The following is a 57,671-nucleotide window of genomic DNA, read 5'->3' on the forward strand; positions in this document are numbered from 1 at the left end:
ATACTAATTTATTAAAAATGCAAGGGGGTAAAGTAAAAAAAATAAAATTTTTTTAGAAAAAGATACAGAAAAAGAGAGGGTTCAAATCTCCCCACTAGAAACAGTCGAGTCCCTTATCTAAAAAATGGCTTTCCTCACTTGGGACGGGGTGTCTTGACAGAGGTCTGTAGCTACAAAAAAACTCCTGAAACATACTGGTTTCAGGAGTTGAGAGGCTTTGACCCGAAGGTCTCAAAGAAAAATATCGATTGATTATACAAGACCTTGTGCAATCATCGCATTTGCGACATTTTCAAAGGCAGCGATGTTGGCACCTGCAAGGTAATCTTTACCAAGACCGTAAGTTTCTGCAGTTGTTTTAGCAGTGTTGAAGATGTTGGTCATGATGTCTTTCAAACGTCCGTCCACTTCTTCGCGTGTCCATGAAAGACGTTGGCTGTTTTGGCTCATTTCAAGAGCAGATACAGCAACCCCACCAGCATTGGCTGCTTTAGCAGGTCCGTAAAGAATACCATTTTCTTTGTATACGTTGATGGCATCGATGTTACTTGGCATGTTTGCTCCTTCAGAGACAACTTTCACACCTTGAGCAACCAAACGTTTAGCAGCATCGCCATCGATTTCATTTTGAGTTGCACATGGAAGAGCGATGTCATAGTTACCAGCGTAAGTCCATACAGAACCTTCGTAGTATGTAGCAGTTGGTTTTTCAGCAGCGTATTCAGTCAAACGAGCACGACGTTTTTCTTTAACATCTGTAAGAAGGTCGAAGTCAATACCGTTCTCGTCGATCACGTAACCGTTTGAATCAGATACAGAGATGACAGTTGCACCAAGTTCAGTAGCTTTTTGAAGAGCGTATTGGGCAACGTTACCAGAACCTGAGATCACGACTTTCTTACCAGCAAAGCTGTCGCCGTTGGCTTTGAGCATTTCTTCAGTGTAGTAAACCAAACCATAGCCAGTTGCTTCTGGACGGATCAAGCTACCACCAAAACCAAGAGGTTTACCAGTCAAGACACCAGCATCGAATTGGCGAAGGCGTTTGTATTGACCGTAAAGGTATCCGATTTCACGTCCACCAACCCCGATATCACCAGCTGGGACATCAAGAGAAGGACCGATGTGCTTTTGCAATTCAGTCATGAAGCTTTGGCAGAAACGCATCACTTCAGCGTCAGTTTTTCCTTTAGGATCGAAGTCAGATCCACCTTTACCACCGCCGATAGGAAGACCAGTCAAGACGTTTTTGAAGATTTGTTCGAATCCGAGGAATTTCAAGATCCCTTGGTTAACAGTTGGATGGAAACGAAGACCACCTTTGTATGGACCTACAGCAGAGTTGAATTGAACACGGTATCCACGGTTTACTTGGATGTTTCCTTTACAGTCAACCCAAGGAACACGGAAGGAAATCACGCGTTCAGGTTCTGTAATACGAGCTAAAATGTTTTCTTCGATGTATTCAGGGTGTTTTTCGAATACAGGTTCCAAAGTGCTGAGGAACTCTTCAACAGCTTGAAGGAATTCAGCTTCATGGCCGTTACGAGCTTTTACAGTTTCGAAGGTGCTTTGGATATATTCTTTAGCAGTTGTCATGTTAATTCTCCTTTGTGAATGAAACGAAAACCAGCAAACCCGCTAGGGGAGTGGTTTTGAGACAGTTGACAAACAATGTCACGTTTTATTACATGGATCATTATAGCAGACTTTTTTTGGCTTGTAAAGAAAAAAGTTGAATTTTCTGAAAATTTTATTGCGACTAGAAAAGTCGAATGTTTGGAAGAATTTTTAGCTTTGTTTGTCCGGAAGCTTCCAAGTGATGGTATAATGAAAGAAGAAAATAGAGAGCATCCCGAACGATTCTGTTGATGGGTGTTTCAAAAAGGAGTACAAGATGGTATCGACAAAAACGCAAATTGCTGGTTTTGAATTTGACAACTGCCTGATGAATGCGGCAGGAGTGGCCTGTATGACCAAGGAAGAGTTGGAAGAAGTGAAGAATTCGGTTGCTGGGACTTTTGTGACCAAGACAGCGACCTTAGAATTCCGTGCAGGAAATCCCGAACCACGCTATCATGATGTGCCACTTGGTTCGATCAATTCGATGGGCCTTCCCAACCAAGGCTTGGATTATTATTTAGATTACCTATTAGAGTTGCAAGAAACAGATCCTGACCGGACCTTCTTCTTATCTCTTGTCGGCATGTCTCCTGAAGAGACCCATACCATCTTGAAAAAGGTGCAAGACAGCGACTTTAAAGGCTTGACAGAATTGAACCTTTCTTGCCCTAATGTCCCTGGAAAACCTCAGATTGCCTATGACTTTGATACGACCGATCGGATCTTATCCGAGGTCTTTGCCTATTTCACAAAACCGCTTGGTATTAAATTGCCACCTTACTTTGATATTGTTCACTTCGATCAAGCAGCAACAATCTTTAACAAATACCCGCTTAAGTTTGTCAATTGTGTCAACTCGATCGGAAATGGTCTCTATATCGAGGATGAATCCGTTGTGATTCGTCCGAAGAACGGCTTTGGTGGGATTGGTGGAGAGTATGTCAAACCAACTGCCCTTGCTAATGTCCATGCCTTTTATCAACGTCTGAATCCAGAAATTCAAATTATAGGGACTGGGGGTGTCTTGACTGGTCGTGATGTCTTTGAACATATTCTATGTGGGGCTAGTATGGTGCAAATCGGAACCACGCTTCATAAAGAAGGAGTAGGAGCTTTTGAACGCATCACTGCGGAGCTCAAAGCCATCATGGAAGAAAAAGGCTACCAAAGCCTAGAAGACTTCCGTGGGAAATTGCATTACATTGACTAATCTTTCGAAAAGAACTTCCTCAAGTGGAAACTTGGGGAAGTTTTTTATGAGAGTGGGACAGAAATCGGTAATTCGTTAGAATTCAATTTCGTCGTCCCACCTCCGCACAGTTGAGTAGGTCTGTAAAAGCTGATGAAATCAGCGTAGTAGAGCCCACTCAACCACTGCGTCTTGCTCGACAATCCAAAAATAATTGAGAGGCTAGGACTTTTGACCCAACCTCATTCTGTTCCTAGTTTTAGGAATTTTCCATTTTTATAGAGAGAAAAAGGTGTACAATGGAGGTGAAAAGGAAGGCGATTTATATGGAAGAAAGGGATGTGATTCAAGAGGCAAGAACGACGATCACCCTTCTTCAAACAGCCTTTTCTAAGGGATTCACCCCCAGTTTAGATGCCCTTCGATTTCGAGAAAATCTAGATCAGATGTTGAAAGGTTTATTGAAGGCTAGGCGGGTAGACAATCGCCTGTTGATTGAGTTAGAAAAGTTTTATCAGACCGCCAGTCTATTGATTGGTCTAGGTGGGCTAGCTTTGAACGAAGAGGCCTTTCAAGCTTGGCGAGCTTATGATCACTGGCATTACGAGGTTGTGAAGCCTCAGTTACAGGTTTATGGACCGACGGTGGTTTTGTAGTTGATGTGCCTTGAGTTTGTCCACAGATATTCAGAGGAGGTGTTGGTCATGGTAGTCCTTCATGATTTTCTACATCAGTTAACCCTATCGTTTTGGAACTTCTATTACTCGCTCTTTTTCTTATTTGAAAAATAAGAAGGATTGAATCCCTTTTACATATAGTAGAAGGGATTTTTGATGCAGAATCCTTGAAAATCTGAGGCTCTTGGATTATGATGGAGCTAATAGATAAGAAGCGTTCCTTGTGGGGAATGCAGGAAGCGAGGAAAAAAGATGGCAGAGATTTATCTAGCAGGTGGCTGTTTTTGGGGCTTAGAGGAATATTTTTCACGGATCCCCGGTGTAGAAGAGACGACGGTGGGCTATGCCAATGGCCAGGTAGAAACGACCAACTACCAACTGATCAAGGAAACGGATCATTCAGAGACTGTTCAGGTCATCTACGATCCAGATAAAATCACCCTACGAGCGATTCTGCTCTACTATTTCCGGGTGATTGATCCCTTGTCCATTAACAAACAGGGAAATGATCGAGGCCGCCAATATCGAACCGGTGTCTATTATACAGACAAGGCAGATCGTGAAGTGATTGCCCACCTGTTTGCGGAAGTGGAGAAGCAACTGGGCCGCAAAATAGCGGTTGAGTTGGAACCCTTGCGCCACTATATCTTGGCTGAGGACTACCACCAAGACTACCTCAAGAAGAATCCTGGAGGCTATTGCCATATCGATGTGACGGATGCTGAGCAGCCCTTGATTGATCCAGCAGCCTATCAGAAGCCAGATCAAGAAACCTTAAAGGCGAAACTGACAGCAGAACAGTACCAAGTCACCCAAGAAAGTGCGACGGAACGTCCTTTCCACAATGCCTATGATCAGACCTTCGAAGAGGGCATCTATGTGGATATTACGACGGGGGAGCCACTCTTCTTTGCCAAGGATAAGTTTGCGTCTGGCTGTGGATGGCCAAGTTTCTCCCGTCCCATTGCCAAAGATGTCGTCCACTATTACCAGGACCATAGCCACGGGATGGAGCGGATCGAAGTTCGTTCCCGCTCAGGCAATGCCCACATCGGCCATGTCTTCACCGATGGACCAAAAGACCAAGGTGGCCTTCGCTATTGTATCAATTCGGCCTCTCTGCGCTTTATTCCAAAAGAGGAAATGGAGCAAGAAGGCTATGGATATTTGTTAAAGGCTTTGAAATAAGAGGGTCTTTCTAGTAGATCGAAAAACGGAGTTTATGATGAAAAATAGAAATTTGTGGCGAATGATTTTTACGCTTTCAGCTATGGTAACTCTGATTGGATTAGGATTTACTGCCTATAATCATTTTGTATTCCATCAACCTTTTATGAATCGGACGACAAAAGGGTTACTTTCGGCCTTTTTCCTAAGTCTTGTCATGGTTGCAATCAGCTTGTCCAAATCAAACGATAAGAAGTGATGATCGATCATTTACATGAATCCATCAACTGTGCAGGAGCAGGACGATGAAGCGTTTCTAAACAATAGCGCTTCTGTCCTGCTCTCTTTTTTCTCTTCTTAAAAATTGTGATACAATGAAGAGAAAGTATTTCAATGACAGCTCAATTTGTTGGCGGATCATTGGAGAAACTAGGTACGAAGAAGAGGTAGGAATGTTAGAGAAGTGGGAGAGTGTGAAAGGGACCATCAAAACGATGGGGAAAGAGCTATCGGCGGCCTTTGATTGGGCTTTTGATCGTCTCTTTTCAAAGATTCAGCTGACCAATGAACAGTTTGTCTATGTGCTCTTGTCAGTCGTTTTTATCGTGGCTAATGCCATCTTGTGGGTACAAAAGTTTCAAGGCTTTCCGATCACCGCAACCGAACGGCCAGAGGTTGTGTACAAGGCAAAAACACCGGCTGATCAGATTCCTCATACAGCGCGGATCATGGCCAATGGAGACCAGCTCTATCATGATCTGGTCTATATGAGTGCACAAAAAGAAGATGGGACCTATGATTTTCATGAAAATTATGAGTATGTCAAACCCTGGCTACAAAAGGCGGATCTAGCCTTGGGCGATTTTGAGGGAACCATTAACCCGAATTACTATTTGTCAGGTTATCCTCTTTTTAATGCACCGAGCGAAGTCGTACCAGCCATTAAGGATGCTGGTTATGATGTCATGGATTTGGGACACAACCATATCCTGGATTCAGGTCTAGAAGGGGTCTATTCGACAGCCAAGGCCTTTGAAGATGCCGGCATCACACCTATCGGTGTCTATACGCATGAAAAGAGAGGCCAGGCCCCCTTGGTGATCAAGGAAGTGAATGGCATCAAGATTGCTATTCTAGCCTACGCTTATGGGTTTAATGGAATGGAAACGACCCTTACTCCAGAAGAGCAAGCAGATGTCTTGTCTGATCTGGATGAAGAACGGATGAAGGCGGAGATCCAAAAGGCGGAGCAAGAGGCCGATATCACCATTGTCATGCCCCAGATGGGAATCGAGTACCAGCTGGAGCCGACAGAAGAGCAAAAAGAGCTCTATCATAAGATGGTTTCTTGGGGAGCTGATATCGTCTTTGGTGGGCATCCCCATGTTGTGGAGCCTGCTGAAGTGGTCAATAAAGATGGTCAAAACAAGCTCATTATCTACTCGATGGGGAATTTCCTGTCCAATCAGCGTCTGGAAACTATGGGAGATGTGGAGACTGCCCAATGGACAGAGCGAGGAGTCTTGATGGATGTGACCATCGAAAAGGTCGGCCGCAAGACAAAGATCAAGACAGCTACTGCTCATCCAACCTGGGTCAGTCGGACTCCGAAGGGCACCTATTCTCCTGAAGGTTATGAGTTGTACAAGTACCAGACCTATATTTTGGAAGATTTTATCCAGGGTGGCAAATACCGCGACAAGCTGGATGAAGAGACCAAGGAGAGAGTGGACACGGCCTACCGAGAAATGAAGGAACATGTTCACTTGGACTGGCCTCAGAGTGGAAAGGAATAGAGCATGGAAGGAAATGTGAACTGGATCCCGCTTGGGATCCTAGGATTGATCGTGGTGATTTGGGCAACCAAATTTCTTACAGCCATCCGCCTCAAGCAAAAGCTGAAGAAGGCTTGGGATGGGGCGCCTTTCTTTCGCAAGAAAGACACAGAAGAAAGTTTGATAGATAGTCTGGCTTATCCAGCTAAGGGAAGGACGATCGATAGCCAAGTGGATGATCAGACCTGGCATGATTTGGCTTTGGATGCGGTCTTTGATCAGCTCAACTATACCCAATCGAGCCTTGGAGCAGAGGCTCTCTATCAAAAAATGCGCCTGCTGGAATTCCAGCCTCAGGACCAGCTTCATGACTTAGAAGCCTTCTTTGAAGAGCATCCTGATTTGCGCCTCAAGGTCCAGGTCATTTTCAACCAACTGGGCAAGAAGAACCACAACATGGCGCGGAGCATTGTCGCAAATCCCGGCAAGCATTATGCAGGTTTACCCCTCTATCTAGCCTTGGCCTGTCTTCCTATTGTCTGTCTCTTTGCCATCCCCTTTGAGCCAGTCGGTGCCATTACCCTCTTGGTGATCAGTGTGGTCTTTAATATTGTCTTTTCGAGTTTGCGCAATTGGTCCAATAAAATCCGTCTGGACAATGTTAGCTATTTGGTCCGCATCTTTGCTTCGGCAGAACGCTTGAGCCATCTAGCCTTGCCACAACAAGAAGAATTGAAGCAAGCGGTCAAACCCTTTAAGAAAACGCGGATCCTTGCCAGTGTCTTGCAGAGTCCAACGGGGACTTCGGAAATGGAAATTATTCTCCTCTACCTCAACGTCCTCTTTTTACTCCCGCAGATCGCTCAGGTTTATATTTACAATCAGGTGAAGGCTCATCAAAAAGAGGCCCAGAAGCTTCTGGATCTCCTTGGAGAGATGGAAGTCGCCATTAGTCTCTTGCGCCATAAGCGGGATCTAGAAGTGGTCTGTGAGCCGGTCTTTATGGAGACAGGTGGCATTGAGGGCGAGACGCTCTATCATCCTTTGCTGTCTAATCCGATTGCGAATGATGTGCATTTTCAAAAAAATATGGTCATCAGTGGGGACAATGCATCTGGGAAATCGACCTACCTGAAAACTGTCGCCATCAATGCCATTCTGGCTCAAGGATTAGGCTTTGCCTATGGAGAAAGATTATCCCTTCCTTATGGTCATGTCCTAACGGCTATGGATGTGAGCGATGATATTGAAGTTGGAGATAGCTACTTTATCACTGAGAGTAAAGCTATTTTACGTATGATTCAGCATCTGAAAAAACCTGGTTTTCACTACTTCTTTATTGACGAGCTCTTTAAGGGGACCAATACCATCGAGCGGATCGGATCAGGCCTTGGAATTGTCCGCTGGTTGGCTGCCCAAAACTGCCTCTACATGATCTCCAGTCATGATATTGAGCTGGTCGCAGCCTCTGGTGAGGTCAATGATAATTACCATTTTGATAGTCGCTATGTGGATGGCAAGATCGTCTTTGACTACCAGATCAAGCCAGGGTCAGCCGTGACTAAGAATGCGGTCAATACCCTAGAAAGCTTACATTATCCAGAGGAGATTACGCAAACAGCCAAGGACTTGATTGACCAGTATGAAGAGACGGGGCATTGGTCTTTGAAAGAAATTGAAAAAGAATGAGAAATGAACGAAGGAGTTTGTAAATGATCGGTTTAGGGACCCTCTATAATGCCTTAGGGGTCGTATTTGATGGGCTTTTAGGATTGCTCATCGGTCAACGTTTGTCAGAAGATTTTCATGAGACCCTTCTGAAAGTGACAGGAGTTGCTGTTTTTGTCTTGGGCATTGCAGGGACCTTGGAAAAGATGCTGGTGGTGCATGGAAGTCATGTGAAAAGTCACGGAAGTATGATGTTGATTCTGAGTCTAGTGATCGGGACCGTTATCGGGGAACTCTTGAAGATTGAGGAGGGCTTTGAGCGCCTGGGAAGCTGGCTGAAGGAAAAGACGGGCAACCAAAGCGATACCAGCTTTGTCGATGCCTTTATGACCACGGCCTTGACCATTTGTATCGGGGCTATGGCGGTGGTCGGAGCTGTCCAGGATGGCTTGACAGGCGACACCTCGACCTTGTTGGCCAAGGCTATTCTCGATATGGTTATCGTTCTGGTCTTGACCGTTTCAAAAGGAAAGGGCGCGATCTTTGCAGTGGTACCACTTGTGATCCTTCAAGGTTTGATCACGCTGTTGGCCCATTTGATCGCACCGATCATGACTTCACAAGCCCTTTCGAATCTGTCCCTAGTTGGCTCCAGCCTCATTCTCTGTGTAGGGATCAACCTCATCTGGGGCAAACGAATCAAGGTCGCCAATCTCCTTCCAGCAGTGCTAATTGCCATTATTTGGGCCTTTGTTGGCTAAAAAAATAGAAGCTAACCGGTAAAGATAGGTTAGCTTTTTTGCTTGCCCATGTAGTCTTGTTAGAAAAATGGAGGTGCTCCGAAAAGAAAGGAGTTCTTTTAAATGTGATAAAATAAGAAACAGGAGTGAAGATTGGATTCATTTTGAAGGTGAAAGGTGAGTGAGTTATGATCAAACTAATTGCTACAGATATGGATGGGACCTTATTAGATGAGCGAGGTGAGGTGGATCTTCCGCGCCTGGAAAGGCTGTTGGACCACTTGGATCAAAAAGGGATTCGCTTTGTCATTGCGACGGGAAATGAAATCCATCGCATGCGCCAACTCTTGGGTCCTTTGGTCAAGCGGGTGACTCTCGTCGTAGCCAATGGAGCACGGATTTTTGAGGATGACCAGATGATTCTTGGGAAATTCTGGGATCGAGAGCTAGTAGAGGCGGTTCTTGCTTATTTTAAGGGGAGGGAAATTTCAGACCAGCTGGTTGTGTCAGCTGTCAATGGTGGCTTTGTCAAGGAAGGAACAGTCTTTACAGAAGTTGAGAAATTCATGCAGCCGGAAGTGATTGAAGCCTTGTACAAGCGGATGAAGTTTGTCCCTGAATTGACAGCAGATCTATTTGATCAGGTGCTTAAAATGAGTCTGGTGGTTGGCTTGGATCGTCTCGATCAAGTGCGCCAAGAAGTCCAACAGGCTTTTGGAGATCAGCTGATGGCGGTTTCGAGCGGTTTTGGCAGCATGGATCTCTTACAAGCAGGCATTCACAAGGCTTGGGGTCTGGCTCAATTAATGGAGATGTGGCAGCTTGATGCCAGTCAGGTCATGGCCTTTGGGGATAGCGGAAACGACATCGAAATGCTTGAAATGGCAGGTCACTCCTATGCTGTGGCCAATGCAGAAGAAGCTGTCAAGGCTGTTGCCAAACATCTAGCACCGACTCATCAGGAAGGTGGTGTCTACCAGGTGATCGAAGAGTATCTAGGATTGACCCCCTGGGAACAAGTGAAAGGAAAGAATTAGATGGCGGTACAACTGTTAGAAGACTGGCTCTTAAAGGAGCAGGAGAAAATCATAACAACCTATCGGGAACTTAATCAAGCCCCTCTGAAGGAGCCTGGTTTGATCTTTATCGGAGACTCCATCGTGGAGTATTTCCCCATTCATGAACTATTACAAAGTCCCAAACACATGGTCAATCGAGGAGTGCGAGGCTATAAGACGGATCTCCTTCGTGAGCATCTAGACGCCCATGTCTTTGGAACGGCGGTGGATCAGATCTTTCTCTTGATCGGGACCAATGATATCGGAAAAGAAATTCCTCAAAAGGAAACCTTAGACAATGTAGAAGCGGTCTTACAAGCAATTATGCGGGACTTTCCGCTGACCCACATCAACCTGATCTCGGTTCTACCGGTGAGTCGAGATGAGCGCTACAAACAAAAGGTCTATGTGCGGACCAATGAAAAAATTCAGGCCCTCAACCAGGCCTATCGCGAATTGGCCCAGGCCTACCACCAGGTCAGCTATATTGATGTGTATTCGTCTTTATTGGATGAAAAGGGGCAGTTGGCAGAAGCCTATACGACAGATGGCCTCCATTTAAGTGTGGCTGGTTACCGAGTTCTAGCCCAAGCTCTGCAGGAGACGTTATAGAGAAAACGTCTGTAGCAGGCAACTAGCGTTAACAGTAAAAGCCATGATTTACATGGTTTTTGGCTTGTAAATAATTAGAGTTCACCCAATTTTTTATACATACAAATAAGCGGGCTTCATGACAAAGCTCGCTTTTTCTGTTATGAAAGAAATAACTTATTTTCTAGTTTTTAGATAAATCATCTCTCCAAATATCCTTGACGGTCACATCCCCCCAATTCTTTGGGCTGAAGCGACTAGAGTAGATGGAGGTCCAATCTTTCAGGACTTTATTGCGGAGGACATCATCTTCTTCCTTGCGAATGCCTTCAATAGTCTTTCCATGCTCTGCCAGAAAGGCTTCCACTTGAGACTGTTGATAATATCTCACGCTATTCTCATCCTGATACCACATATAGCGTTCTATTTTTTTATTTGTTACACTATATGTATAACTTACATTTATTGTATTTTTTGTCTCAGGGAGTTTTATTCTCATAAAAATAAAAACTTCAGGTGCTCTATAATTCGAAAAATAAAATTGATAACCTAATTTCCCAATGTTTCTAGGCAAGGATGATGCTGTGTATTCAACACTATGTTTATAAACATCCTTTGAATCATTATCCGTAATATGGATATCATTTAAATTATTAAACACACTTTTACGCCATAAAAATTCAATATTCTGGTAATCACTCTTCTCATAATATATTTCATCAAAAATATTATGTATTCGCTGATGCTTATAGTACTGAAAACCACCAAAAGATAAACACAAGGCTATAAAAATTGAAATAAGTAGTAGTCTTTTTTTCATCCTTCTTCTCACACGCATCCATTCTTCTGTCAATTTACAGTTTTTTCAAGTTTACCGATCCACCACTCGCGCTTTAAAGTGGGCTGGCTTATCCTCTACATTGGTGATTGCGAATCTCCACGTTTTCCGAAAGCACCATAAATTCTCCAACCTAAAAGAAAGAGAATTACAGCTAGCGAACAGAACACTATTTGATGGAACAAATGTTCTAGAACAGTTTTTTTCATTTGTTCTACAACTGCATATAATCGCTTTTTAGCTTTCTCCGAACGTTGTTCCCAAACGGTCACTGAAGAACCTGTGCTACTTTCAATCACAGCTTGATTCTCAGCTGCTAATTTCAAATATCTCCCAGCATGACGAAGCCGTTTCTCTCCATTCAACCAACTAATTTCAACACGCTTGTCTCCTTGTAATCGATTATTATAACTGATGGATACCGCCTTATTCTCAGGGGAAATCTTACTTTCAATTTGACTATAGTCGTCCACCACATAGATAAGGCCGATGTTATGTCCATTTTCTTTCGATGTTACTAAATGAATATGCTCATCAAGAGAATGCCAATCCTGATCACTTTTATCTTGAATCCATTGAACCATACTGCTGTTCACATCCATCTTAGAAAATGAAATATATTGGTAGATCGGCTTCAAAATGAACAATAAAAAATAAACAAGCAAAACGAGTGAACAAAAGATAAATTTGTTTTTATTTTTCATTTACTTCTCCTCAATAAGATCATTTTTATCATGAATAATACTTAATAAGAAACGATTAAAAGTATACATTGGATCTCTTCCCCAATGTTCATATACTTCTGGATTTTCTTTAATTTTTGACTCAAGTGTTAACCATTTATCTTGTAAATGTAAAATTCCTTCATCATAATTCCCATTTCCTAAATTAACAACAAATTCGCGTGCTCTTGATTTAGTCTGCGACTCTACCTCATCATAATATTCACTTACAGTTTCAACGTAATCTCTGTTGTTTTTTATTCTATAATAAATATTCACTGCATCAAGATCAGCTTTATAATCGTCATTTCCCATACTTGGAGGAGCTCCGTTAGCACCTGCCACATCACCAAGATAACCTGCTCTCTCATTTAATATTCCGAATATAGTATCTGCTACTTCTTCCATTGGAGATTCATTAAAATAAGTGGAAATAACCGCATTTTGATGAGTATAATCGGCTTTACCACCAAATCTATCTAACATTTCTTCCAGTTGTTCTTTTTGTTGAGTATCTAATTCGTTAAAACTACTTATACCAAATATTGTATCTGCTGCTATGTTTAGTTTTTCTTCAACAATTTCTTTTGAATCACTTTCCTTTATTGCAACTAATCCCGAATACTTATGTTGATTCACTAACGCTTTTTTTATTAAATCAATTTTAGGATCTTTAAAACCAAGGTTATTCATCTCTTTTACAAAGTGTTCTTCTGCTTTTTGTGATGGTAATCCTGCAGTATAATACCATGAAATTCCTGAATAGGAGATTTCAGCCATTAACCGAATAAATTCTATGTTGGCTTTTTTTGCTCCATATTTATTTCTTAATTTTTCATACAAATCATATATTATTTTTGATTCAGTCTCATTAAAACCATAAGCAACTTGTAGAGTATTTATAAATCGTCCTTCTGAAAAAGATAAACTCTTATCAATTGGATTTAAGTCATGATTCTTAAGTGTAGTATTCTTCATTTTATCAAACCAAGTCATGTCTACACCGTCTACATAATAGTTACCATTATTATCGACAATAATCTTACTTAGCTGTGTTGCTCCCTGGATTGCTAAGGATAAAACTTGTAGGCTATCACTGAAATATTGAGAAACCTGCAACACAAACCATTCTAACTTCTCAATTTTGTCTTTTAGTTCGTCAATCCCCATTTGTAATTGGTATTCCAACTCATGTAAGGCATTATTTTTTGAAAAATGATTTCCCAAATTTCCATTTCCTAAAGCACCTATTATACTCCGAAGTTTTTCGTTTTCCCTTATCTGTGATTTTACTTCTGCTAACTGTTTTTCTCTTGTATCTTTCTGAGTTTTCAAATCATCTAAATCTAACTCGCCAAAACCTGAAATGACGGCATCTGCGTTCTTATATGATGTTAACTCTGTCTGAATGTCATCTATAGCTGATTGAAGTTTTTTTATTGATGGAATGATGATCTCTGAAAATAGATTTTTCCCTGAAGTGTATGCTGCACCCTGTAATTTACCTGATTCAAGGACAGAAATTAAATGATCGCTACCACTAGAGAGTCTATCTGTTATTTCATTTGCAATCTCAATATTACTATTCATTGCCTCAATCAATGAACTTGACTCTGAAGAACTATACTTTATTCCCATGGTAGGCTATTCCTTTCATGTATTAACTTTTCTTTTTTTATGTCTATATCTTTTAACAATTTACTTGCTTCATAATCAAAGCCGTCAAGTTGATTATTCACATATTGTTCAACTTTCAATTCTAGCTCTCTCGTTTCTTGGATGAATCTTTGATTTTGTAGATTTACTGATAATCTTTGTTCTGCATTAATAGAAATATTTCTAAATTGCTCTATAAAATTCTCCAAAGATTGTTCACGACGTTTTTTCAAATTGCGAAGTTCATCTTCTTCGTGTTCAAGTTGAACTATTTGGTGAAATAGTCTATCTCTCTCTTTTTCATTAATGTCTTGTTTCACTAGACTTAACTCCTCCAACGTTGAGCCTGCTCAATATCTCTTTTTTCCATTGTTTCAGCAATTTGAGGAAATTTATTGGCCTGAATTAAAACAGCTTCGCTAAACTTTCCAACTGCTTCAAGCATTTGATTGGTCACTTCCTTACCATTTTCCATCCCTGTAATACCAGAAGAATAACTAAACTCTACTTGTTTGTTGTCTTTCTGAGATACATCTAAACCAAGTAATTCACCAATAGCAGCCTGAGCTTCTATTGGACTGGACTTAATTTGAACTTTATCCATAATACGTTCCTCCTCTAACAATTCATAATAAGTTCTATCTTATCATACTTTTTAGGAAAAGACATTTTAATTCCATGTAGAAGAGATACGAATGCTATAGCAAAAAGCCCAACCAGACAAATCTTCAAAGAAAAATTTCAGATCGAAGATAAAGTCTTCTTAAAAACTTTCCTTAGGTGAGTACGGACGTCAGCGAACTTCTTTGAAGTTCCATGACTTAGTTTTGGACCTAAGGTTCCAAAACTCCCGAGTGCTAGAAACAATAGTGTTTCTAGCACTTTTCTCACGGCGGAAAGTTTCAGGAAATATTTGAATGGTTCTTATAATTGAAATCAATTCTATTTCTTTTTAGATTTCCTTAGATGATTTTTTGTAAAAACAGATTGTCTACGTTCCCCCATTTCCAAGAGGAAAATTTTTTTATCTTTTTTGGTTGACAAATGTAAATCTTAGGAGTAGAATAGCATCATAAGATTTACAAATGTAGATTTAGAAAGGAGAAGCCATGCAAATTTCCAATGCGGAATGGCGTATCATGAAGATTATCTGGATGGAAGGCAAGCAGACCAGTACGGATTTGATTGCAGTCTTGTCCGAGCGCTTTGACTGGTCCAAGTCGACCATCAAGACCCTCTTGACGCGCTTGGTAGAAAAGGGGTGCTTGACTAGAGAAAAATCTGGTAAAGCCTTTGTCTATTCGGCTCTGTTGACGCAGGACCAGAGTTTAGACATAGTTGTTGAGGATGTGAAAGGCAAGGTTTGTTCGAAAAGGATTGTCCAGGTGCTTGAAAACTTGATTCAGGCGAGTGACTTTACGCTAGCAGATCTTAATCAGCTGCAGCAGGTCCTCGAAGAAAAGAAAGCAGAGGCTGTCGCAACAGTCCCTTGCAATTGTATGTAGTAGAAAGAAGGAAATTCCATGTTTGGATTGTTAATTAGTATTGTTTGTTTACTTGTGGTTGCTTTTATTGCTTGGTGGTTCTTTGCAGAGCATGAAAAGGTAAGCGACCACGCTCGTCAGAAATCAGGTTATCAAGAAATTGAAGTCGAAGTCATGGGGGGCTATTCGCCTGAAACCATTGTCCTGAAAAAGAATGTTCCAGCCCGGATCATCTTTAATCGCAAGGATCCATCTTCATGTCTGGATCAAGTGATCTTTCCAGACTTTGGGGTGCATGAAGCTTTGCCTTTGGGTGAAAAACATGTCATTGAAATTACGCCAGAAAAAGCGGGCGAATATGGTTATTCATGTGGTATGAACATGATGCATGGTCACATGATTGTGGAATAAAGGAGTAGGTATGGCAGAAAAACAAAAAGCAGTTGTGGAAAACGGAGTGCAAAAGATCCGTATTACAGCAGAAAAGGGCTATAGTCCCAAAGAATTTCAACTTCAAAAAGGGATTCCTGCTGAAATCACCTTCCATCGGGTCAATCCATCCGGCTGTTACAAGGAGATTTTGTTTGAAGATCAGGGAATTTTAGAACCTTTGGAAGTTGGTGTGGATAAGGTCATTTCCTTTACCCCAACAGAAACAGGGGACTTTGAGTTCTCTTGTGGAATGAAGATGCAAAAGGGTTCCTACACGGTTGTGGAAAAACGCCGTCGTGTCTTGAGTTTGCTGGATCGTTTTTGGATCACCAGTATCTTCACCTTGCCGTTATTGATCTTGATGATTGGGATGGTAGCAGGTTTTGTGTCGCATCCAGTTAGTCACTGGGGGACCTTTATCGCGACAACGCCGATTATGCTAGTGGCAGGTGTGCCGTTTATCAAGAGTGCCTGGGCCTCATTTAAGAAGCACCATTCCAATATGGATACCTTGGTAGCTCTTGGAACCCTGGTAGCCTATGTCTATAGTGTATTTGCCCTTTTTACTGGTCAGCCAGTATACTTTGAGGCTGCGGGTTTTATCATCTTCTTTATCCTCTTAGGGCAAATCTTTGAGGAACGGATGCGTAACAATGCCTCCGAGGCTGTGGAAAAGTTGTTGGATTTGCAGGCAAAAACGGCTCAAGTTCTCCGTGATGGGAACTATGTCGAGGTGGCGGCAGAAGATATCCAAATTGATGACTTGATTCGGGTCCGTCCTGGGGAAAAGATCGCGGTTGATGGGACGATTGTAGAAGGAAGTACGACCATTGATGAGTCGATGGTGACAGGTGAAAGCTTGCCTGTGGAAAAATCAGTTGGTGATGCAGTTATCGGCTCCACTATCAACAGCAATGGGACCATTCTCTTTAAGGCTGAAAAAGTCGGTAGTGAGACCCTCTTATCTCAAATTGTGGACTTTGTCAAAATGGCCCAATCCAGTCGTGCTCCTATTCAAGATTTGACGGATAAGATTTCAGGTATCTTTGTTCCAGTGGTGACGATTTTGGCCATTGCGACTTTCTGGGTTTGGTCCGTGCTTCTGGGTGCGTCGCTTCAAGAGGCCATGCTCTACGCAGTCTCTGTCCTCATTATTGCCTGTCCTTGTGCCCTTGGTTTAGCAACCCCAACAGCTCTGATGGTCGGAACCGGCCGTAGTGCCAAGATGGGGGTTCTGATTAAAAATGGAACAGTTCTTCAAGAAGTGCAAAAGATTCAAACCGTTGTGTTTGATAAGACAGGGACTATTACCATTGGCCAACCACTTGTAACCGATGTTGTAGGAGATGAAGCGCGTGTCTTGACACTGGCTGCTAGTCTTGAAACTTTTTCAGAACATCCCCTAGCGCAAGCGGTCTTATCACGAGCAGAAGAAAAAGGTTTGGTGCTAATCCCTGTGGAAAACTTCCAAGCGATCGAAGGAAAAGGGGTCCAAGGTCAGATCGACCAGCAGTTGGTGACCTTGGGAAATGGCAAACTTCATGACGGGACAGCGATGGATCCGGAGCTTGAAAAACGGATGGTAGAGTTGCAAGAGCAGGCCAAAACAGTGATCAGTTTGTCTGTGGATGGGCAAGTGATAGGCTTGATTGCCATTCAAGATGCTCCGAAGGCCAGCTCAAAAGAAGCGATCAAAAAGCTCAAAGAACGGGGCTTGAAAACGGTCATGTTAACAGGGGATAATGAACGGGTGGCCCAAGCTATTGCTAAGCAAGTGGGCATTGATACCGTGATCGCTGATGTGCTCCCTCAAGAAAAAGCCAGCGCCATCCAAAAACTGCAAGAAAGCAGTAAGGTAGCCTTTGTGGGAGATGGGATCAATGATGCTCCAGCTCTTTCGATCGCCGATGTCGGAATTGCTATGGGATCTGGAACGGATATTGCGATCGAGTCCGGTGGCATCGTGCTCACGCAAAATGATTTGCTTGGAGTTGTGCGCGCCTTTGACATGAGTCAAAAGACCTTCCGTCGCATCTTACTCAATCTCTTCTGGGCCTCTATCTACAATATCCTTGGGATTCCAATTGCTGCTGGAGTCTTTGTAGGACTGGGATTGACCCTCAATCCAGAACTAGCAGGTCTTGCTATGGCCCTTAGTTCTGTGTCTGTTTTGACTAGCTCGCTGCTTCTCAATGTCGCGAAAATAGATTAACGAAAATAAGAAGTGGTACAAAATTCTGTATCACTCTTTTTCTCTTTTCCTTAGAGCGACGAGGGAAAAGAGGGAGTATGAAATTATAGTAAAATACCCTATTGTAGGATAGTTTGTGAAAATTTCTCAAAAAGAGCATCTGTTATGGAATAGGGATTGAGCATCTCTGAGCAGATCCTTATACATGTGAATCTCTTTGTGATAAATTAATACTGTAATCGTTTTGTAAATCGTTTTCATGAGAAAAGTCAGAAAAAACTCATTTTCAAGGCGAGATGATCGCAAAGATGAAGTAGAAGCGCTATGCTGCATTTTAAGGGATCAAAATAGAATTAAAGGAGAGTTAGAATGACTCAAGGGAAAATTACTGCATCTGCAGCAATGCTTAATGTATTGAAAACATGGGGTGTAGATACGATCTACGGTATCCCATCTGGAACACTTAGCTCACTGATGGACGCTTTGGCTGAAGACAAAGATATCCGTTTCTTGCAAGTTCGTCACGAAGAAACTGGTGCTCTTGCAGCGGTTATGCAAGCTAAATTTGGTGGCTCTATCGGGGTTGCAGTTGGTTCAGGTGGACCTGGTGCGACTCACTTGATCAATGGTGTTTACGATGCAGCGATGGATAACACTCCATTCCTTGCTATCCTTGGATCACGTCCAGTTAACGAATTGAACTTGGATGCCTTCCAAGAATTGAACCAAAACCCAATGTACAACGGTATCGCTGTTTACAACAAACGTGTAGCTTACGCAGAACAATTACCAAAAGTAATCGACGAAGCTTGCCGTGCTGCCGTTTCTAAAAAAGGTCCAGCCGTTGTTGAAATTCCAGTAAACTTTGGTTTCCAAGAAATCGACGAAAACTCTTACTACGGATCAGGTTCTTATGAACGTCACTTTATCGCTCCTGCCTTGAACGAAGTGGAAATCGATAAAGCAGTTGAAATTTTGAACAATGCTGAACGCCCAGTGATCTACGCTGGTTTCGGTGGAGTTGGTGCGGGTGATGTGATCACTGAATTGTCTCGTAAAATTAAAGCACCAATCATTACAACTGGTAAAAACTTTGAAGCGTTTGAATGGAACTATGAAGGTTTGACAGGTTCTGCTTACCGTGTTGGTTGGAAACCAGCCAACGAAGTAGTCTTTGAAGCTGACACCGTTCTCTTCTTAGGTTCAAACTTCCCATTTGCTGAAGTTTACGAAGCCTTCAAAAACACTGAAAAATTCATCCAAGTAGATATCGACCCTTACAAACTTGGTAAACGCCATGCCCTTGATGCTTCAATCCTTGGGGATGCTGGTCAAGCAGCACAAGCCATCCTTGATAAAGTAAACCCAGTTGAGTCTACTCCATGGTGGCGTGCAAACGTGAAGAATAACCAAAACTGGCGCGACTACATGAACAAACTCGAAGGTAAAACTGAGGGTGAATTGCAATTGTATCAAGTTTACAATGCTATTAACAAATACGCTGACGAAGATGCTATCTACTCAATCGACGTCGGTGACACTACTCAAACATCTACTCGTCACCTTCACATGACACCTAAGAACATGTGGCGTACATCTCCACTCTTTGCGACAATGGGGATCGCCCTTCCTGGTGGTATTGCTGCTAAGAAAGACAATCCAGATCGCCAAGTATGGAACATCATGGGTGACGGTGCATTCAACATGTGCTACCCAGACGTTATCACAAACGTTCAATACGATCTTCCAGTTATCAACGTTGTCTTCTCAAATGGTAAATATGCCTTCATCAAGGACAAATACGAAGACACAAACAAACACTTGTTTGGTTGTGACTTCCCTAATGCTGACTATGCGAAAATCGCTGAAGCTCAAGGTGCTGTAGGATTCACTGTAAACCGTATCGAAGACATCGACGCAGTCGTTGCTGAAGCTGTTAAATTGAACAAAGAAGGTAAGACAGTTGTCATCGATGCTCGCATCACGCAACACCGTCCACTTCCAGTAGAAGTTCTTGAGTTGGATCCAAAACAACACTCAGAAGAAGCCATCAAAGCCTTCAAGGAAAAATACGAAGCAGAAGAACTCGTACCATTCCGTCTCTTCTTGGAAGAAGAAGGGTTGCAATCACGCGCAATCAAATAATCCTGCTCGTCGAAAATCAAATGTAAATATTGTAGATTATATTCTTTGATTTTGTAGAGAGAAACTTAAAAGATCGGAGCAATCCGGTCTTTTTATGGAGGATAGTAAATGAATTTAAATCAGTTAGATATCATCGTTTCAAATATTCCCCAGGTCTGTGCTGACTTGGAGCATATTTTGGATAAAAAAGCCGATTATGTTGACGACAGTTTTGCTCAGTTCACGATTGGCAGTCACTGTCTCATGTTGTCTCAAAATCATTTGGTTCCTTTGGAAAACTTTCAGTCAGGAATCATTCTTCATATCGAGGTTGAGGATGTAGACCAGAACTACAAACGGTTGAAAGAGCTTGGTATCCAAGTTTTAAACGGTCCAGTTGTAACCGATTGGGGAACCGAAAGCCTGCTAGTTGAAGGCCCAGCTGGTTTAGTGATTGATTTTTATCGTATGAAATAGGTAATTATATTATCAAAAAATTTAAACGTTCTTGGAGTGGAACTTAAAAAGATCGGAGCCATCCGGTCTTTTTATGTTCCCAAGTGTCGGAGTTACCTTAGAATAGTATCAGTTTTTCATAGGATCTTGTAGGATTTTTTGGAAAGAGAAAGGTATAATAGAACTATCAAATCAAGTGAGGTAGAGAGATGACCGACAAACTTCAATTTCCAGATGGTTTCCTTTGGGGTGGTGCGACGGCTGCTAACCAGTGTGAGGGAGCTTATAATGAAGACGGCCGTGGCTTGGCCAATGTGGATGTGGTGCCGATTGGGCCTGATCGGCACGCCATTATTACAGGTCAGAAAAAGATGTTCGATTTTGAAGAGGGCTATTTTTATCCGGCTAAGGATGGCATTGATATGTACCATCGCTACAAGGAAGACATTGCGCTCTTTGGGGAAATGGGCTTTAAAACCTATCGTTTGTCCATTGCCTGGTCTCGGATCTTTCCTAAAGGAGATGAACTAGAGCCGAATGAAGCAGGTCTACAGTTCTATGAAGACCTCTTTAAGGAGTGCCATAAGTATGGCATTGAACCCTTGGTGACCATTACCCACTTTGACTGTCCCATGCATTTGATTACTGAGTATGGAGGTTGGCGTAGTCGCAAGATGTTGGAATGTTATGAACGTCTCTGCCGGACCCTCTTCACTCGCTACAAGGGCTTGGTCAAATACTGGCTAACCTTTAATGAGATCAATATGATCCTCCATGCGCCTTTTATGGGAGCGGGTCTCTGCTTTGAAGAAGGGGAGAATGAGGAGCAAATCAAATACCAGGCGGCTCACCATGAGTTGGTCGCTTCAGCCATTGCCACCAAGCTAGCCCATGAGATTGATCCTAACAATAAGGTCGGCTGTATGCTAGCAGCAGGGCAAAACTATCCGCATACCTGTGCTCCACGAGATGTCTGGGCTGGTCTAGAAGAAGACCGCAAGAACTATTTCTTCATCGATGTGCAGGCGCGTGGGGAATACCCTAACTATGCTAAGAAAGAGTGGGAACGTCATGGAATCACGGTTGAGATGACGGAGCAGGACCTTCAATTGTTGAAAGATCATACAGTGGACTTTATTTCCTTCTCCTACTATGCCAGTCGGGTCGCTTCAGGGGATCCAGCTGAAAGTGAGAAAACAGCGGGTAATATTTTTGCCTCTCTGAAGAACCCCTACCTAGAAAGCTCAGAATGGGGTTGGCAGATTGACCCTCTTGGGCTCCGCATTACCCTCAACACCATCTGGGATCGTTATCAAAAGCCTATGTTTATTGTAGAAAATGGACTAGGCGCCGTTGATACCCCAAATGAAGCCGGGGAGATTGAGGATGACTACCGGATTGATTACCTCGCAGCCCATGTCAAGGCCATGCGGGATGCCATCCACGAAGATGGTGTTGTCCTCTGGGGCTATACAACTTGGGGCTGTATTGACCTCGTCTCTGCCGGGACAGGAGAAATGAAGAAGCGCTACGGCTTTATCTATGTCGATCGGGACAACGAAGGTAAGGGAAGCTTGGATCGCTCCCGTAAGAAATCCTTCTATTGGTACAAAGAAGTCATTGCGACCAATGGGGCTTCTGTAGAATAAAAGTTTTCGGTACTTGCTGGCCGACTCTCTCCTATAAACGAAAAAGCTTAGAATCCCAACCACAAGCTGGGGTCCTAAGCTTTTTGTATGTAGTTAAGCCAAGTCATTATGGATTTACTGGTCGTAATCTAAGACATTGTTCTCGATGACAAACTTAGATTCAGCGGAAATGTTGGCTGCTCCTAGTTGCAACTGTGAACTTCCGTCTGGCTTCATGATGTGCCACTGACCGTCCTTGTGGGCAAAGATGGCCTCAAATGTGACGTTATTGCTCTTGTCTCGAATGGGTAGAACAAATGCTTGATCTGTATTCTCTAAAAGGATTTCTTCCTTTTTTTCAAAGTTATAGATATAAAATTGCCCAGTTCTTTGTCCCAAACCATGGACTTCATCGACTTTTTGCCAATTCTCAAAATTATTCCGAACAAGGGATTCATTATAAATCTTGTTGAAGGTTTCGTTGCGTTTCTTCGTTTCTTCCTCGTCTAGTGTTTTCTGAAACTCTGCAACCTTTTTAGTCGTTTGAATGGTTTGTCTGTTTTGCTCCCTGATTTGCTGGCGGTGGATGACTCGCATCATTCTTGCAGCAACGCCCAAGATGACAAGGATGGATACAAGACTGATTTTAGTTTTAGCATTATTTTTCATAGATGAGTCTCCCTATTGTGTCATTGGTCCTATTATACCCTTAGAAAGAAAGGATCGTCAAGTTCATCTTGTGATGACCTAACATGCAGATCTAGCTGGGGACAATAGAATTTTATCAGATTTTCATTGACGAAGGTCCCTTTATTTGATAGGCTAGGGGAATAGAACTGATTTCGCAAGAAAAGAAAAAAGGAGTGAGGCAAGTGGCACGGATTTTATTAATCGAGGATAATAATGATATCCAAGAAATTTTATACAGTCTCTTAAGTGAAGACCATGAGGTCCTTCAGGCTTTTTCAGGTACAGAAGGGCTGCGGCTCTTCCAGCAAGAAGCTGTTGATTTGGTCCTTCTGGATATCATGCTTCCAGGGAAGAATGGGGACCAGGTCCTGGAGGAGATCCGTTTGCAGAGTCAGACACCGGTTATCATGATGACGGCTCTTGGAGACAAACACCTCATTAGCCAGTATCTCCTTGCAGGTGCCAATGATTATATTGTCAAACCCTTTAATCTGGACGAAGTGGCCGCTCGGGTGACGGTGCAGTTGAGAAATCAACCGACGGTAGCAAAGGAAGCTCAATCGTCGCAAAAGCTATCCTTTAAGAATTTGGTCTTAAATCCAGAAACCTTTGAACTGGAGTCCGGCGAACAGACGCTTCGCTTGGGCAAAAAAGAATTTCAAATTTTTGAGACCTTGCTGGCGCATCCAAAGAAGATTTTTACCAAGGAAGAATTGTATGAGGCGGTCTGGGAAGAAGTCTATCTGCCTGGTGACAATACCCTCAATGCCCAACTGAGCAATCTCCGAAAGAAAATTGCCCAGCTTGATCCAGATGAGGACTATATTGAAACGGTCTGGGGCTTGGGTGTTCGCTTGAAAGGAGACAAGTAATGTGGGTTTTAGTTCTAATTCTTGTCGTCCTTGTCCTTTTCTTGGGTTTGGGCTATGCTCGCTTGCTTTCTGCCTTAAAGGATTTGCAGGAGCAGATTCAAAAGAAACTTCAAAGCGGAAGTGGGGTACGGCTGACCTCTCAGCTCTCAAAAAAAGAATTGGTCGCCTTGACCAAGCAGGTCAGTGATCTCTTTGACCAGATCGAGCGGACCAATCGGATTGCCTTTCAAGAGAAAAAGACCTTGGATATGGCCATCAGTAATATTGCTCACGATATCCGGACGCCTTTGACCATTGCATCAGGCTATACCCAACAAATCATCAAAGGAGGGACGCAGGAAGAGGAAAAGCTGAAGAAAATTGCTTCCAATCTTCAAGTCGTCTCAAAACGCCTGGAATCTCTCTTGGAATACAGACGCTTGATGGAGGGAGCTATTCAGCCTCGGATTTCAGACGTTAATCTCAGCCAAGTCCTGACCCAGCAGTTGTTCCAGTATTATGATAGCTTGTCTGAGGCGGGGATTACCTTAGAGGTAGAGCTAGAAGAGCATCTTCATTATGCTACGGATCCAGAGCTCTGGGAGCGCCTCTTGCAAAATATGCTCAGCAATGTCCTCAAACATGGAAAGGAGCAGGCGCGTTTGACCTTGATGTCGGATGCAGACACGATTCGGGTCGAGCTGCGCAATATTGTGCAACAACCGATTCAGCATTTAGACCAATTGGCTAGTCGCTTCTACTCAGAAAATCTATCGGATACAGAAGAGTCATCTGGCTTGGGTCTCTATATCATTCAAAATTTTGTAGAGATCTTAGGCGGGGACTTACAACTGGCAACGGAGGCAGACTGGTTTATTTTGACCATTACACTAAGAAAAAAGGCTTGAGCATTGCTCAAGCCTTTTTGTTATAAATCTTTGTGTTTAAAAGTAGCCAGTCCTAGGAAGCCGAAAACAAGGATGAATCCAAGGGCGATCGAGAGGGTGTTGGTTGTTGCTGTGGTGCTCTGTACCAAGGAATATTGGAATTCCAAGTTTAGATAGTGGAGAATGTCAATATCTTTAAAGAAAAGTGCAGGCAGGCTTAAGAGGATATTTCCAATGAAGTAGCCAACGAAGGCTAGGGTGATGGATTGGCTAGCGTAGAGGAGGAAGGAAATGATGCTGACCCAAGCCAAGGTGGAGAGGAACTGAATCAGCACGGTCAGTCCAAAATGAGCCAAGAAGTGTTCTGGCATGGTGCCAAGTCCATTGTAGAGGGTCGCGATCAAGAAGACGAGACCATAAGAAACAAGAAATTGAAAGAGAGCAATGGTCAGGACAACGGCGCTTTTGGCAAAGTAGTAGCTGGTACGCGAAACACCATAGGCCAGGCTATTCTTGTATAAGTTTTGCGTTAAGTCTGTTCCCAGGACCAAGGTGATGACAATAATGGTAAAGAGGATAGTCACACTGATGCTGGAAGAGTAGTTGGTCAAAGCTTTAAAGCCTGTCCAAACTTCGGTCGCTTGGGGCAATTTGGATTCCGTATTGACGCCGACGTGGCCAGTAGCTCCAAAGATGACTCCAGACAGGATGTTGAGAACGAGAATGGCTTCTGTAATCCAAAAACCTTTGGAGCGAAAAAGTCTGTAAAAATCTGCTTGAATGGTATGCAACATGATAAATCTCCTAAATGAAATAAGTGGGATAAGTAATGCAAGACGGTGGGTTGACTAGTCTACCAAGTCCGTAAAGAATTTTTCCAGATCTTGGCGGGCATAGTAGATTTCATCCACGTCAATATCCGCTTGAACGAGGGCTTTGACAATGACTTTAATATCGTGAGTCTGGCCGAAGATATGGATTTCTCCATCCTTATCGATGACTTTGATACGGTGATGGAGTTGATCCTGGATCAGTTGACTGGCAAGGGCTAGCTGGCTAGTCTTGAGGATGATGTAATCTTCTCCTTGTTCTTCGAATTCAGCCTTGCTAATTTCTTTAATCAGGCGTCCTTGGTCGACAATACCAAAACGATTGGCAACCAGATAAAGTTCGGACAGGATGTGACTGGAAATGAGGATGGTCATGCCGAGTTCATCGTTGAGGCGCTTGATCATCTGACGGAATTCCTTGATTCCAACAGGATCGAGACCATTGATGGGTTCATCCAAAATGAGGAAGTCGGGCTTGGCAATCAGCGCAATCGCAATTCCCAACCGTTGTTTCATCCCGAGTGAAAAATCACGGAATTTCTTCTTACCCGTATTATTCAGGCCAACATAGTTCAAGGTTTCTTTGATGACCTGGTCGGGATTGGGGATATGGCGAGCCTTGCAATAGTAGACTAAGTTTTGGTAGGCGGTCATATGCTTGTGGGCCACGGGACTCTCAATGACAGATCCGACCCGTTTCAGGGCTTGTGTCCACTGGGAGCGATTTCTAGAAGCAAAGAGGGAGACGCTTCCGTCAGTTTCTTGAATCAGCTGGGTGATGACCTTGATGAGGGTGGTTTTCCCTGCCCCGTTCTTACCGATCAGGCCGTAGACGTCGCCTTTGCGAATAGTGAGATTCACATCATTTAAGGCGTATTGATGACCAAATTTTTTACTCAAATGGGAAATTTCTAATACTTTTTCCATGGTTTTCTCCTTCGTCCAAATGACTAGTTGTTTTCTTTACACTCTTAGTATACAGCTTGCTTTTCAAATAACTATCAAGCAATTCTCAAATATTTCTAAAAAAAGAGAGTGGGACAGAAATCGGTAATTCGTTAGAATTCGATTTCGTCGTCCCACCTCCGCACAGTTGAGTAGGGCTGTAAAAGCTGATGAAATCAGCGTAGTAGAGCCCACTCAACCACTGCGTCTTGCTCGACAATCCAAAAATAATTGAGAGGCTAGGACTTTTGTCCCAGCCTCTTCATTTTAAAACCCAGCGACAAACTCCTTGATGGCTTGCGCGAGTTCATAGGGTTTCTCGGTATTGAGTAGATGGCCTCCGTCTGCGATTTCTTGATAGCGGCCTTTGGGCAGGAGCTTGGCCAATTTTTTAGAAGAAGATTGATTGGCCCAATCTTTGCTACCACAAATCACCAAGCTAGGAAGAGGGCAAACTTTAACGGTATCGGTTAAATTGAGCCCTTTTAATTCGGTCAAGATTTGAAGCATCTGTTGTTTATTGGCATCTTGTTTTTCAAAGACATGCTTGGGAAGCAGACGAAAAAGGAGAATCTGGAGCCGATAGAGGGGATTGGTGTTGAGTTTGTATTGAGTTCCCGCAAGGACCAAGCCCTTGAGTTGCGGGAAGTCTTGTCTGGAGAGATCCAGAGCGAGCACGCCACCTAGTGAGAGTCCTACCAGAATAAAGGGTTCGCTTTCTTGCTGGAGGCGCTCCATCAACCTTTCTTTGACTTCCTGATAGCTTTCTTTTGGATGGGAGAAAATATCAAAAGTTTTGGAGTGCAAGGGTGAAAGTGCAAATTGGACTCCTTGCCAAGAGAGGACATCTTGTCCTAGTCCATGTAAAAAAATTAGTTTCATCAGGAATCCTTTCTTGGAAAATCGAGTTCGTAGAGACCACGAAGAGCATTGCAGGCATAAATACGATCAGCGTCTGTTAAATCGTTCAGAGTTAAGAGTTTTTCTTCAACTTGCTGGGTCTCAAGAAGATGGCGCCGATAAATGCCATCGAGTAAGGGGAGGTGAGCTGGTGGGGTATAGAGTTGTCCCTCTATCTCCAGCACCAGATTGCCAATCGTCGTCTCCAGTAAGGTTCCATCTGGCAGATGGAAAATTTGCTCGTGATTTGACTGGCTGAGATGGTCTCTCTGACTCGTTTTGAAATAAGTAAATGGCGTCGCTAAATCAAGCTTCTGCTCGGTCAGTTGGGCCTGTAGATAGCTAGCTGGCAAGTCTGTCAGCTCCGTGATTACTAGGTGAAAGGTCCCGTTTTTGTGCAAGGCGATCCGACAACGATAGTCAAGGTTGGACTCCAAACGAGCAAGCTCTTCTTGAAGTTCTTTCAGAAGTTTGGGTTCATCATAAGGATAGGCAAAGTAGCGACTAGCCTCTCTCAAACGGGTTAGGTGTTGCTCCAGGAAGGTCAGCTCTCCTTTGTGGATGCGGCCAGTCGTCAAAAGCTCAAAGCGAGGCTCTTGACGGTAGAGAACAGCAGACTTTTGCTTGGTTTCCTGGTATTCACTTTCCCATTTACTGTCCCAAGTGATGCCTCCTCCCACACCATAGATGGCTTGATTACCTTGCATTTGAAGGGTTCGGATGGCTACATTAAAAATCCGTTTCCCTTTTGGAAGAAGGATGCCGATCGTTCCACAGTAGACACCTCGAGGAGCCTTCTCTGTCTTGTGGATGATTTCCATAGTGGAGATCTTCGGTGCTCCTGTAATCGAGCCACAAGGAAAGAGAGCTCGGAAGGTTTGGACCAGGTCGACTTCGGGACGTAAGCGGCTTTCAATGGTCGAGGTCATCTGCCAAACGGTGGAGTATTGCTCGACTTGGCAAAGACGGGTTACCTGCTCACTTCCAATCTCCGAAATCCGGTTCATGTCATTGCGGAGGAGGTCGACGATCATCATGTTTTCTGCTCGATTTTTCGGATCAGCTTTTAGCCAAGCAGACTCTTGAAGATCCTCTTGGTTTGTGAGACCACGACGCGTCGTTCCCTTCATAGGGCGCGTGGTCAGTAGCCGGTCGTCTTGCTCAAAAAAGAGCTCAGGGCTGATGGAGAGGATGGAGACATCATCGTGCTGGATGAAGGCATTGTAATGGGCTTTCTGCTCTACCACCAAGCGATTGTAGATAGCCAAAGGATCTGCTTTTAGCTCTTGAGAAAGCTGGACGGTGTAGTTGACCTGGTAGGTGTCACCCTGGCGGATATGGTGATGAATCGTCTTGATGGCTTCTTGATAAGCAGGTGCCTCTACCTCTTCCTTCCAATTGGCTGGAAGATCCACAGCTTCATAGTCCTCTGGAAAAGGAAGAGTTTCGACCTCCTCGTGGATCGTAAAATAGAGGAGATACTCTCCCATAAGAGGTGCTGGATGGACAGCAAACTTCTTCTCAAAAGCAGGAGCAGCCTCATAGCTGACATAGCCGACTGCATAAAAGCCTTTCTCCTGGTAGGCTTCGACTTCTCTAAGAAGAGCCTCTACCTGGTCGAGGTTTCTAGTTTTTAATTCCTTTATAGGCTTGGTGAAAAGGTAGCGCAATCCAAGCTCTTTAAAATCAATAATCGTTTGTTTATGCATGCTTTGAGTATATCAAAAATAGAGGAAAAAAGGTAGATAAGGATGTAAGATTCCTTGCTTGGCCTTCCCTTTCGTGCTAAAATAACCATAGAAACTGCTTTGGGTAAGGAGTAGGACCATGCAAAAGAATCCCCTCTATAACACCTCTAGTATCAGCTTTTTTCAATACCTCTTTGCGATTGCAGTGATTTTGGTGCATAGTGGTCGCTTGACCTCCTATGAGCCACTGCATTTTGGTCTTAAGAGTATGCTCGGCCGGCTAGCGGTGCCATTTTTTATCGTCTGTGCCAGCTTTTTCCTCAAGCAATCACTAGGGAATTCTCAGAAAATGAAGGCCTATCTGGTCAAAATCGTAAAAACCTATTTGTTTTGGAGTTTTGTTTACCTTCCTTATACCTGGCTCTTTTTCTCTAGTCTCCATCTTCCTGTTTATCTCTTTCCAGCAGGAATCTTGATTGCTCTGGTCTACTTGGGAATGTGCTACCAACTCTGGTATATTCCTGCTTTTTTACTGGGCTTGTTTTTGGTCAATCAATTGGTCAAACGCCTAGGTATGGTTTGGACGGGGGTGATCACTTTTCTTCTTTACTGCGGGGGCTTGATCGAGACCTATTCGGCTTATCTGGACACCACAAGTCTTCTTAAGGGTTACCAGCTCTACAGCAATTTATTTTTTACAGCGCGAAATGGTCTCTTTTACACGCCCATTTTTATCTATATGGGTTATTATCTGTATGACCATTTTCATGCACAAACTTTTAGAATTCACCGTTGGCAAAAGCTAGCACTTGCCTTTGGTTTGCTCTGCCTCGAAGGCATCATCATTTTTCAACACGAAGGAATTGATAAGAACTTTTTCTTTCTTCTTCCCTTTGTGACCGTTTATTTGGTCAATGCCTGCCTGCGATCGTCCTTTTTGAAAAGCTATGATTTACAGTATTTAAAGCAAATGAGTATAGCCCTTTACTTTTCGCATCCGATCTTTATCGAGTGGGCTCGCTATGGCTTTAGCAGCCTCCCTCTCTCTTATCCAGACAGGGGCAAGCTGATTTTTGTGACTGCCTTGTTTGGCAGCCACCTCTTTGGACTAGCCATGCTGTGGGTACGAGAGAGAAGGGAAAAACAAAAGATTCCTTCAAATGGTGAAGAGTTAGATAAAATAACCAACCAATAGTAGGGTGTACAAAACTCAAGCAGATGTGTTTGAGTTTTTTTGTATAAAGAAAATCAAGGAAGAATAAGAATTGGCAGACTGCTCCTCCTTGTTTATAAATGTTTTATTTTCTTGCCCTTGGATAGAAGAAAGGGGAAATCAGTACCAGATAGTGATTTATAATATAGACATCATTGCAAATAATGTCTATATTATTGAATAGTGATGATTTAATTTGAAAAGCAAAGGATATTTTAAAAAATAAGTGATAAAATTAAAGGGAGGGCCTTTTGGAAGGCTAACAAAAGTAAAGGAGATAAGACATGAAAAAGCTTCGTTCATTATGGAAAGACTTTTTGAAAAAAGGTTTTGCCATTTTAACAATTTTCATGATGCTAGGCCAGCTTGGTCAAGGGGCGATCACAGCCTTTGCCAATGAGCTAGCAGTCGGGGATAATGGGGCCTTGGATGTTACCCTTATGTATGGGGATAAACAGAACCATCCAGATGGGATGTCCTATTACACAGGGGATACCATGTCTGGTTATATCCAGATCACCCCTAAGAATTTGACAACGGATATTAATGAAGTAACGGTGACCTTGAAGGTTCCTGGAAAGTACTTACGAGAAGTTAGTTTCCCTGACTTCAATAGTGCTTCAGAGCATGACAAACCAACGGTTACAAAAGTTGGAGATGATTATCAAGTCACACTTCACTTTAACAATTACCAAAAGTCAGAGGTCCTGACTTTACCATTTATTGGAAAATTTAAAGTCGGTTATGCACCGACCAATTATTCATTGGATATTACGGGTACCTTGAATATCAATGGTCAAGAAGCAAAACTCAATGATATCATTTGGAAACCCAAGTACAATGACTATCGCTTAACCAAGTATATCAACCAAAACTTGAACGAAGCCATGTCCAAGGACTATGCGGAAGCCATGCCTGGTGTTGTCAAAGGGGCTGACGGAAAAAATTATATTGAAACCCCATCATCTGTTCCATTTGCATTTCAATTGGAGGGAATGCAAGGACAGTATGGGGGACAATATCGTCAATTAGAATCAGTAACGCTTACCGATAAGTTGCCAACCTATACAGATAAAAATGGCAATACCCGGACAGCAGTTTTAGATACAGCTAAGTCTGAAGGTTGGGTAGATAATGGAGATGGCACCGTTTCTAAGACGTTTACAGCAGATGCAAACGGTAATCCAGCAGCTTATCACCAAGAATTCATGGCAAAAATCAAGAATACAAGTTACCTTTACTTGAAGTTTCCTGATTTAGTTTTGGAAAAGGACCAGACTCTCAAAGACGTCCTTAGTAAGGATTTGACAAACTCAGGAAGTATTGTGGGAATTCCTGCCAATCGTGGAGAGGGAGAACCGGATATTACAGCTGAAGATTCTCTTATTTTCCGCTTGACCTCTCGTGACCTGGAAGGGGCTGGAAGTTTTGCCAAAAAAGCAGATGGTGATGTCTATGATTCAACTGAATACAAGGCAGCAAACTATAAATGGATCATCGCTTTTGATAATAAAACTCCTTCGACACAAAAGAATTTTGTTTTCTATGATGAGACAGTGGACTCTCGGTTAAAATTCACCAAGATTGATTACGCTCGTCTTATGCAAGGAAATTACGGTATTGGTGAGTATATTAGCAAATATGTGAAACGCATCATCCTTACTTTAGAAGATGGTAGTCAAAAAGAAGTTCAGCCAGAAACCGATAAAGACGGCAATGGTTTTATCGACTTAACCAAGTATGGAACCGTTGTCGGTTGGCGGATGGAAATGAAGGATGATTTTGTCCTAAAATCTGGTCAAGGAATTCGCCTCAATACCTATACAAGCTTCAAAGATCCAGAGAAGACTCGTTACGATGAAAATGATGCGACCAAGAATGAATTCAAGAATACAGGTCGTGTCACTTATCAAACACAATCAAATATTGCTAAAGACCAAACATCAGATTGGACCTTTAAGCTGATTCCTTTGAAGGAAAGCTTTGAGATTTCAAAAACGACGGATTACAATGATGTTCGTTATACTGATGGAGAAAATATTCGTTTTGGTTTGATGGCAACGAAAGTAGTTTTAGATCCTGATAAGGATTATGGAGACCTGCGAATCATTGATCTGTATGATCCAAATACCCTTAAAGTCGACTATAAAGATTTTGAGAGAAACCTTGCCTCTAATGAAAAAGGTATGAAATTCTTAAAGAGTTACGATGTCATTGAAAACTATCACAACTCTGGACGGACAGCTCTCATCATGCATTTGGATCAAAAAGAGTTTATTAAGGCTTCTCTTAAAGATCTTAATCGCGTGCGTCTACCATTTATCGTGGCCGATCTGAAAGGGAAAGACGATGGTGGGACTTTCACCAATAAAGTTTATGTCGCTGGAAACGGCATCCACGATCTTGAAAATGCCAACCCTGATCGGGTAACGGAAGACGTTTACGACCTAAATGGTAATGGTTCAACAACGGATAAAATTCCATATGCGGAATCAAACTATACGATTGTTGCGGCTGAAGGAATCTATGCACGCAAATATATCGCTAAAAACGATGACCTGTCAGACGCTTCGATTGTGACACGTACCTTCAAACCAGGTGAAACCTTTAACTACAAACTCACCATTAAAAATAATACGGATAAGGCAGTAGAAGACGGAGTCGTCTATGATGTCCTACCAAAAGTAAAAGACGTTAACACACTAGACGGATCTGGTCGGATGACAGAATACACGGTCAGCCTTCGTAGACCAGTGACAGCTCCAGAAGGATGGACGGTCTACTATACAACTGATACAGGCGTTACGACAGATACCATGGCGCAAGCTGCTGACAAGGATATCTGGACGACAGCTGTGGCTGATTACAGTCAAGTAACAGGAATCAAGTTAGTTGCAAATGCTGGTACTACGATTCCTGCGCGTGGAGAAGCCAGCTTTGGTGTCCCAGTTGTAAATCCAAGTGAATTGACTGATGAAGTCAAGGCTTTGATGCAAAAACGCACCAAAGATAATGAAGATAACGGCGGTCGTTCTGGTCTTGTTCAAGCCCATAACCAGTTTGGTTACAAGGCGAAAGGTCATGAAGGAAATCGTGAGTCTAATACCGTAACTGCACAAATCTTCTCGGCTGCTTTCCACGTCAAGAAGGTGGACAAGGATGATCCTAAGAAAGTTCTTGAAGGTGCTGAATTTACCTTAACTGATGCAAATGGTGCGGTTGTTGCGACGGCCACTTCTGATAAAAAAGGGGAACTTTCCTTTAACACCTTAACAGAAGGAACCTATACGCTCAAAGAAACCAAAGCACCTGCAAACTATAAGTTGGATGAAACAGAACATGCCGTGGTTGTTACCTATGATGCGGACAAACAAATCTACCACGTCACGGTGGATGGAAAAGCGGTTGGCTCAAAAGCAGTCCCAGTTGAGATCGCTAATGAAGCAGATATCAAGTATCTCGATCTTGAAGCTTCAAAAGTTTGGGATGACCAAGACAACCAAGAAGGGCTTCGCCCAGCAAGTGTGGACTTCCAACTCTATAAGAATGGCAAGGCTCAAGGAAAACCAGTCACGGTTTCAGCCGCAACAGACTGGAAAGCTCACTTTACGAATCTTCCAGATAAAGACAGTGATGGCAAGCTCAATACCTACACTGTTAAAGAAGTGAAAGTTCCGACTCATTATACGGTCGATACAGAGGAAGCCAGCTTCACAGATGGAAAAGCCACCATCACCAACAAGCGTACTCCTGAGACAACGACTGTTACAGTCAAGAAAGTCTGGGATGATGCACAAAACCAAGATGGTCTTCGCCCATCTACCATCAAAGTTCACCTCTTGGCAAATGGAACAGAGGTGCAAGCACTTGACCTGACTGGTGAAGGAGATGAATGGACTCATACCTTCACAGACCTACCAGTCTATAAAGATGGTCAAAAAGTTGTCTACACAGTGACAGAAGACAAAGTGGACAATTACACTACTAAGATTGATGGAACGACGATTACCAATACTTACAAACCAGGTAAGACAAGCCTTACTGTTACGAAAAACTGGAAGGATGCCAATAACCAAGATGGCCTTCGTCCAAAAACAATCAAGGTTCAATTGTATGCTGGTGATCAAAAGGTTGGTAAGGCTGTTGAATTGTCAGCAGATAACAAATGGACCCATACCTTCTCGAACCTAGACGAGAAGAAAGCTGGCCAAGTTATCAACTATACAGTCAAAGAAATTGATGTTCCAGAAGGCTATACACAAGCCGTCGAAGCAAGCAACCCAGGTCAAGTAGTCGTGACCAACACGCACGAACCAGAAAAGACCAAAGTAGAAGTGAGCAAGAAGTGGGAAGATGGAGACGACCAAGATGGTCTCCGTCCAGCCAGCATTCAAGTTCAATTATACAAAGATGGCTTTGCGACGGATCAAGTGGTAGAACTTTCAGCCGCGAATGACTGGAAAGGTGCATTTGAAAACCTTGATGCCAAGGCAGCTGGAAAAGCCATCACTTATACGGTGAAAGAAGTCACTGTTCCAGATGGTTACAAGGTGACGGTAAATGATAAGGACAAAGCTAATATCGTCTTGACCAATACGCATGAACCAGCTTTGACAGAGATGAAAGTCACGAAGAAATGGGAAGATGCCAATGACCAAGATGGTCTTCGTCCAAAATCGATCAAGGTTCAACTCTATGCTGGTGATGAAAAAGTAGGAGATCCAGTGGAGTTGTCAGCGGACAATCAGTGGACTCATACCTTTAGCAAGTTAGCTGAAAAGAAAGCTGGTCAAGCTATCAGCTACCGTGTGGAAGAAGTCGCTGTTCCTGAAGGCTACCAAGTATCTGCTGATACTTCTGACGCTGCTCACACGATCTTGACCAATACCCATACGCCAGAAGTAATCGATATTCCAGTGACCAAGATCTGGAATGACCAAGACAATCAAGATGGTCTTCGTCCAGCAAGTATCGTGGTGAATCTTCTTGCCAATGGTGAAAAAGTTGCTCAAAAAGAACTCACGAATGCGACAGATTGGAAAGAAAGCTTCACAGCTCTACCAAAATTCAAGGATGGAAAAGAAATCGTCTATACTCTTCAAGAAGAGAAGGTAGCTGAATATACGACTACAATTGATCAGGCTGCTTATACCATTACCAATACCCATGCACCTGGTAAGACAAGCGTCACGGTCACTAAGAAGTGGGATGATGAGAATGACAAGGATGGAATTCGTCCGAAGAGTATTCGCATTCAACTCTATGCCAATGATCAAAAAGTCGGTCAAGAAGTAGAATTGTCAGCTGAAAACAAGTGGACCCATACCTTTGCAGATTTAGATGAAAAAGCAAATGGAAACACCATCACTTATACAGTGAGAGAAGTCAGTGTTCCAAAGGGCTATGAAGCTCGTAACGACGAGGATGGTAAAGGAAATGTTGTGATTACTAACAAGCATGTTCCAAAAGAAACTCCAAAACAACCAACTCCTCCAAGTTCATCTGAACCAAAGAAACCGGGTCAACCTGAACCTAAAAAACCAAGCCAACCAGAGCCGAAGAAACCAGGCAAGATCTTAGGATTCTTACCAAATACGGGTACGACCATCTCTATTATTAGCCTAGTTTTAGCCTTTTTCTTGGCAAGCATTGCAGCTTATATTTTGAAGAAAAAGAAAAAATAAGCTAGTGCTTCCTTTATAATATGAACAAACACCAGAGATGGTGTTTGTTCATATTAAAGACAAAGTCATCTTAGAAACTTTCCATAGGTGAGTGCGGACGTCAGCGAACTTCGAAGAAGTTCCATGACTAATTATTGAGCCTAAGGTCTCAATAATTCCGAGTGCTAGAAACATTATTGTTTCTAGCACTTTTCTCACAGAGGAAAGTTTCAGAAGATGGTCGAATAATACTAATAAATAAAACTTTATAGAAGTTATTAGATTTATATAAAAGAACAGTTTTTCTCTGTTCACAACAAACACCAGAAATGGTGTTTGTTTTTTTATAGTGGCCTCTTATAATTGTCTAGCGATCGTTCTCATGGGCGCTTGCTCTATTTTTTAATTCCCGAACGTTTTCAAAAAAAATTCAGAAAATTCTTGACTTCTATGAAAATCGGAGTATGATTAGTTGTGAACTGTTGAACAATTATTTTCAAGAAAATCCCTGATGTCGACTAAGGGATCTGTGAAAGGAGAAGCGGTTCAAATCAAAAATCTATAGAGCGTTGCGTCCGAAAGTCTAAACAGACACGGCTCTTTAAAAACAAAAGGAGAAAATTATGAAAACAGAACCGATTCATCGTACCAGTATGTGGAAATTTAAGTTAAGTGCTGCCACCATGACTTTGATTCCCGCTGCCGTGGGGATTAACTATGTTGCCAAAGCCTTGGCGGAGGGGTTAAAGTTGCCCGTTTGGCTGGGGTCTTTGGGAACCTTTCTTGCCAGCATGTTGGCTGGGCCGGTTGCCGGTGCCATCAGTGGTTTCATCAACAACGTGATCTATGGGCTGACCTTATCGCCAATTTCAACCGTATATGCGATTACCAGCATCGGAATTGGGATTGCTGTCGGAGTTTTGCACGCCAATGGGTGGTTCTCGTCAGCGCGACGAGTATTTGTTTCTGCTATTATTATTGCCATCGTTTCAGCTGTCATTTCAACGCCACTCAACGTCATCTTTTGGGGTGGTCAGACCGGTATCGCTTGGGGTGACTCATTGTTTGCGGTAATGGTCGCCAATCATGCACCAGTGTGGCTGGCCTCATTTATCGATGAGTTTGTCTTGGATATTTTGGATAAAGTCTGCGTGGCCTACCTGGCATTCTTCATCTATCGTCAGCTGCCGAAGCGGATGGTGCACTTCTTTAGCGGTGATAAATGATGACTGATCAAACATTGATTTCTGGAGCGCCACGGGTCAAGCTCAAGTGGTACCAGGTGATCGATCCGATTACTAAGCTCTTGTTCATCTTGGACATGACGTTGTTGAGCTTTGCCAGTATGAATTTATTGTTTCAGGCCGGATTAATTCTTGTCGCAACACTGCTATTGTTATTTTCCAAATTGAGTTCTACCATCTTTAAGGCGCTGGGATTCAGCCTGTTTCTGATTTGCACCATGCTGATCATCCAAGGGTTATTTTACAGTCGGAATCAAACTGTGCTGTTTTCTGTGCTTGGGGTGTCGTTCTACAAAGAAGGCCTGATTTACGCCACCACACTGGGTTGTCGAGTATTGGTGATTATTTTGACCAGTGGCTTTTTTATGCTGACCACGAGTATTTCAGAAAACGCGGCCTATTTGGAACTGTCCGGATTGTCTTATAAAACCGTCTACGTTCTGATGTCGGTGTGTTATATTTTGCCGGAAATGATGCGCAATATGCGGAAAATCCAGCAGGCACAAAAAGTTCGCGGAACCAATCCGCAAAAAACGTTGATTCAGAAATTAAAGTCAGTCCTGCCGGTTCTAATTCCATTGGTGATTAAGACCTTGGATCAATCGATGGCGCGGTCGATTTCTCTCCAACTGAGAGGTTTTGATAATCCCAACCGGACTGTCAGAACCTCCCAGCGCGTGTATCGCTTGTCGCGGACGCTGCACATTGGTCTGACTGGATTGGCAATTTTATTGATTGGGTGGAAGATATGGACGAAGATAAACGGATTGTAATTGAAAATTTGACCACCCGTTATCCGGGTACTGAGCAACCACAACTGCGTCAGATTAACGCGGAGGTTCATACCGGCCAGGTGGTTGGGATTATCGGGAATAGCCACTCCGGCAAATCGACTTTGTGCCATGTGCTGGCAGGGGTCATTCCCAAAATGGTGTCTGCTGAGATTGAGGGCGACTGGCACATGTTTGGCCAGCGAGTGTCCGACAATTGGCCCGTTTATAATGCCATGAATGGAGTTGTACTGCAAAATCCAGCTGGCCAACTAAGCGGGTTGGCAGACACGGTTGCCGATGAAATTGCCTTTGACTTGATTAATCAGGGAATGGCTGAAGGACTGATTCAAAAACGGGTTGAAGAAGTTGCCACGCAAATGGGGCTGATTGAACAGCTGAATTTGCGTCCCGAGAGCCTTTCCGGTGGTCAGAGCCAGCGGTTGGCAATTGCCACGGCGATTGTGGCTAACCCGGCTGTTTTGATTATGGATGATCCGACCAGTCAGATGGATCCCCTTGGCCGCCGACAATTTTTCCAATGGCTGGCCCAAGTCAAAGAGACGACTGTCTTCATTGTCACCAGTGAAATTGACGATTTGTGTGAAGTCGCCGACGTTGTGTGGGTGCTGCACGAGGGTCAAATGGTAGCCCAGGGCAGGCCGGGTGAGGTGTTTAATCATTTGGCAGCTGACTGGCAGATTCCAGCCCCGACAATCCAGCAACTTGCTCAAAAAATGGATTGGCACTTGGCTGATGGCCGGTATCCGGTGAATGACGCTGAACTGAAGGAGGTTTTTTATGCCCACAATTGAACTGAACCACCTGACGTTCGCTTATCCGGAACGGTCCTTTAGCTTGGATGTTGAAGACAAACACTTCGCCGATCCGATGGTGGCGATTGTCGGCCAAAATGGTGCCGGCAAATCAACGCTCTTCAAATTGTTGACGGGTTTGCTGACACCACAAACCGGTGTGATTAAGATCGATGGAGAAAATTTTAATGATCTTAAACCAGTCGAAAAGTTACTGAAGGTTGGGATTACTTTTCAGAATCCTGACGATCAGCTTTTCAACCCGACCGTTCAACGAGAGGTGGAGTGGAGTGTCGCGCAGGTCATGGATGACCACGACACGATTACGAGGCGGGCTTTAGCGGCTCTAAAAAGAGTTGGCTTGGATGATAAAACAGCTGAAAGTCCATATGACCTGTCATTGTCGGAACGCAAGCTGTTAAGCGTTGCCACAGTTTTGGCAGTGGATCCGGCGATTTATTTATTTGATGAGCCGATGATGTCGCTTGATTGGGAAAGCCGGCGCAAGTTGACCGCAATTTTCCATCAGTTGGCTGATTCGGGCCACCAAGTTGTGACCATCACCCATGACATGGATTGGGTCGCCGCCGAGTTTGAGTCGGTGTATGTTATGGAACACGGGAAGTTTGGCTTCGCCGGCAGTCCACGGGAATTGTTCAGCGATCACGGACTTGTCCAGCGAGTGGGATTACTACCACCGCGGATTATGGACATAGCGGAGTCGCTGGGTGATTCACAGACATATTTATCGGTTAATGATTATTACCAGAAAAATCGAGATGTATAGAAAAAGTCACCTCTGCGGGTTTTCCAGGTTGAAGGATTAACTTCAGCTTCTGGTAAGAACTCACATGGGTGACTTTTGTGTTTAATAACGTTTCATGATCATCGGGTGCTTCCTCAGATCACTCAGTTTGGTTTTACTTTATTTCATGGTCATAATCATATACCATTTCTTTTGGATCTTTTGTTTGACTAATACAAAATAGGTCTACATAGGTCTTCGCATTTTTAGCGCCCATTAGGATTATCAGTATAATTTTCTGAATTAGGAGACTGTCCCATCACTATTCGAACTTCGTCTCCCAACTTACGCTGTTCCCATTCATCCGCGAATCCTTTAAATCGCAATTCTGGAACTTTCTTTTTAACTGAATCATCTATTTTCGCCATAGTCTCCACCATTTTATTGGTTTTTCTTGATTTACCTTATCAACAGTCTAGTTGGTTGGTACCAATGGACCAAGGCGGCCAAGAAAGGCTACTAGTAACAATTAATAAAATACAAGAGGTGGGCATGTTGCTCCGCCTCTTTTTGTGATATACTAGAGTAGTTTTTGAGACCTTGTGGAAAAACGTTCATTTCAAAGAAGTAAAAGGAGAAAACATGGAGATCTTTTTGAGGAGTATATCAGGGATCCTGGTCATTCTAGGTATGATTTTAGTGGGCTTTGTCATAGGTGAAAAAGGCTGGTTTGATGACAAGTCACGTGGCCTACTCGCTAAATTGGTCACTCAAATCGCTCTGCCCTGCTATATGCTCTACACCATCACGCAGCGCTTCACAGCAGCGGATCTACTTATAATGTTGCCAGCCTTGCGGTTTCCTGCCCTGTCTATGGTTATTTTACTTGGTATCGCGACAGCAGTAGCAAGGATCTTTGCAGTGAGGCAGGACCGCCGTGGCCTCTTTATTTCCATGTTTTTTAATTCCAATACGATTTTTGTGGGGCTCCCCATCAACCAGGCCCTTTTCGGGGATGCCAGCATTCCCTATGTTTTGATCTATTACATGTGTAATACGACCTTTTTTTGGACCTTGGGGACCTACCTGATCCAGCGAGATGGCGAAGGAGAAGCGCAGTTTGATATCAGAACCAGTCTGAAAAAAGTCTTTTCTCCTCCCCTGATGGGCTTTCTCTTGGGACTAATCTTGGTGATGCTACAGATCAAGTTGCCAGCTTTTCTAGCCAGTGATTTACAGTACCTGGGCAATTTAACAACCCCCTTGTCCATGATATTCATCGGTTTATCAGTGTCCAATGCAGGACTAAAGCAGTTGACTCTGAAAAAAGACCAATTCTTAATCTTGTTAGGACGCTTCGTGGTTGCCCCACTTTTGATGGCGATCATTGTTTACTGGGCACCTCTTCCAAGCTTGATGAAGCAAGTCTTTATCATTCAGTCCGCCATGCCTGTGATGACCAATGCGCCGGTTGTTGCCAGACTCTACGGAGCTGATAGTGATTATGCAGCCGTCATGGTGACAGAGACGACCCTTGCAACCATGGTGGTGATCCCTATTCTTATGCTGTTGATGGCTTAATAAATAGAAAATACAAAAGCTCAAGTTTTTTGAAAACTTGAGCTTTTCTTATAACAAGGCTAACAAGATGGTAAGGACTAGAGCGATGCCCATCCGAATCAGGTGGTGAGCTGGATGGAAGTTTCCTTTGTGTTTCCCATTCCAATAGGCCCCGTAGCAAATCAAACCACAGCCGATCAACCAAAGGACTAGAGAGACAATCGGTAAAAAGAAGTAGAGGGTGAGAGATAAGGTCGCAAGACTACTTCCGATGAGGAGAAATGTATTTCCTAGAGTGTGATTTCCTTTTTTAACTTCAGAAAGAGAAGTCAATAAGTGAAGAAGAGCAAAAGCAAGGGCAAAGAAGGCTGTCAAAAAGCCGAGAAGAATGGGGAAGAACATACGGTTTCCTTTCTAAGATATGATTGCCTGAGTACTATTTTTTATGACTGATTTTATGAAGAATCATAAATGATACTACAAGATTTAAAATAATAACCAATAAGGTAAAAAGAGAGTAACCATAAAGTGTAATTGGAATTTCATTTTTGAGGGAAATGATAGAAAAGTAACTTGTTAAAATGCCCGTTAACAACCCAGGCACATATTTTCGTATAACGATTGTTTGAATCAGATGTCCGAATACATGGTAGATATAAGCGATTATGATGCTTGCGTAAATGCTATAGTTATTAAACTGGTAACTAAGATATAGAGACGTCATTAGGATGAGAAATTGCTCCAAGACAATAAAGTTGAAAGCAAAAGGAGTGTAATAAGTTAGGATTCGATTGTTTGGATACTGGATTGATATTTTTTTGACAAAGGATGGCATCCAAACGATTTCTTCCAGTTCGTGAAGCATGAAGAGTGATGGAAATAGAAAGTAAAATTGCACGCTGGTCATTGAAAATACTCCCTTCTAGTTCGAGCCCACTTTTAAAATCTCCAAATAAAATTGGATCACTTCTTGTTCGGTGTAGGACTTGCCTTTTTTCAACCACCAGCTGAGGGTTTCGATGAAATGGCTGACGACCAAGTGTTTGAGGTAAGAGTGAGGGAGAGTTGGATGGGCCTTGATGAGTTCGTCGGCTACCATTGGGTAGACATCGTGTTCTAGTTCTTTTCGCAGTTGCCGGATAAAATAATCGTTTTTAGAGAGCAAGAGACTGGTCACATGGTCTTGATTTTTCTTGAAATGCTGAAAGATATGAGCCAGATAGTCTTGTGGTGAGAGGTGTTCAGCACGCTCAAAGAGATGGTGAAAGAGCTTTTGACAGAGTTCATCTAGCAATAATTCCTTACTTTCGTAATGGCTGTAAAAGGTTGATCGCCCCACATCGGCTAAGTCAATGATTTCCTGAACCGTGATGGCCTCGTAGTCTTTTTGGTTGAGTAATTGTAAAAAAGCTTGATAGATAGCTTTTCGAGTTTTGGTGATGCGACGATCCTGTGCTGTCATATGGACACTTAGAACAAACTGTTCAGTAACGGACACCCTAAACAGTTTGCTCCTATCCTTTCTGTTATGAATGTTAGATAATGATAATGAACATGATGTTCATGAATCTATTATAACAAAGGATTAAGGATTATGAAGACAAAACATGCGGTCTGGATCGCTTTTTTCTTGAATTTGAGTTATGCCATTGTTGAGTTTATTGCAGGAGGGATTTTTGGATCCAGCGCTGTCCTTGCGGATTCGGTCCATGACTTGGGAGATGCGATCGCTATTGGGATCTCCGCCTTTTTGGAAAGTATCTCCAATCGCGAAGAAGACAGCCGCTATACCTTGGGCTACAAACGCTTTAGCCTTTTAGGGGCCATGGTAACGGCAGTGATTCTCATGACAGGGTCCGTTCTGGTTATTTTGGAAAATATAACGAAAATCTTTCATCCACAACCTGTCAACGATGAGGGCATCCTTTGGCTAGGAATCATAGCCGTCAGCATCAATGTGCTAGCGAGTCTCGTCATTCGCAAAGGACAAACCAAGAACGAATCCATTCTCAGCCTGCATTTTCTGGAAGATACCTTGGGTTGGGTGGCTGTTATCCTAATGGCCATTGTTCTACGATTTACCGACTGGTATATTCTGGATCCGCTCTTATCTCTTGCCATTTCCATCTTTATTCTGTCAAAAGCAATTCCACGTTTTTGGAGCACGCTCAAGATTTTTCTCGATGCTGTGCCAGAAGGAGTAGATATCCAGCAAGTCAAGAGTGATTTGGAACAGTTGGACCATGTGGCTAGTATCAATCAGCTTAATCTCTGGACCATGGATGGGCTGGAAAAGAACGCCATTGTCCATGTTTGTCTAGAGCATGTCAACCACATGGAGGTTTGTAAAGAAGCGATTCGTACCTTGCTCAAAGATTGTGGCTTTCAAAACGTCACCATTGAGGTAGATGAAGACTTGGCAACCCACCGAGCTCACAAGAGAAATATCGAAGACCTGGAAACTGATCAAGGTCATGGGCATGATCATCGCCATTAATGAAGAGTTGGTATGAGCAGAAGCCTAAGAAAAAGTGTATACTATAGGTAAGTAAGCAATAGAAAGTAGGTTGTTCCTATGAAGAAAACAGTCTATACAAAAGCTGGGCAAGTGGGTCTAGTAGAAGTTGAACGTCCGCAAATCGAAGCGCCGGATGATGTTATTCTCCGCATCGTCCGCACATGTGTCTGTGGATCCGATCTCTGGAGCTACCGTAATCCAGATATTGAAGCAGGGCATCAAAATAGTGGCCACGAAGCCATTGGGATTGTCGAAGAAATCGGAGAAGCTATTACAACGGTCAAACCAGGAGACTTTGTCATCGCACCTTTCACCCATGGTTGTGGGGAGTGTGATGCCTGTCGTGCTGGCTACGATGGGACGTGTGACCGTCATATCGGCACCAACTGGTCTGATGGGGTGCAAGCGGAGTACATGCGCTTCGAATACGCCAACTGGGCCCTTGTCAAAATTCCAGGGCAACCATCAGATTATACAGAAGCCATGCTCAAATCTTTCTTGACGCTGGCAGATGTCATGCCGACGGGCTACCATGCGGCGCGTGTAGCAGACGTGAAGCCTGGTGACAAAGTAGTGGTCGTCGGGGACGGTGCCGTTGGTCAATGTGCAGTGATCGCAGCTAAGATGCGGGGAGCGTCACAAATTGTCCTCATGAGTCGCCACGAAGACCGCCAACAGATGGCTTTGGAATTTGGTGCGACAGCAGTCGTAGCGGAGCGTGGTGAAGAAGGCATTGCCAAGGTCCGTGAAATCCTTGGTGGCGGAGCAGATGCGGCCCTTGAATGTGTCGGTACCGCAGCAGCTGTTGATCAAGCCCTTGGGGTGCTTCATAATGGTGGGCGTTTAGGTTTTGTCGGTGTCCCTCATTACAATAATCGTGCCCTTGGTTCGACCTTTGCCCAAAACATTTCGGTGGCAGGTGGGGCAGCCTCTGTTACTACCTATGACAAGCAGTTCTTGCTCAAGGCTGTACTTGATGGCGACATCAACCCAGGTCGCGTCTTTACTCATAGCTATAGCTTGGATGAGATTGATCAAGCCTATAAAGATATGGATGAACGTAAGACGATTAAGGCTATGATTGTACTGGACTAACGAAAAAATTCTAGTAGAAAATATCTACTAGAATTTTTTAATACAATTCCCAATCCGGACTTGAAAATTTCTTGGTTCGGGTCATATAAAAATGGATAAAGTGAACTTCCATTGCTAAAGTCATCACGGTTGCGATGGTAATGACAATGGTTGGATTGGCTGAGAAAAGAAGGGAGAGAACCAGTCCGATAAGGAACATCCCTGCTTGCAAACCATAATAGAGCTTGTCATACTTGAGGTGACTCTTGTTAAAATAGCCATTTGCAAGGATAGCAGCTTGAAAGAGGCCGATACCCGTATAGAAGAAGCCAGTCGCAAAATGGTGATGGACTTCTGGATTGACCAAGAAACTCATAGACACAGTCACCATAATCAAGCCGATGAAAATTGGATAGTGACTATAAATTAGGAAGATTCCCTTATTCTTTCCTTCTTCATCAATGGCATGGTCAAACTTACCAAAGTAATTCATAAAGAGGTTGACCATGATGATAAAGTAAAGGATAGAGTGGATAGAGAAATTTTCAAGTGTAAAAAAATCTGCAAGGCCCATAATCATCTCACCAAAAGTGATGATAACTAAAAGCGAGATGCGTTCAATCAGGTGGGGGAGATTAATCTGAAAAAGACTTGTATGTCGAGTTAAGATAATAGGCATGACGAAGGTCAAGAGAATCCCTAGCATATAGACATAGATACCAAAATCTATCGGAAGAAGTGCAGCTATGTAGATAGCCAAGGTCCTGAGCCCTGTCATCCAAAGAAAGCCCTTGATACTTTTTCGATTGGCTGGAGTAGTAGACTTACGCAAATACTCTACTAAGTATTGGAGAAATAGGGTTAAGGTCAGGGTTCCCACTGTCCAGCAGAAGGTATGAAAGTAGCTCTGCCAGTCATTGGTAATCATGTTTGAGATTAAGAGCAACATTGCCATATTGATGAACATGACGGTCATATTGAAAAGGGAATTCTTTCCATAGCGGTTGGTATAGACGGTCTGAATCATCCAAGAATTGACCAAAACCAGAAGTGTCATCAGGAAACCAAAGATGGCATCTAATGATAAGACTCCATGGTGAAGATGATGGATAAGGGCAGTGGTTTTGGAAATAGCGTAAACAAAGACCAGATCATAAAAGAGTTCACTATACTCAACCCGTTTGTGTTTGATAAGATTTGACATGGGTTATCCTTTCTGCGATGTTTGAACAATTTATTATATCAGAAAAATGACAGTATATGATGGAAGGAAGGGGAGTAGACCAATCAATTTCATTGTGACGCAAATTGTCATTACATGACAACAGTTGATGTAGCCTATTTACTAGGATACTCCGAAGTGTCTTCCTTCTCACGAGCCTTTAAAAAATGGACCGGACAGACTATTTCAGAGTATCGCAAGTAGATGCAGACAGAAGCTTAACAGCAGAAATTTCCATTATCAACACCAGATGTATTCATCTGGTGTTTTTATCTTTCTGAAAAAAATGAAATTTTCTACTTGACAAGTGAGCGTTCACTCACTATAATAGTCTCATGATTAAAAAGTGAGTAAACACTCACCTGAGAGGATGCATATGAAAACATTGCTACATTTACAAGATTTACAAAAATCTTTTGGTCAACAATTGGTGTTAAACCACGTTGGTTTTGAATTACAGTCTGGGGAAATCATTGGTCTAATCGGTCCTTCTGGTGCTGGTAAATCAACCATGATAAAAACCATGTTAGGAATGGAAAAGGCAGATAGCGGTATCGCTTTAGTCTTAGACCACACCATGCCCAATCGTCATATTCTGGGAGATATTGGCTATATGGCCCAGTCTGATGCTTTATATGAGGCTTTGTCAGGACAAGAAAATTTGGAATTTTTCGGTCAGCTAAAAGGCCTTTCCAAAAAAGACTTAAAGGATGAAATTGCCCATGTGGCTCAGGTGGTAGATTTAACAGAGCACTTAAATAAGGCTGTGTCTGGTTATTCCGGAGGCATGAAACGACGCTTGTCGCTGGCGATTGCGCTTTTAGGAAATCCTCAACTCCTGATTTTGGACGAACCGACAGTTGGAATCGACCCTTCTCTTCGAAAGAAAATCTGGAAGGAATTAATTACTCTTAGAGACAAGGGTGTAGGAATTTTGGTTACCACCCATGTCATGGATGAGGCAGAGCTGACAGATAAGGTTGGCCTCTTGTTAGGTGGAAACATCATTGCCTTTGATACACCAAAAAATCTCAAGGAAAGTTATGGTGTTTCAAGTATTGAAGAAGTCTTTTTGAAAGCGGAAGGAGAATAAGATGAGAACCCTTGCCATTGCAAAAAAAGTTATCAAAGAATTGCTTCGTGACAAACGAACCCTTGCCATGATGTTTGTGGCTCCAGTCTTTATCATGTGGTTGATGAACCTCATGTTTTCGGCTAGTACAACCGTGAACATCAAGCTAGCAACGCAGGATCTACCAACTAGTTTGGTAAAGAAAATGGATGATCTGGACCATGTCAATGTGAAAACATACAAAGACATGGAGCAAGCCAAAGAAGACTTGGCTGATGAGAAAGTCGACGCCGTCATTTCTTATAAAGACGGGGAGTATCAGGTAGATTATGCCAATACAGATGCTTCGAAAACTGCTATGACCCGTCAAGTATTGCGGACCAGTATCGCCAGTGAAGGCACCAATCAACTATTAACTCGTGTTAAACAGGCCCTTCCTCAATTGAAACTCGATGCAAAATCACCAGAAATTAAGGAATCTTATGAGTATGGGAATGAAGATACAGGTTTCTTTGCCAAAATGATTCCAGTCTTGATTGGATTTGTCGTCTTCTTCTTTGTCTTCTTGATTTCAGGGATGGCGCTGTTGAAAGAACGCACCAGCGGGACCCTAGATCGCTTATTAGCCACTCCGGTCAAACGTTCTGAAATCGTCTATGGTTACATGATGTCTTATGGAATCATAGCTATTCTTCAAACGGCAGTTGTTGTTTTAGCAGCTATTTGGTTGTTGAATATTGAAGTTGTCGGAAGTTTATTAAATGTTATAATAGTTAATGTGGTATTGGCTCTTGTAGCACTCGCCTTCGGAATTCTCTTGTCCACCTTGGCCAAATCAGAATTTCAAATGATGCAATTTATTCCTCTTGTGATTATGCCGCAGCTCTTTTTCTCAGGAATCATTCCTCTTGGTTCAATGGGAGAGTGGGCAAAAACAATTGGGAAATTCTTGCCTTTGACCTACTCAGGTGATGCCATGAGTCAGATTATTCTTTACGGACGTAACCTTGGGGATATTTTGCCAAATATCGGTGTTTTACTGCTTTTCCTTGTCGCTTTGACAATGCTGAATATTGTCGGATTGCGTCGGTATCGTAAGGTATAAAAATAAAAAGGATGTGAGGATGGACATGAACGAGAGTATTTTTGAGCCGTTTGAAGCTTATCTAGAGGGAGCAGACTATCCCAAAGGAAAGAAGAAAATTATGCAGGCAGCCGTCGATTTGATCTCGACCAAGGGTTATAATGGGACTTCAACTCTTCAAATTGCGGAGCATGCCGGGCTTAGCCAAGCCACACTCTTCAAGTATTTCCAGACCAAAGATGAGTTGCTGACGGCTATTTTACATCCGATCCTTCCTAGTCTTCTGGGAAATTTTCTGGATCAACTCTTAAATTTTCAAACAACAGAGGAAAAAATTCACTATTTCGTTTATGACCGAATGAACTACCTCAAAACCAATCAAGCTCTCTTAAAAATCGTGTTACAGGAGATGTTTTCGAATGAAAAGATCAAGCAGGAGCAAGAACATATTTGGAGTTTCATTCAGGGTAGAATTGGTGACCTCCTTCAAGAACTGAAAGCGGACCCTCGCATCAATCCTGATCTGACTATTTCCCAATTCCTGCGTATTCTGATTGGCCCGCTGCTTGCCTATTTTGGTCAGCTCTATATTCTTAGAACTAATGGGCAAGTGACCGATGAAGATCTTTCCTTGGTCGAAAAGCAAATCTTAGGTGGCTTGTGGAAATAGGGGGATCTGATAGAAACAAACCAAAAAACCATATTCCATTTCAATGGGAATATGGTTTTTTACAACTTTTATTTCAAATTCGACATCACTTGTTTCTTGGTGAAGGTGCGCTCTTGTTTATTAGCTAAGGCCTTAATGCGCGCATCAAGGAGAATAGCGCGACCTTCGGCACTTCGGGTATAGACGAGGTCATACTTACCTAGGCTCTTTCGGATTTGCTCCACAAAGGCTTGGGCATCCTCTTTCCGTTTGTCAAAGAGGCTTGGTACAGCGAAATATTCTGTTTGATCGGATACCTTTTCCTGTGCTTTCAGGATATAGCGCTGATTTTCAATCGGTGCGAAGAATTCGATCATGGTTTGCGAGAAGAGTTCCTTCTCCCGCATGGTTCCGCCCTTCAAATAGATCAGCGTGTTGATGGCATCCTTTCTGTCTCGTACGACTTGGATGCGGGTTTCTTGGGTCTGGATCTGGCCAGAAAGGAGTAGGGCTTGGTGAATAGCCTGGCCGAAGACTTCTAACCGTTTATAAGGGCTCTTATAGAGATAGTAGCGCAGCCAAGCAAGGAGAGCGAGAACAGCTAAAACGAATAGAAGAATTAGAGACGCTTTATTCCCTCCGCCTCTATGTGAATAGTAAAAAAGGTTGGCGACAGAATCGGTCAAAGCTGCGGCCGTCAGCCAACGAGCTAGCTTTCTGGCGTCAAAAAATAGGGCCAGGGGCAGGAAGTGTTTATCCACTTGTACCTCGTTAGCAATCTCCATATTCTCCAGAATCGGCAGGGCTTTTTGCCAGCCGTCTCGGAGTTCTTGACGATGGGTGGAGCGCTCTAAGGTTTCTTCATTGAGTTTTTGCAACTGTTTTTTGGTATAGCGGATATTGTCAAAGGCTAGACGTTCAATGCCAGATTCGATGAAGGGCCCCTTGTAATGGAGACCTAAAAATTGCTTCATCCGTCTTTCTAAGAGCTCCAGATCAGGACTGTATTCTTTCAACTGATCAGTGATGGCTTCGATCTCTTCCTTTTCAAGATCGGACTTTTCATACCATTTCTTTAGGGAAAGATTAATGGAGACCAGGTGCCAGATGTTACTAGTTTTGTCTGGATCCTCAGGCCACACTCGGATGGCACGGCCTCGCATTTGGTTGCTGAGCATGAAACTACCGACAAAGCTCGCTAGGATTAGGGAATTAACGCAAGGAGCATCCCAGCCTTCTCCTAGAAGGGATTTGGTTCCAATGACAACCTGGATGAGCCCTTCTTGAAAGAGCTGGGTCACAGCTGTCACCAAATCATGTTGAGAACCAACCAAGCGAACCTTGAGAAAGTCATCAGGAGATAATTGGCCGACGTTTTGGTAAGTCAGTCGATTCCCTCCAAGTAGCTCTTCTAGTCTTGGCTTAGCAACCGTCGGGATGATGACGATGCTACCTGTTAAGACAGCGATGGCAGGAGGAGTAGTTAGCTCTAAGCTTTCCCTGCGAATGGATTCAAAATAGGAGAGAACTCCCAACTGAGTGAATTGGGCGTCCTTATCTCCGAGATGAACTTCAAAGTCTTGGCGGATATAGTCTGTTAGGACCAGTTGGCGCAGTCGGCTACCAAGAGCCTGGTATTCGGCCTTGAAAATCTCTCGAACCGCATTGAGTTTTCCGAGGGATTGGTTGAGCAGAAGGTCTTGTTTTTTGTTGCGGACCAGTTTGACTTGTTTTCGATCGATCAAGCTGGCTGCTTTTAATTCATGAAGTAGTTGCTTTTCGTATTCCTCAGGTAGATTGTACCAGTGAGGCACCTGAAAGAGCAGGCCTTGCAGGAGAATTTCAAGCCAGTCCAGGGTGAAAGCAGGTAGTTTCTTAGCTCCTAAAAGATCCTGGAAACGTTTGGGGAAGTCGATTCCTTTGCTTCGAAGAAAGATCAGGGTAGCAGAGAGATACTTGGGATCATTGAGCAATTCATCATCGCTGATCTGCCCCGATAAGGCTTGGCAGTTTTGGAGGTATTGGCAAAAGAGGGGATCGGAAGTCAGTTGTTGCAAGAGAGCATTCTTTTGTTGGCTAAAAGCATCCAACTGCTCTTGCTCTTCCTTGGTTGGAAAGGCAAAGTAGACATAGTCTTGGTGAGGACAAAGGGTGTCTTCCTTGACCAATTCGGGAACCGTAATTTCCTCATCGATCTCACCACACATACGGATATAGCGATCCCAAAGGGCAGGATCCCCTTCATAGGGCGGGGTGGCGGTAAGGGAGATCATCTTTAAGTCTGGGAAGGCCTGACGAAAGGCTTCCAAACTCTTCCACCATTCATTGCGCAGGTGATGACACTCATCTAAACAAAGGGTCCCAAGTGAGATGGCTTTGAAAGTAGTAAAGATATCAAAGCCTTTGAAATCAAATGTTTCAATCTCTGCCTGGTCATCGGTATCCTCAGCTTGTGATTGACCGACGACTTGGTTCATGGCGCTGTGTAGGGCCTGATAGGTAGCCACAGTAATCAGCTTAGGATGTTTTAAGTCTTGCGAAATTAATTGCTCCGCTTGGCTTTCATCACTCAAGAATGCCTGGATAATCCGGTCCACCCATTGCTGACGAATGGTGACCGTAGGAGCTAAAATCAGGGTTGGCTGACCAAAGCGTCTGATAAATTCGATTCCCAGGGTTGTTTTTCCAGAGCCAGGAGCTGCTACCAAATGCAGGTGGCCATCCGCCATAAAAGCGTGACTCTTATCGAGAACGCGTTTTTGATAGTGTCTCCATTGGCCTGTAAAGGCTAGTTCTTGTAACATTGGTTTCCTCCCTTGTACTGTCCCCATTATATCATAGCGGAGGACAAGAATCTCTTGGTAGAAGTTGAAGATTTCCGCTTTCTAATGAAAATAGCAAAGGGGAAATTTTGAGTGATAAAAAGCCCAATCAACGGATTAGGCTTTTCATGTTAGTCTTTCTTTGTTTTACGAGAGAGGCCAAAGGCAGCACTCATGCTAAGAAGACCAAGGCCAAGAGTTGTCAAGGCAATTGAGGTCTTGCTTCCTGTATTTGGAAGACTTGCTTCTTTTTGAGGAAGAGCTGCAGGTGCGATATAGACTGCTGTTTTGGCAGGCTCGTTTTTAGCAGGTGTGAATACAGTCGGTTTCGCAGGGGTTACAACAGCCTGTTTTTGAGGGGTAGGGGTCGGTGTTGCAGGCGTTTGGATGCTAGGAGTTTGTGGTTTTACTTTCGCCACACGATGAGTTTTTGAGATCAACTCATACTTGTCTGTTTGGACTTTGAAGACACGACCTTTTTGGACAGTTTCAACGACTTTGTTGGCAAATTGAACGTTCAACAAGTCAGCAAAGTTTTTGTCGATATCTAAGTAGAGACCATTTGTTCCATTGACCAATGGATCAAAGTCTTTTTTCTCAGCTGTTTCACCAACCACTGTCAAAGAGATGCCAGCATCTTGAAGGGCCTTCAGTGTCGCTTCTTTGGTTGGTGTATCCTTTGTAAGATCAATGTCCTCGTCTGTAATCAAGAAAGCAAAGCGATGGTTGTTTGCCCCAGCCCCCCAGTTGTAGTCCCCTGAAGTAGCAATATGATGCAATGGAACAGTAGCATTTTCATAGTAGCCTTTAGTTTTGATGGTTTTCAAAGCAGAAATGAAACTTTCTGGATCACTTGTGAACTTAGATCCATTGAAATCATGGTATTTAACTTCACTAGCTCTTTCGTATTCAACCAATCCTAAACGAGCTTGAATATTTTTTGCCGATAGATTGCGAACGAAGGTCTCGACATTCTTCATCGTATCCCTGATGTGAGAATCCATTGAAGTTGATTTGTCGATGACAAAGACGATGTCTGATGTTGCTTGAACTTCTTTTTTATTGACCACATCTGCTTCTTTTGTCACTTCGACTACAGTTGTTTTGTTGACGGTTTCTGTTGTGGTCTCAGTGTAGTCAGCTGTTTCTTTGGTTGATGTAGCTGTCTTGGTAGAAGAGACTGGTTTTGAAGTGCCAACAGGTGTGTTTGGATCTGCTAAGCTAGTCGTTTTGATGGTTGCTGTTGAAGTAGTGGTGGTGTCTGCACCGTCTGTTTTAGCAGATGGGCCAGTTTTTTTGACGTCCACAGCGATGATATCCCCAGTTTTTGCTTTATCAGCAGGAACAACTGGTGTATTGGCTTTGGCGTTGATTTCTTCTGTTGCAGCCGTGATAGGTGATTTTGTGGCTGTAGTAGCTGCAGGAGCAGCTTGGGTTGTGCTAGGTGCAACGTCATCAGCTGAAGCAATAGTCGTTCCTGTGAAGACAGTTCCTAAAACAACGGATGCTAAAGTTAAAGTTTGTTTACGTGAAATAGTATATTTTTTCAAAATACGTCCCCTTTTTAATAAACTTTTTTCTATCATACAGGTTTTTGAAAAACTTGTCAACGGTATAATAATCAAGGCTTTTGCCGACTTTTATATCTCTAGTTATTGATAAAAAGCCGAACAAGAAAAATATTCACATAATAATTTAAATATACAAAACATGCAAAAGAAAATAGGATTCCCACAAATTTGCAGGAATCCTTATTTTATCGGCATTTCTACTCTATTTTTTAGTCGTAAAAAATACTAGCTAGTCACTTTTTTTATGTTTCTGCATTAGCACTAAGAACAAAGACTACGATTAGTTTAGTAATTTTTCAAAGAATTGGATGACCTCTGGTTTGAGATTACTTTCCTTCGGTTCAACTAGTGAAACGTAAAAACTAATCCGTTCACTTTCTGCCATCGGAATCGCGATCAGTTCTTCTTCACCATCTGTTAGTGCAAGATCTGCTAGTAAACTGATCCCCACTTGTTTACGAAGGAGTTGTTTTAGAAGCTGAATATCATCCGTCTGAAAGAAGGGTGTAGCCTCATGGTGATAGCGCTCATTCAACTGTTCAAAGGCTTTTAAATGAACAAAGTGTTCATCTGGAATGATAAAATCTTCATCGATGACGTCTGAAAATTGTAATACTTTTTTTGAGGCTAGTGGATGGTTGTGATGAAGGATATAAAAGAGATCTCGTTTGGCCATTTCTCTTACCTGGAAGCGATGATCTTTAATCGGTTCTAAACTCCCTAAAAAACTAGCATCTAGTTCTCCTTTGGAAAGCATTTCTAAAAGTTCAACAGATCCTTCTTGGACAGGATGGATACTTTGAAGAGCTGCAACATTACTGATAAAGGCGGGTTGTTTTCGGACAAGATAGTCAATGATGATTGGTGGGAACCCAACCGTATTGAATTGAGAGAGACTCCGGAGGATCTCTTTTTTGGCCCCTTGAATCTCAGGTAAGACCTTTTGAATATGTCGTAGCAAGATTTCTCCTTGGGGCGTTAATTTGAAAGTACGATGAGAAGGATCGTGCGCGATTAATGGGCAGTGAAATTCCTTTTCTAGTCGTTTAATCGCATAGGAAACGGATGGTTGACTGATCCCGTGTTTTTGGGCAACCCCAGTAAAGGATTGCTGTTGACTAAGATCAAGAAAATAATAAAAGTCCTTAAGATTCATTGGGCTCCCTCTTCTAAATAGACAGACATGGATAAGCAAAAATTATCCGTGATAGCTAATTTGACTATATGATTTTTTGTTTGTTACAATCTGAAGTGAGTCAGAGGGCAATTAAAGGCTATCTAAAAGATCTTCGAAAATCGTTAGGATCTTCTCCCTTTTTCCAACTGGAAGTTGCTTAATTTTCATATTTACTCTCTTAAGTGAAAGATTGTCGTTAGGATCTGAAGATGATTCAAGTGAATTAAAATTGAAGAATTCTTCAGGCGTTAACTCAAGAGCAGAAATGACTTTTTCAAGACTGTGAATGGTCAGATTCACGTTTTGATTTTCCAATTGATTGATGTATTTTAATCCAAGATCTGCCCGTTCCGATAGCTCCTCTTGACTCATGTTTTGTTTTTTTCGCAAATATTTGACCTTTTGCGCTATATACCGTTGTAAATAATGTTTTGTTTTCATGTAACCAGAATACAAGTTTTAAATGACAAAAATAACACCTTAAACAAAACAAAGTATCTTATAACAAACATATTTTAGATTTATTATCTATGGTTTTTATAGGTATTGATCATCATAAGTAGAAAAAAGAATACCTGAAAACAGTGGATCTTTTGATGAGAATAACCTTCTAAAAGGTGGAAAGGAACAGGCTTTTTTAAGAGATGACCGTGACTATCTAGGAAGTGATGGATAAACCTATTATTTTGTTATCTTTTGAAATCGCATCATTTTTGGTTGTATCGCCTGAACTTTCATTGACTGATTCATTCACATTGTATCATATATATAACAAAGTGTCATTTAATGCAAATAAGTGGTATAATAGAATAAACTAATAAGGAGGTCACATGATGACTGCACATGATATTTTAAACAACCCTTTCCTCAATAAAGGAACTGCCTTTACCTTGGAGGAACGTCAGCAACTAGGTCTCATTGGCCTTCTACCACCTTACGTTCAAACCATTGAAGAACAAGCAGCGCAAACTTATGCGCAAATGCAAACGAAGGTTAACGATTTGGAAAAACGTTTGTTCCTAATGGAAATTTTTAATACCAACCGTACCCTTTTCTATTACCTGTTTGCTCAACATTTGGAAGAATTTAATCCCATTGTCTATGATCCAACCATTGCCGATACCATTGAGGGTTATAGCGACCTCTTTGTTGATCCACAATATGCCGCCTATCTTGATATCAATCATCCTGAAAATATCGAAGCAACTTTGAAAAATGCAGCAGGGGACCGTGAAATTCGTCTTATTGTTGTGACAGATGCAGAAGGTATTCTTGGTATTGGAGACTGGGGAACAAATGGTGTCGATATTTCTGTTGGGAAACTGATGGTCTATACTGGAGCTGCAGGAATCGATCCTTCAACGGTGCTTCCTTTGGTCATTGATGCAGGTACCAACCGTGAAGAATTGCGTAACAATCCTAATTACTTGGGAAATCGTCACGAACGTGTACGTGGTGATCGTTACTATGATTTTATCGATCAATTTGTTCAAACTGCAGAACGCCTCTTCCCTAAACTCTACCTACACTGGGAAGATTTTGGTCGCTTAAATGCTGCCAACATCCTTGAAAAATATCGAAAACAAATCCCAACCTTTAACGATGATATCCAAGGAACTGGTATTGTAACCCTAGGTGGGATCTTTGGAGCATTGGATATTACAGGTGAAAAATTAACAGATCAAGTTTATCTCTGCTATGGTGGTGGAACTGCTGGTGCAGGGATTGCCTCTCGTGTGCTTCGCGAAATGGTTAGTGAAGGTCTGCCTGAAGAAGAAGCCTATAAACGTTTCTTTATGGTGGATAAACAAGGTCTCCTCTTTGATGACATGGATGACTTGACTCCACAACAAAAACCATTTGCTAAGAAACGTTCTGATTTTGCCAATGCAGATCAGTTGACGGACCTTCTTGAAGTGGTGAAGACGGTTAAGCCAACCATTCTTGTGGGAACTTCAACTCAGCCAAATACTTTCACAAAAGAAATTGTAGAAGCTATGTGTGAAAATACAGAACGTCCTATCATTTTCCCATTATCAAACCCAACCAAACTAGCTGAGGCAAGTGCCAAAGATTTGATCGAATGGTCAGACGGAAAAGCATTTGTTGCGACAGGAATTCCAGCTGGTACAGTTTCCTATAAAGGTGTGGACTATGTGATTGGTCAAGCGAACAACGCCCTGATTTACCCAGGTCTTGGACTTGGTATGCTGGCTTCTGAAGCGAGTCTGTTGACGGATGAAATGATTGGAGCAGCCGCACATTCATTGAGTGGTATTGTCAATCCAGGCGAACCAGGAGCACCAGTCTTACCTCCATTCAAGTATGTAGCTGATGTTTCTATCAAAGTAGCAGAAGCAGTTGCTAAAAAAGCGCAAGAACAAGGTCTTGCGCGTGCTCAAGAAACAGATATGGCTAAAGCGGTTCGTGATTTGAAATGGTATCCAGAATATAAATAAGTAAATTTAATGGAGGTGTACGAGTGCGACTGGATGCTTCGTACACCTTTTCTTGTATGTCCTGTTATATAGAAAGGGAGACTATGGAAATCTTTTTAACGTCAATTCAGAGTATTGTACCCATTATCGTCATCATCATTCTTGGTTATTTCTTGCAAGTCCGTGGTTGGTTTCAAGAGAGTTTTGGAAATGACTTATCTAAACTGATTATGAACGTGGCTATGCCTGTTGCAATTTTTACCTCTGTTCTTAAATATTTAACTTTAGATAAATTGATTAGCTTGTCTGGCGGTTTGTTGTATACCTTTATCGCCTTCATTCTTGGTTACCTAGCGGCCTTTATCGCAGTGAAAGTTTTTAAAGTGCGCCCAGGTCGTCGAGGAACCATGATTAATACCTTTGTTAATGCCAATACCATATTTATTGGTTTGCCTTTAAATATCGCTTTGTTTGGAAATCAAGCCCTTCCTTACTTCTTGGTTTATTATATTACAAATACAGTATCTACTTGGACATTAGGTGTCTATCTAATGACTTCTGATAGTAAAGAAGGGGCTTCAAAACAGGCTCAAAAATTTAATTGGAAGAAGCTTTTCCCAGCTCCTTTATTAGGTTTTCTCGTAGCCCTCGTCTTTTTGGTGTTGCGTATTCCTGTTCCAAGTTTTGCGGAAAGCACCTTGACTTATATTGGTAGTTTAACAACGCCCTTATCTCTTGTCTATATCGGTATCGTCCTAGCTAAGGCAGGTTTGAACACCATTCGCTTTGATAAAGATACCATTATCACACTGGTTGGTCGTTTTATTCTTGCACCGGTCATCATGCTCTTGGTTCTGAAGTTCTTCTCTCCAAATATGGTGGCACCAGAATTTAGAACCTTTATGATTCAATCAGCAACACCAGCCTTGGCAGTTCTTCCTATCCTTGCCAATCAAGGTAAAGGCGATGTTGAGTTTTCAACGAATGTGGTCACTCTCAGCACAGTCTTATTTGTGATTGTGGTTCCAATTCTGCAGACATTGTTGGGATAGCATTTATATGAAAATGATGTAGTTTTAGTGCTATACATTCGTTAAAAAGGACGTCGGGTATTATACTCGACGTCCTTTTTAAACGGATGACTAGATCAACACATAGGTTTCAACCGCTTGCCCAGCCCCGTTTTCATTGTTGGTCTTTGTCACGACTGCTGCTCTGTTTTTC

The 57,671-nt window shown here is 42.7% G+C and carries 52 protein-coding genes and 1 pseudogene (1 of these 53 cut by a window edge); 32 read left to right on the top strand and 21 right to left on the bottom strand.

From position 1 onward, the window contains the following. Positions 1-252: 252 nt before the first annotated feature. Positions 253-1,599, bottom strand: a complete 1,347-nt coding sequence (gene gdhA, locus RDV49_RS03710) for an NADP-specific glutamate dehydrogenase (protein WP_003008780.1) — start codon at positions 1,597-1,599, stop codon at positions 253-255. 75 nt (positions 1,600-1,674) lie between these two features. Between gdhA and RDV49_RS03715 the strand changes: the two genes are divergently transcribed. The 9 genes from RDV49_RS03715 to RDV49_RS03760 all read left to right on the top strand — a co-directional run bounded on the left by RDV49_RS03715 (position 1,675) and on the right by RDV49_RS03760 (position 10,509). Beyond that, complete coding sequence (locus RDV49_RS03715; RefSeq protein ID WP_003008778.1) at positions 1,675-1,872, top strand: hypothetical protein; 198 nt, start codon at positions 1,675-1,677, stop codon at positions 1,870-1,872. Between the two features lie 25 nt (positions 1,873-1,897). Beyond that, a complete protein-coding gene (locus RDV49_RS03720; RefSeq protein WP_003008776.1) occupies positions 1,898-2,833 on the top strand; it encodes a dihydroorotate oxidase in 936 nt (311 codons plus the stop codon). Between the two features lie 278 nt (positions 2,834-3,111). Beyond that, a complete protein-coding gene (locus RDV49_RS03725; protein ID WP_003008774.1) occupies positions 3,112-3,468 on the top strand; it encodes a hypothetical protein in 357 nt (118 codons plus the stop codon). A 273-nt stretch (positions 3,469-3,741) separates the two neighbouring features. Beyond that, complete coding sequence (msrB, locus tag RDV49_RS03730; protein WP_003008771.1) at positions 3,742-4,677, top strand: peptide-methionine (R)-S-oxide reductase MsrB; 936 nt, start codon at positions 3,742-3,744, stop codon at positions 4,675-4,677. Between the two features lie 431 nt (positions 4,678-5,108). Then, a complete protein-coding gene (locus RDV49_RS03740; protein ID WP_037608097.1) occupies positions 5,109-6,452 on the top strand; it encodes a CapA family protein in 1,344 nt (447 codons plus the stop codon). 3 nt (positions 6,453-6,455) lie between these two features. Continuing rightward, a complete protein-coding gene (locus RDV49_RS03745) occupies positions 6,456-8,120 on the top strand; it encodes a MutS-related protein (protein WP_003008765.1) in 1,665 nt (554 codons plus the stop codon). 23 nt (positions 8,121-8,143) lie between these two features. Further along, positions 8,144-8,860 carry a DUF554 domain-containing protein gene (locus RDV49_RS03750; protein WP_003008763.1) on the top strand — a complete coding sequence of 239 codons (717 nt, stop codon included), beginning with the start codon at positions 8,144-8,146 and terminating at the stop codon, positions 8,858-8,860. A gap of 167 nt (positions 8,861-9,027) precedes the next feature. After that, positions 9,028-9,876 carry an HAD family hydrolase gene (locus RDV49_RS03755; RefSeq protein ID WP_003008761.1) on the top strand — a complete coding sequence of 283 codons (849 nt, stop codon included), beginning with the start codon at positions 9,028-9,030 and terminating at the stop codon, positions 9,874-9,876. Further along, positions 9,877-10,509, top strand: a complete 633-nt coding sequence (locus RDV49_RS03760) for an SGNH/GDSL hydrolase family protein (RefSeq protein ID WP_003008759.1) — start codon at positions 9,877-9,879, stop codon at positions 10,507-10,509. Positions 10,510-10,672: 163 nt separating this feature from the next. Here the strand turns inward: RDV49_RS03760 and RDV49_RS03765 are convergent, their stop codons facing one another. The 5 genes from RDV49_RS03765 to RDV49_RS03785 form a co-directional block, all read right to left on the bottom strand. After that, entirely contained in the window at positions 10,673-11,308 is a 636-nt protein-coding gene (locus RDV49_RS03765) for a TipC family immunity protein (RefSeq protein ID WP_003008757.1), read from the bottom strand. A 95-nt stretch (positions 11,309-11,403) separates the two neighbouring features. Continuing rightward, entirely contained in the window at positions 11,404-12,030 is a 627-nt protein-coding gene (locus tag RDV49_RS03770; protein ID WP_003008755.1) for a hypothetical protein, read from the bottom strand. After that, on the bottom strand, positions 12,031-13,686 hold the full coding sequence (locus tag RDV49_RS03775) for an LXG domain-containing protein (protein WP_003008753.1): 1,656 nt from the start codon (positions 13,684-13,686) through the stop codon (positions 12,031-12,033). After that, positions 13,677-14,024 carry a cingulin gene (locus RDV49_RS03780; RefSeq protein WP_155106223.1) on the bottom strand — a complete coding sequence of 116 codons (348 nt, stop codon included), beginning with the start codon at positions 14,022-14,024 and terminating at the stop codon, positions 13,677-13,679. Before RDV49_RS03780 ends, RDV49_RS03775 begins: the two co-directional genes overlap by 10 nt. Before the next feature lie 5 nt (positions 14,025-14,029). Next, the gene (locus RDV49_RS03785) at positions 14,030-14,308 is read right to left on the bottom strand and encodes a hypothetical protein (RefSeq protein WP_003008749.1); all 279 of its coding nucleotides are present in this window, start codon (positions 14,306-14,308) and stop codon (positions 14,030-14,032) included. A 505-nt stretch (positions 14,309-14,813) separates the two neighbouring features. On the opposite strand from RDV49_RS03785, the gene RDV49_RS03790 reads away from it, so the two are divergent. The 6 genes from RDV49_RS03790 (at position 14,814) to RDV49_RS03815 (ending at position 22,040) form a co-directional block, all read left to right on the top strand. Then, complete coding sequence (locus RDV49_RS03790) at positions 14,814-15,209, top strand: CopY/TcrY family copper transport repressor (protein WP_003008747.1); 396 nt, start codon at positions 14,814-14,816, stop codon at positions 15,207-15,209. Positions 15,210-15,227: 18 nt separating this feature from the next. Continuing rightward, positions 15,228-15,599, top strand: a complete 372-nt coding sequence (locus tag RDV49_RS03795) for a cupredoxin domain-containing protein (protein WP_003008745.1) — start codon at positions 15,228-15,230, stop codon at positions 15,597-15,599. Positions 15,600-15,609: 10 nt separating this feature from the next. Further along, positions 15,610-17,832 carry a heavy metal translocating P-type ATPase gene (locus RDV49_RS03800; protein WP_037608094.1) on the top strand — a complete coding sequence of 741 codons (2,223 nt, stop codon included), beginning with the start codon at positions 15,610-15,612 and terminating at the stop codon, positions 17,830-17,832. 348 nt (positions 17,833-18,180) lie between these two features. Continuing rightward, a complete protein-coding gene (spxB, locus tag RDV49_RS03805) occupies positions 18,181-19,956 on the top strand; it encodes a pyruvate oxidase (protein ID WP_003008742.1) in 1,776 nt (591 codons plus the stop codon). Between the two features lie 108 nt (positions 19,957-20,064). After that, the gene (locus tag RDV49_RS03810) at positions 20,065-20,412 is read left to right on the top strand and encodes a VOC family protein (RefSeq protein ID WP_003008740.1); all 348 of its coding nucleotides are present in this window, start codon (positions 20,065-20,067) and stop codon (positions 20,410-20,412) included. Positions 20,413-20,600: 188 nt separating this feature from the next. Further along, positions 20,601-22,040, top strand: a complete 1,440-nt coding sequence (locus tag RDV49_RS03815; protein WP_003008739.1) for a 6-phospho-beta-glucosidase — start codon at positions 20,601-20,603, stop codon at positions 22,038-22,040. Positions 22,041-22,154: 114 nt separating this feature from the next. Here the strand turns inward: RDV49_RS03815 and RDV49_RS03820 are convergent, their stop codons facing one another. After that, complete coding sequence (locus RDV49_RS03820; protein ID WP_003008737.1) at positions 22,155-22,688, bottom strand: hypothetical protein; 534 nt, start codon at positions 22,686-22,688, stop codon at positions 22,155-22,157. A gap of 203 nt (positions 22,689-22,891) precedes the next feature. Here RDV49_RS03820 and RDV49_RS03825 point away from each other — a divergent pair, with 203 nt between their 5' ends. Both RDV49_RS03825 and RDV49_RS03830 read left to right on the top strand, forming a co-directional pair. Next, a complete protein-coding gene (locus RDV49_RS03825; RefSeq protein ID WP_037608092.1) occupies positions 22,892-23,581 on the top strand; it encodes a response regulator transcription factor in 690 nt (229 codons plus the stop codon). Next, positions 23,581-24,468: a sensor histidine kinase gene (locus RDV49_RS03830; RefSeq protein WP_003008734.1), complete on the top strand. Its 888-nt coding sequence runs from the start codon at positions 23,581-23,583 to the stop codon at positions 24,466-24,468. Before RDV49_RS03825 ends, RDV49_RS03830 begins: the two co-directional genes overlap by 1 nt. Before the next feature lie 20 nt (positions 24,469-24,488). Here RDV49_RS03830 and RDV49_RS03835 read toward each other — a convergent pair whose 3' ends face one another. From RDV49_RS03835 to pabB, 4 genes are all read right to left on the bottom strand, one after another. Beyond that, entirely contained in the window at positions 24,489-25,241 is a 753-nt protein-coding gene (locus RDV49_RS03835; protein WP_003008731.1) for an ABC transporter permease, read from the bottom strand. 54 nt (positions 25,242-25,295) lie between these two features. Further along, on the bottom strand, positions 25,296-26,204 hold the full coding sequence (locus RDV49_RS03840) for an ABC transporter ATP-binding protein (RefSeq protein ID WP_003008728.1): 909 nt from the start codon (positions 26,202-26,204) through the stop codon (positions 25,296-25,298). A 285-nt stretch (positions 26,205-26,489) separates the two neighbouring features. Next, positions 26,490-27,104, bottom strand: coding sequence for an alpha/beta fold hydrolase (locus tag RDV49_RS03845; protein ID WP_003008726.1), 615 nt, complete (start codon positions 27,102-27,104; stop codon positions 26,490-26,492). Further along, positions 27,104-28,831, bottom strand: coding sequence for an aminodeoxychorismate synthase component I (gene pabB / locus RDV49_RS03850; protein ID WP_003008724.1), 1,728 nt, complete (start codon positions 28,829-28,831; stop codon positions 27,104-27,106). Before pabB ends, RDV49_RS03845 begins: the two co-directional genes overlap by 1 nt. A 118-nt stretch (positions 28,832-28,949) precedes the next feature. On the opposite strand from pabB, the gene RDV49_RS03855 reads away from it, so the two are divergent. The 6 genes from RDV49_RS03855 to RDV49_RS03880 all read left to right on the top strand — a co-directional run bounded on the left by RDV49_RS03855 (position 28,950) and on the right by RDV49_RS03880 (position 39,302). Then, entirely contained in the window at positions 28,950-30,005 is a 1,056-nt protein-coding gene (locus RDV49_RS03855; protein WP_003008722.1) for an acyltransferase family protein, read from the top strand. 302 nt (positions 30,006-30,307) lie between these two features. Next, on the top strand, positions 30,308-35,707 hold the full coding sequence (locus RDV49_RS03860; RefSeq protein WP_003008718.1) for a Cna B-type domain-containing protein: 5,400 nt from the start codon (positions 30,308-30,310) through the stop codon (positions 35,705-35,707). A gap of 602 nt (positions 35,708-36,309) precedes the next feature. Next, positions 36,310-36,912, top strand: a complete 603-nt coding sequence (locus RDV49_RS03865; protein ID WP_003008715.1) for a hypothetical protein — start codon at positions 36,310-36,312, stop codon at positions 36,910-36,912. Beyond that, entirely contained in the window at positions 36,912-37,703 is a 792-nt protein-coding gene (locus tag RDV49_RS03870; protein ID WP_196218548.1) for an energy-coupling factor transporter transmembrane component T, read from the top strand. Before RDV49_RS03865 ends, RDV49_RS03870 begins: the two co-directional genes overlap by 1 nt. Continuing rightward, a complete protein-coding gene (locus tag RDV49_RS03875; protein ID WP_003008711.1) occupies positions 37,679-38,515 on the top strand; it encodes an ABC transporter ATP-binding protein in 837 nt (278 codons plus the stop codon). The genes RDV49_RS03870 and RDV49_RS03875 overlap by 25 nt, the downstream gene beginning before the upstream one ends. After that, positions 38,502-39,302 (top strand): energy-coupling factor ABC transporter ATP-binding protein, encoded by an 801-nt coding sequence (locus tag RDV49_RS03880; RefSeq protein ID WP_003008709.1) that lies wholly within the window; start codon positions 38,502-38,504, stop codon positions 39,300-39,302. Before RDV49_RS03875 ends, RDV49_RS03880 begins: the two co-directional genes overlap by 14 nt. 224 nt (positions 39,303-39,526) lie before the next feature. Here RDV49_RS03880 and RDV49_RS03885 read toward each other — a convergent pair whose 3' ends face one another. Further along, positions 39,527-39,688: a hypothetical protein gene (locus RDV49_RS03885; RefSeq protein ID WP_173018866.1), complete on the bottom strand. Its 162-nt coding sequence runs from the start codon at positions 39,686-39,688 to the stop codon at positions 39,527-39,529. Between the two features lie 214 nt (positions 39,689-39,902). On the opposite strand from RDV49_RS03885, the gene RDV49_RS03890 reads away from it, so the two are divergent. Continuing rightward, complete coding sequence (locus tag RDV49_RS03890) at positions 39,903-40,841, top strand: AEC family transporter (RefSeq protein ID WP_037608089.1); 939 nt, start codon at positions 39,903-39,905, stop codon at positions 40,839-40,841. A gap of 48 nt (positions 40,842-40,889) precedes the next feature. On the opposite strand, the gene RDV49_RS03895 is transcribed toward RDV49_RS03890, so the two are convergent. From RDV49_RS03895 to RDV49_RS03905, 3 genes are read right to left on the bottom strand one after another with little or no spacing between them, the layout of a single operon-like run. After that, on the bottom strand, positions 40,890-41,222 hold the full coding sequence (locus RDV49_RS03895; RefSeq protein WP_003008703.1) for a hypothetical protein: 333 nt from the start codon (positions 41,220-41,222) through the stop codon (positions 40,890-40,892). A 34-nt stretch (positions 41,223-41,256) separates the two neighbouring features. Further along, the gene (locus RDV49_RS03900) at positions 41,257-41,727 is read right to left on the bottom strand and encodes an HXXEE domain-containing protein (RefSeq protein WP_003008702.1); all 471 of its coding nucleotides are present in this window, start codon (positions 41,725-41,727) and stop codon (positions 41,257-41,259) included. Between the two features lie 15 nt (positions 41,728-41,742). Then, positions 41,743-42,282 carry a TetR/AcrR family transcriptional regulator gene (locus tag RDV49_RS03905; RefSeq protein WP_003008700.1) on the bottom strand — a complete coding sequence of 180 codons (540 nt, stop codon included), beginning with the start codon at positions 42,280-42,282 and terminating at the stop codon, positions 41,743-41,745. Between the two features lie 132 nt (positions 42,283-42,414). Here RDV49_RS03905 and RDV49_RS03910 point away from each other — a divergent pair, with 132 nt between their 5' ends. Further along, complete coding sequence (locus RDV49_RS03910) at positions 42,415-43,317, top strand: cation diffusion facilitator family transporter (protein ID WP_003008699.1); 903 nt, start codon at positions 42,415-42,417, stop codon at positions 43,315-43,317. Between the two features lie 78 nt (positions 43,318-43,395). Continuing rightward, positions 43,396-44,433 (top strand): zinc-binding dehydrogenase, encoded by a 1,038-nt coding sequence (locus RDV49_RS03915; RefSeq protein ID WP_003008697.1) that lies wholly within the window; start codon positions 43,396-43,398, stop codon positions 44,431-44,433. 37 nt (positions 44,434-44,470) lie between these two features. On the opposite strand, the gene RDV49_RS03920 is transcribed toward RDV49_RS03915, so the two are convergent. Beyond that, the gene (locus RDV49_RS03920; protein WP_003008695.1) at positions 44,471-45,616 is read right to left on the bottom strand and encodes a low temperature requirement protein A; all 1,146 of its coding nucleotides are present in this window, start codon (positions 45,614-45,616) and stop codon (positions 44,471-44,473) included. Positions 45,617-45,730: 114 nt separating this feature from the next. Here RDV49_RS03920 and RDV49_RS03925 point away from each other — a divergent pair. From RDV49_RS03925 to RDV49_RS03940, 4 genes and pseudogenes are all read left to right on the top strand, one after another. Continuing rightward, positions 45,731-45,838 (top strand): annotated as a pseudogene (locus RDV49_RS03925) (helix-turn-helix domain-containing protein); the annotation flags it as partial. A gap of 172 nt (positions 45,839-46,010) precedes the next feature. Next, on the top strand, positions 46,011-46,727 hold the full coding sequence (locus tag RDV49_RS03930) for an ABC transporter ATP-binding protein (protein WP_037608085.1): 717 nt from the start codon (positions 46,011-46,013) through the stop codon (positions 46,725-46,727). Position 46,728: 1 nt separating this feature from the next. Continuing rightward, complete coding sequence (locus tag RDV49_RS03935) at positions 46,729-47,811, top strand: ABC transporter permease (RefSeq protein WP_003008691.1); 1,083 nt, start codon at positions 46,729-46,731, stop codon at positions 47,809-47,811. Between the two features lie 25 nt (positions 47,812-47,836). After that, positions 47,837-48,460 carry a TetR/AcrR family transcriptional regulator gene (locus tag RDV49_RS03940; RefSeq protein WP_037608413.1) on the top strand — a complete coding sequence of 208 codons (624 nt, stop codon included), beginning with the start codon at positions 47,837-47,839 and terminating at the stop codon, positions 48,458-48,460. A gap of 68 nt (positions 48,461-48,528) precedes the next feature. Here RDV49_RS03940 and RDV49_RS03945 read toward each other — a convergent pair whose 3' ends face one another. The 4 genes from RDV49_RS03945 to RDV49_RS03960 form a co-directional block, all read right to left on the bottom strand. Beyond that, complete coding sequence (locus tag RDV49_RS03945) at positions 48,529-51,243, bottom strand: DEAD/DEAH box helicase family protein (RefSeq protein WP_037608083.1); 2,715 nt, start codon at positions 51,241-51,243, stop codon at positions 48,529-48,531. 149 nt (positions 51,244-51,392) lie between these two features. After that, positions 51,393-52,811: a VWA domain-containing protein gene (locus RDV49_RS03950; protein WP_037608081.1), complete on the bottom strand. Its 1,419-nt coding sequence runs from the start codon at positions 52,809-52,811 to the stop codon at positions 51,393-51,395. A 301-nt stretch (positions 52,812-53,112) separates the two neighbouring features. Then, complete coding sequence (locus RDV49_RS03955; RefSeq protein ID WP_003008685.1) at positions 53,113-53,988, bottom strand: LysR family transcriptional regulator; 876 nt, start codon at positions 53,986-53,988, stop codon at positions 53,113-53,115. Between the two features lie 111 nt (positions 53,989-54,099). After that, complete coding sequence (locus tag RDV49_RS03960; RefSeq protein ID WP_003008684.1) at positions 54,100-54,450, bottom strand: helix-turn-helix domain-containing protein; 351 nt, start codon at positions 54,448-54,450, stop codon at positions 54,100-54,102. Positions 54,451-54,842: 392 nt separating this feature from the next. On the opposite strand from RDV49_RS03960, the gene RDV49_RS03965 reads away from it, so the two are divergent. Both RDV49_RS03965 and RDV49_RS03970 read left to right on the top strand, forming a co-directional pair. Next, the gene (locus RDV49_RS03965; RefSeq protein WP_037608411.1) at positions 54,843-56,468 is read left to right on the top strand and encodes a malolactic enzyme; all 1,626 of its coding nucleotides are present in this window, start codon (positions 54,843-54,845) and stop codon (positions 56,466-56,468) included. An 83-nt stretch (positions 56,469-56,551) separates the two neighbouring features. Then, complete coding sequence (locus tag RDV49_RS03970; RefSeq protein ID WP_003008680.1) at positions 56,552-57,499, top strand: AEC family transporter; 948 nt, start codon at positions 56,552-56,554, stop codon at positions 57,497-57,499. A gap of 90 nt (positions 57,500-57,589) precedes the next feature. Here RDV49_RS03970 and RDV49_RS03975 read toward each other — a convergent pair whose 3' ends face one another. Continuing rightward, positions 57,590-57,671: the final stretch of a Cof-type HAD-IIB family hydrolase gene (locus RDV49_RS03975; protein WP_003008677.1), read on the bottom strand. It continues 728 nt past the right edge of the window; only the last 82 of its 810 coding nucleotides appear in the window; its start codon lies beyond the right edge, outside the window — the gene reads right to left on this strand; its stop codon occupies positions 57,590-57,592.

This window comes from Streptococcus parasanguinis (assembly GCF_031582885.1).
GTDB classification, from domain to species: Bacteria; Bacillota; Bacilli; order Lactobacillales; family Streptococcaceae; genus Streptococcus; species Streptococcus parasanguinis_M.

Bases quoted from the DNA above. Each gene is read 5' to 3' on its own strand.
- gdhA (WP_003008780.1), bottom strand. From the start codon at position 1,599: ATGACAACTGCTAAAGAATATATCCAAAGCACCTTCGAAACTGTAAAA.
- RDV49_RS03715 (WP_003008778.1), top strand. From the start codon at position 1,675: ATGTCACGTTTTATTACATGGATCATTATAGCAGACTTTTTTTGGCTT.
- RDV49_RS03720 (WP_003008776.1), top strand. From the start codon at position 1,898: ATGGTATCGACAAAAACGCAAATTGCTGGTTTTGAATTTGACAACTGC.
- RDV49_RS03725 (WP_003008774.1), top strand. From the start codon at position 3,112: ATGGAGGTGAAAAGGAAGGCGATTTATATGGAAGAAAGGGATGTGATT.
- msrB (WP_003008771.1), top strand. From the start codon at position 3,742: ATGGCAGAGATTTATCTAGCAGGTGGCTGTTTTTGGGGCTTAGAGGAA.
- RDV49_RS03740 (WP_037608097.1), top strand. From the start codon at position 5,109: ATGTTAGAGAAGTGGGAGAGTGTGAAAGGGACCATCAAAACGATGGGG.
- RDV49_RS03745 (WP_003008765.1), top strand. From the start codon at position 6,456: ATGGAAGGAAATGTGAACTGGATCCCGCTTGGGATCCTAGGATTGATC.
- RDV49_RS03750 (WP_003008763.1), top strand. From the start codon at position 8,144: ATGATCGGTTTAGGGACCCTCTATAATGCCTTAGGGGTCGTATTTGAT.
- RDV49_RS03755 (WP_003008761.1), top strand. From the start codon at position 9,028: ATGATCAAACTAATTGCTACAGATATGGATGGGACCTTATTAGATGAG.
- RDV49_RS03760 (WP_003008759.1), top strand. From the start codon at position 9,877: ATGGCGGTACAACTGTTAGAAGACTGGCTCTTAAAGGAGCAGGAGAAA.
- RDV49_RS03765 (WP_003008757.1), bottom strand. From the start codon at position 11,308: ATGAAAAAAAGACTACTACTTATTTCAATTTTTATAGCCTTGTGTTTA.
- RDV49_RS03770 (WP_003008755.1), bottom strand. From the start codon at position 12,030: ATGAAAAATAAAAACAAATTTATCTTTTGTTCACTCGTTTTGCTTGTT.
- RDV49_RS03775 (WP_003008753.1), bottom strand. From the start codon at position 13,686: ATGGGAATAAAGTATAGTTCTTCAGAGTCAAGTTCATTGATTGAGGCA.
- RDV49_RS03785 (WP_003008749.1), bottom strand. From the start codon at position 14,308: ATGGATAAAGTTCAAATTAAGTCCAGTCCAATAGAAGCTCAGGCTGCT.
- RDV49_RS03790 (WP_003008747.1), top strand. From the start codon at position 14,814: ATGCAAATTTCCAATGCGGAATGGCGTATCATGAAGATTATCTGGATG.
- RDV49_RS03795 (WP_003008745.1), top strand. From the start codon at position 15,228: ATGTTTGGATTGTTAATTAGTATTGTTTGTTTACTTGTGGTTGCTTTT.
- RDV49_RS03800 (WP_037608094.1), top strand. From the start codon at position 15,610: ATGGCAGAAAAACAAAAAGCAGTTGTGGAAAACGGAGTGCAAAAGATC.
- spxB (WP_003008742.1), top strand. From the start codon at position 18,181: ATGACTCAAGGGAAAATTACTGCATCTGCAGCAATGCTTAATGTATTG.
- RDV49_RS03810 (WP_003008740.1), top strand. From the start codon at position 20,065: ATGAATTTAAATCAGTTAGATATCATCGTTTCAAATATTCCCCAGGTC.
- RDV49_RS03815 (WP_003008739.1), top strand. From the start codon at position 20,601: ATGACCGACAAACTTCAATTTCCAGATGGTTTCCTTTGGGGTGGTGCG.
- RDV49_RS03820 (WP_003008737.1), bottom strand. From the start codon at position 22,688: ATGAAAAATAATGCTAAAACTAAAATCAGTCTTGTATCCATCCTTGTC.
- RDV49_RS03830 (WP_003008734.1), top strand. From the start codon at position 23,581: ATGTGGGTTTTAGTTCTAATTCTTGTCGTCCTTGTCCTTTTCTTGGGT.
- RDV49_RS03835 (WP_003008731.1), bottom strand. From the start codon at position 25,241: ATGTTGCATACCATTCAAGCAGATTTTTACAGACTTTTTCGCTCCAAA.
- RDV49_RS03840 (WP_003008728.1), bottom strand. From the start codon at position 26,204: ATGGAAAAAGTATTAGAAATTTCCCATTTGAGTAAAAAATTTGGTCAT.
- RDV49_RS03845 (WP_003008726.1), bottom strand. From the start codon at position 27,104: ATGAAACTAATTTTTTTACATGGACTAGGACAAGATGTCCTCTCTTGG.
- pabB (WP_003008724.1), bottom strand. From the start codon at position 28,831: ATGCATAAACAAACGATTATTGATTTTAAAGAGCTTGGATTGCGCTAC.
- RDV49_RS03855 (WP_003008722.1), top strand. From the start codon at position 28,950: ATGCAAAAGAATCCCCTCTATAACACCTCTAGTATCAGCTTTTTTCAA.
- RDV49_RS03860 (WP_003008718.1), top strand. From the start codon at position 30,308: ATGAAAAAGCTTCGTTCATTATGGAAAGACTTTTTGAAAAAAGGTTTT.
- RDV49_RS03865 (WP_003008715.1), top strand. From the start codon at position 36,310: ATGAAAACAGAACCGATTCATCGTACCAGTATGTGGAAATTTAAGTTA.
- RDV49_RS03870 (WP_196218548.1), top strand. From the start codon at position 36,912: ATGACTGATCAAACATTGATTTCTGGAGCGCCACGGGTCAAGCTCAAG.
- RDV49_RS03875 (WP_003008711.1), top strand. From the start codon at position 37,679: ATGGACGAAGATAAACGGATTGTAATTGAAAATTTGACCACCCGTTAT.
- RDV49_RS03880 (WP_003008709.1), top strand. From the start codon at position 38,502: ATGCCCACAATTGAACTGAACCACCTGACGTTCGCTTATCCGGAACGG.
- RDV49_RS03885 (WP_173018866.1), bottom strand. From the start codon at position 39,688: ATGGCGAAAATAGATGATTCAGTTAAAAAGAAAGTTCCAGAATTGCGA.
- RDV49_RS03890 (WP_037608089.1), top strand. From the start codon at position 39,903: ATGGAGATCTTTTTGAGGAGTATATCAGGGATCCTGGTCATTCTAGGT.
- RDV49_RS03895 (WP_003008703.1), bottom strand. From the start codon at position 41,222: ATGTTCTTCCCCATTCTTCTCGGCTTTTTGACAGCCTTCTTTGCCCTT.
- RDV49_RS03900 (WP_003008702.1), bottom strand. From the start codon at position 41,727: ATGACCAGCGTGCAATTTTACTTTCTATTTCCATCACTCTTCATGCTT.
- RDV49_RS03905 (WP_003008700.1), bottom strand. From the start codon at position 42,282: ATGACAGCACAGGATCGTCGCATCACCAAAACTCGAAAAGCTATCTAT.
- RDV49_RS03910 (WP_003008699.1), top strand. From the start codon at position 42,415: ATGAAGACAAAACATGCGGTCTGGATCGCTTTTTTCTTGAATTTGAGT.
- RDV49_RS03915 (WP_003008697.1), top strand. From the start codon at position 43,396: ATGAAGAAAACAGTCTATACAAAAGCTGGGCAAGTGGGTCTAGTAGAA.
- RDV49_RS03920 (WP_003008695.1), bottom strand. From the start codon at position 45,616: ATGTCAAATCTTATCAAACACAAACGGGTTGAGTATAGTGAACTCTTT.
- RDV49_RS03930 (WP_037608085.1), top strand. From the start codon at position 46,011: ATGAAAACATTGCTACATTTACAAGATTTACAAAAATCTTTTGGTCAA.
- RDV49_RS03935 (WP_003008691.1), top strand. From the start codon at position 46,729: ATGAGAACCCTTGCCATTGCAAAAAAAGTTATCAAAGAATTGCTTCGT.
- RDV49_RS03940 (WP_037608413.1), top strand. From the start codon at position 47,837: ATGAACGAGAGTATTTTTGAGCCGTTTGAAGCTTATCTAGAGGGAGCA.
- RDV49_RS03945 (WP_037608083.1), bottom strand. From the start codon at position 51,243: ATGTTACAAGAACTAGCCTTTACAGGCCAATGGAGACACTATCAAAAA.
- RDV49_RS03955 (WP_003008685.1), bottom strand. From the start codon at position 53,988: ATGAATCTTAAGGACTTTTATTATTTTCTTGATCTTAGTCAACAGCAA.
- RDV49_RS03960 (WP_003008684.1), bottom strand. From the start codon at position 54,450: ATGAAAACAAAACATTATTTACAACGGTATATAGCGCAAAAGGTCAAA.
- RDV49_RS03965 (WP_037608411.1), top strand. From the start codon at position 54,843: ATGACTGCACATGATATTTTAAACAACCCTTTCCTCAATAAAGGAACT.
- RDV49_RS03970 (WP_003008680.1), top strand. From the start codon at position 56,552: ATGGAAATCTTTTTAACGTCAATTCAGAGTATTGTACCCATTATCGTC.